Annotated in this window: 45 protein-coding genes, 3 tRNA genes, 1 riboswitch and 1 other annotated feature; of the genes, 43 read left to right on the top strand and 5 right to left on the bottom strand. The window is 58.2% G+C overall.

What is annotated here, in order from left to right; genetic code table 11:
* Window positions 1-15: 15 nt before the first annotated feature.
* The 7 genes from pgeF to ileS all read left to right on the top strand — a co-directional run bounded on the left by pgeF (window position 16) and on the right by ileS (window position 6,902).
* On the top strand, window positions 16-864 hold the full coding sequence (gene pgeF / locus ACSEXW_RS11710; protein WP_438446325.1) for a peptidoglycan editing factor PgeF: 849 nt from the start codon (window positions 16-18) through the stop codon (window positions 862-864).
* A gap of 95 nt (window positions 865-959) precedes the next feature.
* Complete coding sequence (locus ACSEXW_RS11715) at window positions 960-1,640, top strand: YggS family pyridoxal phosphate-dependent enzyme (protein WP_438446326.1); 681 nt, start codon at window positions 960-962, stop codon at window positions 1,638-1,640.
* Between the two features lie 38 nt (window positions 1,641-1,678).
* A complete protein-coding gene (locus tag ACSEXW_RS11720) occupies window positions 1,679-2,110 on the top strand; it encodes a cell division protein SepF (RefSeq protein ID WP_438446327.1) in 432 nt (143 codons plus the stop codon).
* Between the two features lie 18 nt (window positions 2,111-2,128).
* The gene (locus ACSEXW_RS11725) at window positions 2,129-2,407 is read left to right on the top strand and encodes a YggT family protein (RefSeq protein WP_438446328.1); all 279 of its coding nucleotides are present in this window, start codon (window positions 2,129-2,131) and stop codon (window positions 2,405-2,407) included.
* Between the two features lie 15 nt (window positions 2,408-2,422).
* The gene (locus ACSEXW_RS11730) at window positions 2,423-3,199 is read left to right on the top strand and encodes a YlmH family RNA-binding protein (protein WP_438446329.1); all 777 of its coding nucleotides are present in this window, start codon (window positions 2,423-2,425) and stop codon (window positions 3,197-3,199) included.
* 80 nt (window positions 3,200-3,279) lie between these two features.
* Entirely contained in the window at window positions 3,280-3,780 is a 501-nt protein-coding gene (locus tag ACSEXW_RS11735; protein ID WP_438446330.1) for a DivIVA domain-containing protein, read from the top strand.
* Window positions 3,781-3,807: 27 nt separating this feature from the next.
* Window positions 3,808-4,052 (top strand) — a binding site (T-box leader).
* A gap of 81 nt (window positions 4,053-4,133) precedes the next feature.
* A complete protein-coding gene (gene ileS / locus ACSEXW_RS11740) occupies window positions 4,134-6,902 on the top strand; it encodes an isoleucine--tRNA ligase (RefSeq protein ID WP_438446331.1) in 2,769 nt (922 codons plus the stop codon).
* A gap of 90 nt (window positions 6,903-6,992) precedes the next feature.
* Here the strand turns inward: ileS and ACSEXW_RS11745 are convergent, their stop codons facing one another.
* A complete protein-coding gene (locus ACSEXW_RS11745; protein ID WP_438446332.1) occupies window positions 6,993-7,742 on the bottom strand; it encodes a TraR/DksA C4-type zinc finger protein in 750 nt (249 codons plus the stop codon).
* A gap of 130 nt (window positions 7,743-7,872) precedes the next feature.
* Between ACSEXW_RS11745 and lspA the strand changes: the two genes are divergently transcribed.
* The 15 genes from lspA (at window position 7,873) to ACSEXW_RS11820 (ending at window position 26,967) form a co-directional block, all read left to right on the top strand.
* A complete protein-coding gene (gene lspA, locus ACSEXW_RS11750; RefSeq protein WP_438446333.1) occupies window positions 7,873-8,370 on the top strand; it encodes a signal peptidase II in 498 nt (165 codons plus the stop codon).
* Window positions 8,367-9,377, top strand: a complete 1,011-nt coding sequence (locus ACSEXW_RS11755; RefSeq protein ID WP_438446334.1) for an RluA family pseudouridine synthase — start codon at window positions 8,367-8,369, stop codon at window positions 9,375-9,377. The genes lspA and ACSEXW_RS11755 overlap by 4 nt, the downstream gene beginning before the upstream one ends.
* A gap of 115 nt (window positions 9,378-9,492) precedes the next feature.
* Window positions 9,493-10,728, top strand: a complete 1,236-nt coding sequence (locus ACSEXW_RS11760) for an LL-diaminopimelate aminotransferase (protein WP_438446335.1) — start codon at window positions 9,493-9,495, stop codon at window positions 10,726-10,728.
* A gap of 186 nt (window positions 10,729-10,914) precedes the next feature.
* A complete protein-coding gene (locus tag ACSEXW_RS11765; protein WP_438446336.1) occupies window positions 10,915-11,241 on the top strand; it encodes an antibiotic biosynthesis monooxygenase family protein in 327 nt (108 codons plus the stop codon).
* A gap of 97 nt (window positions 11,242-11,338) precedes the next feature.
* Window positions 11,339-14,023 (top strand): bifunctional lysylphosphatidylglycerol flippase/synthetase MprF, encoded by a 2,685-nt coding sequence (gene mprF, locus ACSEXW_RS11770; RefSeq protein ID WP_438446337.1) that lies wholly within the window; start codon window positions 11,339-11,341, stop codon window positions 14,021-14,023.
* Entirely contained in the window at window positions 14,020-15,468 is a 1,449-nt protein-coding gene (locus ACSEXW_RS11775) for an alpha/beta hydrolase family protein (RefSeq protein WP_438446338.1), read from the top strand. The genes mprF and ACSEXW_RS11775 overlap by 4 nt, the downstream gene beginning before the upstream one ends.
* 41 nt (window positions 15,469-15,509) lie before the next feature.
* Window positions 15,510-16,520, top strand: a complete 1,011-nt coding sequence (locus ACSEXW_RS11780; RefSeq protein WP_438446339.1) for a GNAT family N-acetyltransferase — start codon at window positions 15,510-15,512, stop codon at window positions 16,518-16,520.
* A 301-nt stretch (window positions 16,521-16,821) separates the two neighbouring features.
* A complete protein-coding gene (gene pyrR / locus ACSEXW_RS11785) occupies window positions 16,822-17,364 on the top strand; it encodes a bifunctional pyr operon transcriptional regulator/uracil phosphoribosyltransferase PyrR (RefSeq protein ID WP_438446340.1) in 543 nt (180 codons plus the stop codon).
* Window positions 17,361-18,263 carry an aspartate carbamoyltransferase catalytic subunit gene (locus tag ACSEXW_RS11790; RefSeq protein WP_438446341.1) on the top strand — a complete coding sequence of 301 codons (903 nt, stop codon included), beginning with the start codon at window positions 17,361-17,363 and terminating at the stop codon, window positions 18,261-18,263. Before pyrR ends, ACSEXW_RS11790 begins: the two co-directional genes overlap by 4 nt.
* Before the next feature lie 26 nt (window positions 18,264-18,289).
* Window positions 18,290-19,600: a dihydroorotase gene (gene pyrC / locus ACSEXW_RS11795; RefSeq protein ID WP_438446342.1), complete on the top strand. Its 1,311-nt coding sequence runs from the start codon at window positions 18,290-18,292 to the stop codon at window positions 19,598-19,600.
* 130 nt (window positions 19,601-19,730) lie between these two features.
* Window positions 19,731-20,909 (top strand): glutamine-hydrolyzing carbamoyl-phosphate synthase small subunit, encoded by a 1,179-nt coding sequence (carA, locus tag ACSEXW_RS11800; RefSeq protein ID WP_438446343.1) that lies wholly within the window; start codon window positions 19,731-19,733, stop codon window positions 20,907-20,909.
* Window positions 20,896-24,114 carry a carbamoyl-phosphate synthase large subunit gene (gene carB / locus ACSEXW_RS11805; RefSeq protein WP_438446344.1) on the top strand — a complete coding sequence of 1,073 codons (3,219 nt, stop codon included), beginning with the start codon at window positions 20,896-20,898 and terminating at the stop codon, window positions 24,112-24,114. Before carA ends, carB begins: the two co-directional genes overlap by 14 nt.
* A 12-nt stretch (window positions 24,115-24,126) precedes the next feature.
* Window positions 24,127-24,867 carry an orotidine-5'-phosphate decarboxylase gene (gene pyrF / locus ACSEXW_RS11810; RefSeq protein ID WP_438446345.1) on the top strand — a complete coding sequence of 247 codons (741 nt, stop codon included), beginning with the start codon at window positions 24,127-24,129 and terminating at the stop codon, window positions 24,865-24,867.
* Between the two features lies 1 nt (window position 24,868).
* On the top strand, window positions 24,869-25,510 hold the full coding sequence (pyrE, locus tag ACSEXW_RS11815) for an orotate phosphoribosyltransferase (protein ID WP_438446346.1): 642 nt from the start codon (window positions 24,869-24,871) through the stop codon (window positions 25,508-25,510).
* Window positions 25,511-26,112: 602 nt separating this feature from the next.
* The gene (locus tag ACSEXW_RS11820; protein WP_438446347.1) at window positions 26,113-26,967 is read left to right on the top strand and encodes a DegV family protein; all 855 of its coding nucleotides are present in this window, start codon (window positions 26,113-26,115) and stop codon (window positions 26,965-26,967) included.
* Window positions 26,968-27,047: 80 nt separating this feature from the next.
* Here ACSEXW_RS11820 and ACSEXW_RS11825 read toward each other — a convergent pair whose 3' ends face one another.
* Together ACSEXW_RS11825 and ACSEXW_RS11830 are read right to left on the bottom strand one after the other, a co-directional pair.
* Window positions 27,048-27,284, bottom strand: a complete 237-nt coding sequence (locus tag ACSEXW_RS11825; protein ID WP_438446348.1) for a hypothetical protein — start codon at window positions 27,282-27,284, stop codon at window positions 27,048-27,050.
* A 64-nt stretch (window positions 27,285-27,348) separates the two neighbouring features.
* Window positions 27,349-27,439, bottom strand: a riboswitch (cyclic di-GMP riboswitch).
* Between the two features lie 77 nt (window positions 27,440-27,516).
* Entirely contained in the window at window positions 27,517-28,083 is a 567-nt protein-coding gene (locus ACSEXW_RS11830; protein WP_438446349.1) for a uracil-DNA glycosylase, read from the bottom strand.
* Between the two features lie 129 nt (window positions 28,084-28,212).
* On the opposite strand from ACSEXW_RS11830, the gene ACSEXW_RS11835 reads away from it, so the two are divergent.
* The 17 genes from ACSEXW_RS11835 (at window position 28,213) to ACSEXW_RS11915 (ending at window position 51,020) form a co-directional block, all read left to right on the top strand.
* Window positions 28,213-28,974, top strand: a complete 762-nt coding sequence (locus ACSEXW_RS11835) for an ABC transporter ATP-binding protein (protein WP_438446350.1) — start codon at window positions 28,213-28,215, stop codon at window positions 28,972-28,974.
* On the top strand, window positions 28,931-30,043 hold the full coding sequence (locus tag ACSEXW_RS11840; RefSeq protein WP_438446351.1) for an efflux RND transporter periplasmic adaptor subunit: 1,113 nt from the start codon (window positions 28,931-28,933) through the stop codon (window positions 30,041-30,043). The genes ACSEXW_RS11835 and ACSEXW_RS11840 overlap by 44 nt, the downstream gene beginning before the upstream one ends.
* Before the next feature lie 3 nt (window positions 30,044-30,046).
* Window positions 30,047-32,959: an ABC transporter permease gene (locus ACSEXW_RS11845; RefSeq protein WP_438446352.1), complete on the top strand. Its 2,913-nt coding sequence runs from the start codon at window positions 30,047-30,049 to the stop codon at window positions 32,957-32,959.
* A 3-nt stretch (window positions 32,960-32,962) separates the two neighbouring features.
* Window positions 32,963-33,853: an ABC transporter ATP-binding protein gene (locus ACSEXW_RS11850; RefSeq protein WP_438446353.1), complete on the top strand. Its 891-nt coding sequence runs from the start codon at window positions 32,963-32,965 to the stop codon at window positions 33,851-33,853.
* Between the two features lie 33 nt (window positions 33,854-33,886).
* A complete protein-coding gene (locus ACSEXW_RS11855) occupies window positions 33,887-35,371 on the top strand; it encodes an ABC transporter substrate-binding protein (protein ID WP_438446354.1) in 1,485 nt (494 codons plus the stop codon).
* A gap of 133 nt (window positions 35,372-35,504) precedes the next feature.
* Complete coding sequence (locus ACSEXW_RS11860; RefSeq protein WP_438446355.1) at window positions 35,505-36,179, top strand: tetratricopeptide repeat protein; 675 nt, start codon at window positions 35,505-35,507, stop codon at window positions 36,177-36,179.
* 38 nt (window positions 36,180-36,217) lie between these two features.
* Window positions 36,218-36,775 carry a phosphatidylglycerophosphatase A family protein gene (locus ACSEXW_RS11865; protein ID WP_438446356.1) on the top strand — a complete coding sequence of 186 codons (558 nt, stop codon included), beginning with the start codon at window positions 36,218-36,220 and terminating at the stop codon, window positions 36,773-36,775.
* A gap of 142 nt (window positions 36,776-36,917) precedes the next feature.
* On the top strand, window positions 36,918-37,088 hold the full coding sequence (locus ACSEXW_RS11870) for a hypothetical protein (protein WP_438446357.1): 171 nt from the start codon (window positions 36,918-36,920) through the stop codon (window positions 37,086-37,088).
* 117 nt (window positions 37,089-37,205) lie between these two features.
* Window positions 37,206-37,279, top strand: a tRNA-Met gene (locus tag ACSEXW_RS11875).
* Window positions 37,280-37,295: 16 nt separating this feature from the next.
* Window positions 37,296-37,369 (top strand) — tRNA-Ile (locus ACSEXW_RS11880).
* 38 nt (window positions 37,370-37,407) lie between these two features.
* Window positions 37,408-37,493: transfer RNA gene (locus ACSEXW_RS11885), tRNA-Leu, on the top strand.
* Between the two features lie 200 nt (window positions 37,494-37,693).
* A complete protein-coding gene (locus ACSEXW_RS11890) occupies window positions 37,694-39,463 on the top strand; it encodes an extracellular solute-binding protein (protein WP_438446358.1) in 1,770 nt (589 codons plus the stop codon).
* 96 nt (window positions 39,464-39,559) lie between these two features.
* Complete coding sequence (locus ACSEXW_RS11895) at window positions 39,560-40,495, top strand: ABC transporter permease (RefSeq protein ID WP_438446392.1); 936 nt, start codon at window positions 39,560-39,562, stop codon at window positions 40,493-40,495.
* A 16-nt stretch (window positions 40,496-40,511) separates the two neighbouring features.
* Window positions 40,512-41,390 carry a carbohydrate ABC transporter permease gene (locus ACSEXW_RS11900; RefSeq protein ID WP_438446359.1) on the top strand — a complete coding sequence of 293 codons (879 nt, stop codon included), beginning with the start codon at window positions 40,512-40,514 and terminating at the stop codon, window positions 41,388-41,390.
* 39 nt (window positions 41,391-41,429) lie between these two features.
* A complete protein-coding gene (locus tag ACSEXW_RS11905; protein ID WP_438446360.1) occupies window positions 41,430-43,175 on the top strand; it encodes a sensor histidine kinase in 1,746 nt (581 codons plus the stop codon).
* Between the two features lie 43 nt (window positions 43,176-43,218).
* Window positions 43,219-44,868, top strand: a complete 1,650-nt coding sequence (locus ACSEXW_RS11910) for a response regulator transcription factor (RefSeq protein WP_438446361.1) — start codon at window positions 43,219-43,221, stop codon at window positions 44,866-44,868.
* A 98-nt stretch (window positions 44,869-44,966) separates the two neighbouring features.
* Window positions 44,967-51,020 (top strand): sugar-binding protein, encoded by a 6,054-nt coding sequence (locus ACSEXW_RS11915; RefSeq protein WP_438446362.1) that lies wholly within the window; start codon window positions 44,967-44,969, stop codon window positions 51,018-51,020.
* 106 nt (window positions 51,021-51,126) lie between these two features.
* On the opposite strand, the gene ACSEXW_RS11920 is transcribed toward ACSEXW_RS11915, so the two are convergent.
* Window positions 51,127-51,585, bottom strand: coding sequence for a hypothetical protein (locus ACSEXW_RS11920; protein WP_438446363.1), 459 nt, complete (start codon window positions 51,583-51,585; stop codon window positions 51,127-51,129).
* A 257-nt stretch (window positions 51,586-51,842) separates the two neighbouring features.
* Here ACSEXW_RS11920 and ACSEXW_RS11925 point away from each other — a divergent pair, with 257 nt between their 5' ends.
* The 4 genes from ACSEXW_RS11925 to ACSEXW_RS11940 all read left to right on the top strand — a co-directional run bounded on the left by ACSEXW_RS11925 (window position 51,843) and on the right by ACSEXW_RS11940 (window position 56,724).
* On the top strand, window positions 51,843-52,658 hold the full coding sequence (locus ACSEXW_RS11925; protein ID WP_438446364.1) for a LysM peptidoglycan-binding domain-containing protein: 816 nt from the start codon (window positions 51,843-51,845) through the stop codon (window positions 52,656-52,658).
* A 245-nt stretch (window positions 52,659-52,903) separates the two neighbouring features.
* Window positions 52,904-54,478: a spore germination protein gene (locus tag ACSEXW_RS11930; RefSeq protein WP_438446365.1), complete on the top strand. Its 1,575-nt coding sequence runs from the start codon at window positions 52,904-52,906 to the stop codon at window positions 54,476-54,478.
* Window positions 54,453-55,643 carry a Ger(x)C family spore germination protein gene (locus tag ACSEXW_RS11935; protein WP_438446366.1) on the top strand — a complete coding sequence of 397 codons (1,191 nt, stop codon included), beginning with the start codon at window positions 54,453-54,455 and terminating at the stop codon, window positions 55,641-55,643. Before ACSEXW_RS11930 ends, ACSEXW_RS11935 begins: the two co-directional genes overlap by 26 nt.
* Window positions 55,633-56,724: a GerAB/ArcD/ProY family transporter gene (locus ACSEXW_RS11940; protein ID WP_438446367.1), complete on the top strand. Its 1,092-nt coding sequence runs from the start codon at window positions 55,633-55,635 to the stop codon at window positions 56,722-56,724. Before ACSEXW_RS11935 ends, ACSEXW_RS11940 begins: the two co-directional genes overlap by 11 nt.
* Here the strand turns inward: ACSEXW_RS11940 and ACSEXW_RS11945 are convergent.
* Window positions 56,686-57,654 (bottom strand): hypothetical protein, encoded by a 969-nt coding sequence (locus tag ACSEXW_RS11945; RefSeq protein WP_438446368.1) that lies wholly within the window; start codon window positions 57,652-57,654, stop codon window positions 56,686-56,688. The two genes, ACSEXW_RS11940 and ACSEXW_RS11945, sit on opposite strands and share 39 nt — an antisense overlap.
* Window positions 57,655-57,671: the final 17 nt, after the last annotated feature.

Below are 57,671 nucleotides of genomic sequence, written 5' to 3' on the forward strand. Positions count from 1 at the left end.
AGGAGGCAGCGGCTGATGGAGCCTTTCATTCGCAAACAACGGGACGGAGCGCCCGAATTATATGTGCTGGATGCATGGATGAACGCCTTCCAGGGACTGACGGCGGGCTTCACGGGCCGCAATGGAGGGGTGAGTCGTGCCCCGTATCATACGCTGAATCTGGGGCTTCACGTGGATGACGATCCTGCAGCGGTGGTGGAGAACCGCCGGCTGCTAGCGGAGGAGGTCGGAATTCCGCTGGACCGCTGGACGTACGGCGAGCAGGTGCACGGCTGTGAGGTTCAAGTGGTGGATCGAACACAGAGCGGCCGGGGAACCCTCTCCCGGGAGGATGCGTTCCAGGCCAAGGATGCCTTCATCACGGCGGATCAAGGGATTGTGATGGCCGGATTGTTCGCGGATTGCGTTCCGCTTTACTTCGTGGATCCGGTGAAGCGAGCGGCGGGCTTGGCCCATGCAGGCTGGAAAGGGACGGTGCTCCGGGTGGCGGAGGGGACGGTCCGTGCCATGACGGACCGGTTCGGCACCGACCCGAAGGATCTGTATGCCGCCATCGGACCCTCTGTCGGCCCCTGCTGCTACGAGGTGGATGACCGGATCATCGATCGGGTCCGGACGGAAGCCGGCAAGGAGGGAGAGCCCTACTTCAGCCCGGCGGCGGAAGCGGGCAAATATAGGCTCAACTTGAAAGAAATCAACCGACAAATTATGATAGAAGCAGGAATTTTGCCTAATCGTATCGAAATGACTACGTTGTGCACCGGCTGCAGCCTTTCATCCTTCTTTTCCCACCGTGCCGAGAACGGGCGGACCGGGAGAATGGCGGCTTGGATCGGTTGGAAACAGGAGCCGACGGTGACGTAAGAAGTTCGCGGTTCGGCTCGGCCGGACTCGAAGCTTCGATAACGCTGTCCCGGATGGACAGAAGGGCATCGTTATTCCAGGAGAGGTGAACGGGTTTGACGCTGGAGAGCAGATTGGAAGGAATCCGCGCCCGGATCGAAGCGGCTTGCCGGCGGTCTGGACGGAAGCCGGAAGACATCACGATTATCGCCGTAACGAAATACACCACCTTGGAGGTGGCGGAGGAAGCGCTGGCGGCGGGACTTACACATATCGGCGAGAACCGGTGGCAGGATGTGAAGCCCAAGTGGGAGGCCATCGGAGACAGGGCGGTTTGGCATTTTATCGGAAGTCTTCAGACGAACAAGGTGAAGGATGTCATCGGCAAGTTCGATTACATCCACTCGGTGGACAGGCTTGCCTTAGCCGAGGAGCTGGAGAAGAAGGCAGCGGCAAGAGAGCTGTCCGTGAACGTATTCCTGCAGGTCAACGTATCGGGAGAGGAATCCAAGCACGGGATGGAGCCCGAGGAGCTGGAGGAGTTCGTCGGCCGGATGGGAGAGTTCCCCCATCTTCGGATGGCGGGACTTATGACGATGGCGCCTTACGACGCCGACAGCGAAGCGGCACGGCCCGTCTTCCGGAAGCTCCGGGAACTCCGTGACGGGATCAATGCGAAGGGGCTCCTGCCTTATGAGATCAAGGACTTGTCCATGGGCATGTCCGGGGATTTTGAGACTGCGATTGAAGAAGGAGCGACGTACATACGACTGGGAACCGTTCTCGTCAGCGGCTAAGGCTGACATGAAAACCGGAAAAAGGAGGCATCATAATTATGGGTGTCATGAACCGCATTATGAATTTCATCGGGCTTCAAGAAGAGGAAGAGGTCATCGAGCGCGAGCGAGTATTAGAGCCGGCGGAAGAAGTTGAAACCGGACCGGCGGATATCCGTAAGAATAAGGGGAATATCGTAAGCATCCATTCCCAGAAGAATATGAAGGTCATCATCTGCGAGCCGCGCCAATACGATGAGACTCAGGAGATTCAGGAGATTGCGGACCATCTGCGCTCCCGCCGGTCCGTCGTAGTTAACCTGCACAAGGCGCGTCCGGACCAAGGCCTCCGCATAGTGGACTTCTTGAGCGGAACGGTATATGCTTTAAATGGAACGATCTCCCGGGTCGGACCGAACATATTCCTATGCACCCCCGACACGGTGGATATCCAAGGCGGAATCAGCGATTTTACGGTGTCGGAGGAATAACAACCAACCGAGGTGAAGATGTTGATCGACGGAATTATTGACTACATTCAGACTATTTACTACTTCATGATTATTGCGTATGTCTTTATGTCCTGGCTGCCTAATGTCAGGGAGAGCTTCGTCGGAGAGCTGCTCGGCAAGCTGGTCGAGCCGTATCTCTATCCGTTCCGCAAGCTCATTCCTCCGATCGGCGGCATGCTCGACATCTCTCCTATCGTGGCCCTGATTGCGCTTACCTTTGTGGCCGAAGGCGTGAAGTGGGTATTGAATTTGATCCTTAAGCCTTTCGGTTTTTAACGGAGGGCTTTTCTCATGGACAAGGAATTTTACTCCCACTTCCAAGACGACGAAAAAGCATTTGTGGACAAGGCCTGGGATTGGATCCGCCGCGCGGAGGACCACAGCATGAAGCGGACGGATTTCCTGGATCCCCGGCAGTGCCACATCATCACCACCCTGGCCAACCGGGCGGAGGTCCGGTTGCGGCTGGACGGAGGTCATCCGGACGCGGAGCGGAAACGGGCCGTGATCACCCCCGACTATCGGGATCCCGAGGAGGAGGACATCGGCATCCGGGTGCTCTCCGTCACCTCGCCCGACGGGAAGCTGGCGGAGCTGGAGCACGGAGATTTCCTGGGCGCCATCCTGGGGCTCGGCATCAAGCGGGATAAGGTCGGTGATGTGCACATCCACAGCGGCGGCTGCCACATCCTGGTGGCGGCGGAAATCGCCGATTATTTCACCATGAATCTGAACCAGGTCCACCGCGTCAGTGTGAGCACTGAGCTTCTGCCCCCGGACAAGCTGATCCTCTCCTCATTGAAGCTGGAGGAGATGACGCTGTCCGTGGCTTCGCTGCGGATGGACGGAATCGTCAGCGATGTCTGGAGGCTCTCCCGGGCGAAGGTGCTGGTTCCCATCAAGGCGGGCCGGTGCCGGTTGAACTGGAAGGTGGAGGAGGACCCCAGCGCTCCTCTGAAGGACGGGGATGTCGTGTCTCTCCAAGGTTTCGGCCGGTTCAAGGTACTGGAGGTCGAAGGAATGACCAAAAAGGGACGGATGAGGGTCCGAATAGGCAAATATGTGTAGAATTCGAGGCTTCCGGAAGGAATTCCGGACCTTTTGTCGAATAGATGGGGATATCAGGAACTCATTGTGGAGGTGCAGCAATGCCATTAACGCCGCTCGACATACATAACAAGGAATTCCGGCGTTCCATGCGCGGGTATAACGAGGATGAAGTCAACGAATTTCTGGACCAGGTCATTAAGGATTACGAGGCGCTGATCCGGGAGAACAAGGATCTTCATAATCAGATCCAGTCCCTTCAGGAGCGTCTGGACCACTTCACTAATATTGAAGAGACGCTGTCCAAGACCATCATCGTCGCCCAAGAAGCAGCCGATGAAGTGAAGGGCAATTCGAAGAAGGAAGCTCAATTGATTATCCGCGAGGCCGAGAAGAATGCGGACCGGATCATCAACGAGTCGCTGGTGAAGTCCGGCAAGATTGCGCTGGAGATTGAGGAGCTGAAGAAGCAGGCTTCCATCTACCGGACCCGCTTCCGGACGCTTCTTGAAGCTCAGCTTGAGCTTCTGAAGTCCGATAGCTGGGACACGCTGGAGGGACGCAGCGAGCAAGAGCGCAAGTCCATTGACTCTGCTCTCTAGAATTGGTATAATACACTATCTCATACTGCAACAACGATGACTGGAACAAGTACGACGGTCCCTTCGGACTCAGCGAGTTAGGGAGTGGTGGAAGCCTAACGTCCGGACCCGGCGGAATATCCTCCAGGAGTATCTCCTGAACGCGGTTCGCCGCCAGTATGGAGCATCGGCTGATCCCGTTACCGATCGTTCGAGTGAAGACGCATGGCCCATCGGGATCGTGTGCTTTATGAGGGTGGTACCGCGAGAAGATTGAACCTCTCGTCCCTTAGGGGACGGGAGGTTTTTGCTGTTTTCAAGAAGAAGCCCGTGCAGATCAAGGGCCAACCGAAGAAGAGGAGTGCGAGGATAACATGGATTACGGCAAAACGCTCAATTTACCCCAGACGGACTTCCCCATGCGGGGCAACCTGCCTCAGGCAGAGCCCAAGGTTCAAGCCTGGTGGGAAGAGATCGACATCTATGGCAAGGTGCAGGCGAAGAACAAAGGCAAGCCCAAGTTCATTCTGCATGACGGCCCTCCGTATGCTAACGGTGACATTCACATCGGCCACGCGCTGAACAAGATTCTGAAGGACATCATCGTCCGCTACAAGTCCATGACCGGCTTCGATGCTCCGTATGTGCCCGGATGGGACACACACGGACTTCCGATCGAGCAGGCCATCACCAACAGCGGCAAGGTGGACCGGAAGCAAATGGGCGTGCCGGAATTCCGCGAATACTGCAAAGCGTACGCTCTGGAATGGGTCGACCGCCAGAGAACTCAGTTCAAGCGTCTCGCGGTCCGCGGCGACTGGAGCAACCCGTACATCACGCTCCAGCCGGAGTATGAGGCGGCCCAGATCCGCGTGTTCGGTGAGATGGTGCGCAAAGGGTATATCTATAAGGGCTTGAAGCCGGTCTATTGGTCTCCGTCCTCGGAGAGTGCCTTGGCGGAAGCAGAGATCGAGTATCAGGAGAAGACCTCCCCGTCCATCTATGTCGCCTTCCAGGTGAAGGACGGCAAGGGCAAGCTGCCGGAAGATGCGGCCATCGTCATCTGGACGACCACGCCGTGGACGCTGCCGGCCAACCTGGGCATCAGCCTGCATCCGGACTTCGATTATGTCCTGGTCGAAGCCGACGGGCGCAAGTTCGTATTGGCCGAGGGCCTGCTGGCTGCTGCCTCCAAGGAAATCGGCTGGAGCGAGTTCAAGGTGGCCGAGAAGTTCAAGGGCTCCGATCTGGAGCATGTGGTGTGCCGCCATCCGTTCTATGACCGGGATTCCCTGGTCATGACCGGCGAGCACGTGACGCTGGAAGCGGGCACCGGCTGCGTTCATACCGCTCCCGGACACGGGGAGGACGACTTCGCCATCGGCCAACGGTATGGGTTGGGCGTGCTGTCCCCGGTGGACGACCAAGGCAAGTTCACCTCCGAAGCGCCGGGCTTCGAAGGCGTCTATTACGAGAAAGCGAACGGCCCGATCCTGGAGATGCTGGAGCAGTCCGGCCATCTGCTGAAGAAGGGGACCATTACGCACCAATATCCCCACGACTGGCGGACGAAGAAGCCGGTCATGTACCGGGCCACCGAGCAGTGGTTCGCCTCCGTGGATAAATTCCGCCAGGAGATGCTGGACGAGATCAAGAAGATCAACTGGACTCCGGTATGGGGCGAGATCCGGCTGCACAACATGATCGCAGACCGGGGAGACTGGTGTATCTCCCGGCAGCGCGCCTGGGGTGTGCCGATTCCGATCTTCTACTGCCGCGCCTGCAACCACCCGCATGTGAACGAGGCGACGATTGACCAAGTCGCGACTATTTTTGCCAAGGAAGGGTCTAACGCCTGGTTCATCAAGGATGAGAAGGACCTCCTGCCGGCCGGCTCCGTCTGTCCGAAGTGCGGTCATGGAGATTTCCGCAAGGAGAAGGACATCATGGATGTCTGGTTCGATTCCGGTTCCAGCCATGCGGCGGTGCTCGAGCAGCGTCCCGAGCTCCAATGGCCGGCGGACCTGTACCTGGAGGGCTCGGACCAATACCGGGGCTGGTACAACTCCTCCCTGATCACAGGCACGGCCGTCAAGGGCCAAGCGCCGTACAAGGGCATTCTAAGCCACGGCTTCACACTGGACGGCGAAGGACGCAAGATGTCCAAGTCGCTCGGCAACACCATCGATCCGAACAAGGTCTGCGAGAAGCTGGGTGCGGATATTCTGCGCCTGTGGGTGGCTTCCACCGACTATCAGGCCGACCAGCGCATCTCGGACAACATCCTGAACCAGACCTCCGAGGTGTACCGGAAGATCCGCAACACCCTGCGCTTCCTGCTGGGCAACCTGACGGGCTTCAATCCCTCTACGGACCGGGTGGCCTTCAGCGCGATGAACGAGCTGGACCGTTACACCATGATCCGGATGCACCGGATGATCGACAAGGTGCGCTCCGCCTACGAAAAATACGAGTTCCACTATGTATATCAGGCCGTTCACCACTTCTGCGCCGTGGAGATGAGCGCCTTCTACCTGGATATCGCCAAGGACCGCCTCTATGCCAGCGCACCGGAGGAGGCGAAGCGCAAAGCCGCCCAAACGGTATTGTACGATTCCTTGCTGGCGATCACGAAGCTGATCACTCCCGTGCTGCCGCATACAGCGGATGAGATCTGGAAGCTGATCCCGGGAGCAAGCGAGCTGTCGGTTCAGCTGTCCGAGATGCCGGAAGCAGACACCTCCTTGTTCGATGAAGCGTTCGAGGAGCTGTGGGAGAAGCGGATCGAGCTCCGCGACGAGGTGTTCAAAGCTCTGGAGGACGCGCGGAACAAAAAGGTCATCGGCAACTCCCTGGGAGCTAAGGTTCTTCTCTATCCGGAGGCGGAAGCCGCGAAGATCTTGGAGGGAACGCCGGAGCTGGATCAGCTCTTGATCGTATCCCAGGCAGAGCTTGTATCGGGTCAGCCTGCACCGGCAGAAGCTATGGAGCTGCGAGGCTTGAAGGTGCTGGTCGTTCCGGCGGACGGCGAGAAGTGCGAGCGCTGCTGGATCGTCACTCCGGAGGTCGGTACGGTGGAGGAGCATCCATCTCTCTGCTGCCGCTGCAGCAGTGTCGTCGGACCGGCGGCCGCCGCAGAATAACAATCCGCACAACGAAGAGACCGGGAGAACCCCGCGGACGAGAGGAGTCCGCCACGGGTTTTCCCGGCATGTGTGTGAAGATGACCGGCTTCAGGTCAGGTAACCCTCCTCTTCGTCATAGTGAATCTCCGGCTCGAAGAGGGGTTCGCCTTCCTTCTTGTCCATGTATTCCTTGTACTGCTTGTTCCGCACCACGGTAACCTGCTGCCCGTACATATCCGTGGCCAAGAAGCTCTCGAAGGCTTCCACGTAGCCATCGTTCTCGTCGGCCTCGATCTCCATATCGTTGTAATCGGTGATCTGAGGGTCCTCGGCCATGGCCGGAGAATTAGAGGTGCCCCAGCTCTCGACGATCTGCCAGGCATCCTCGCCGTCGAACTGGTTGAAGTCATGGCGCTCGTCCAAGCTGGTCCGTCCGAATGGAGGCGCCAGAAAATCCTCCTCGGCGGGGCGTTTCTCGGAAACCGTCTGGTTGGGGGCATGTTCCACGCAGAATTCTGCTGTCGGCAAAGCCTCCATCCGCGGGGCGGGAATGGGATTGCCGCAGGCTTTGCAGATGCCGTAAGTGCCGGCCTCGATGTCGGACAGGGCCCGGTTCACGTCGGTCAGGTGATGCTCGGCGTTCTCCGCCAGCGCAATGTCCTTGGCCCGCTCGAACATCTCCGTGCCCAGATCCGCCGGATGATTGTCATAGGCGGAGAGTTCTCCGGTTTCACGGAGCATCGAGTCGGTCAATCCGAAATTGGCATGATCGTCCATGCGTTGCTCCAATAATGCCTTTTCTTCCAATAGCCGCTTGCGGAGCCTCTTGATCTGCTTGGAAGTCACTTTGATGGCCATAAGATATGATCGCTCCCTTCAGATTGCCTTGCTTCTATTGTGCCTTGGTTCGGGTTTTTCTCGCCCGGAAATTGTTTGAACAAGCAGCCTTGGCATTATCTTCTCTAGCCTTATAAGGAGGTCAGCTCCCTTGTTGTATTTCCTGATCGCATTCCTTGCGCTGGTGCTGGACCAGCTGAGCAAGTGGTACATCGTCCACCGGATGGACCTGGGTGAATCCCGTCCGGTGCTCGGCACCTTCTTCCAGATCACCTCCCACCGGAATACCGGTGCGGCCTTCAGTATTCTGGAGGGCCAACGCTGGTTCTTCCTGACCGTGACCTCCATTGTGGCCATCGGCATCGTCTGGTATCTGCGCCGGATGATCCGGTCGAAAAAGCGGCTGCTGTCCGTCGCGCTCAGCCTCGTTCTGGGCGGAGCTTTGGGCAATTTCATCGACCGGGCTCTGTTCGGCGAAGTGGTAGATTTCCTGCAGTTCTGGTTCCGCTTCCCGTTCTTCGGCACCGATGTGGATTACATCTTCCCGATCTTCAATATTGCAGACTCCGCCATCGTGATAGGGGTGGGACTTATTTTCTTGGACACCTTAATCGAGTGGAGAAATGAAAAACGGGGGGAACGGGAATGATCCGCAAGCATCTGCAACATCCTGCCGCGGAGGCTGGAGGCGACTTGTCCGATGAGGTGGAAGCCCTGGAAGAGGAATGGGTGGACGAATCGGAGGATGAGATCGTGCTGACCGTGGAGACCGAGTTCGCCGGTCAGCGTATCGACAAATACTTGAGTGATTCCATGGACACGGTCGTCTCGCGCACGCAGGTTCAAGGATGGATCAAGGACGGCTGGGTCTCCTTGAACGGCGGTCCGGTCAAGGCCAACCATAAGCTGGAGGAAGGGGAACGGATAACAGTCCGAATCCCGAAGCCGGTGGAGGTGGAGATCGAACCGGAAAACCTGCAGCTTGAAGTGGTGTACGAGGATTCCGATGTGATCGTGGTGAACAAGCCCCGGGGACTGGTAGTGCATCCCGCGGCTGGACATTATACCGGCACGCTGGTCAATGGTCTGTTGTTCCACTGCACGGACCTGTCGGGTATCAACGGCAAGCTCCGACCCGGGATCGTGCACCGGATCGACAAGGACACCTCCGGCCTGCTGATGGCCGCCAAGAACGACAACGCGCACCGCAGTCTGGCGGCCCAGCTCAAGGAACATTCGGTGACCCGGAGATATATTGCGGTTGTCCACGGGGTGGTTCAGCACGAGCTGGGCACCATCGACGCGCCGATCGGCCGGGATCCCCACGACCGCAAGCTCTACACCGTAACGGATAAGAACAGCAAGCATGCCGTAACCCATTTTACCGTATTGGAGCGGTTGAAGGAGCATACCCTGCTGGAGCTGAAGCTGGAAACCGGCAGAACTCATCAGATTCGGGTGCATATGAAATACATCGGCTACCCTCTGGTAGGAGACCCTGCTTATGGGAAGAGCCGCGACCGGGAAATGAAGGGACAGGCGCTGCATGCGGCCGTACTGGGCTTCCAGCATCCTTCGACCGGAGAGTATCAGGAGTTCTCGGCTCCTATTCCGGCGGATATCGAGGAGCTGCTGGCCCGCCTCCGGATGGTGTGAATCAGGTCGGACCTGACACATAGTGCAAAGGTTTGGACGAAGCGTCCATGGTTTTCCTGCCGTTAATTGTCTAGTTTAGTAAGTAAATGATAAGGATATGAGGAGGCACCTTTCCATGGCCAAAATCAATCAAAATTATAAACAGCTTCAAGGCAGCTATCTGTTTGCCGAAGTGGCCCGCCGCAGAACCAAGTTCATGAGCGAAAATCCGAACGCCCAGATCATCAGCCTGGGGATCGGCGACGTTACTCGCCCGCTGCCGGAGGCCGTCTTGTCCGGTCTTCACGAAGCGGTCGACGAGATGGCTGAAGCCGGCTCCTTCCGGGGCTACGGCCCGGAGCAGGGCTATGATTTCCTGCTGAACGCCATCATCGAGAACGACTATAAAGCCCGGGGCATCGACCTGAAGACCAATGAAGTCTTCGTCAGCGACGGCTCTAAGTGCGACGTAGGCAACATCCAGGAGATCTTCAGCCTGGACAGCGTAGTGGCGGTAACTGATCCGGTATATCCTGTGTACGTGGATACCAACGTCATGGCAGGCCGCAGCGGCGAGTATGTGAAGGACCTGAACCGGTATTCCAACATCGTCTATCTGCCCTGCAACGCGGAGAACAACTTCATCCCGTCCCTGCCGGACAAGAAGGTGGACCTGATCTACCTGTGCTACCCGAACAACCCGACAGGCATGACCCTGAGCAAGGAAGAGCTGAAGAAGTGGGTGGATTTCGCCAAGGCGAATAAGTGCATCATTCTGTACGATTCCGCCTATGAAGCTTATATCCAGGAAAAAGACGTGCCGCGGAGCATCTATGAGATCGAAGGCGCCAAGGAAGTCGCCATTGAGTTCCGCAGCTTCTCCAAGACCGCCGGCTTCACCGGCGTACGCTGTGCGTACACCGTCGTGCCGAAGGAGGTCCTGGCTTACGACGAGGAAGGCAACGCCGTACCGGTCAACGACTTGTGGAACCGCCGTCAGACCACCAAGTTCAACGGCTGCTCCTACATCACCCAGAAGGGTGCTGCTGCCGTCTACACTCCGGAAGGCAAGGCACAGATCGCCAAGCTGGTCGATTACTATATGGCCAATGCCAAGATCATCCGCGAAGGCATTGCCGGCCTGGGCATCCAGGTATTCGGCGGCGTCAACGCTCCTTATATCTGGCTCAAAACGCCGAACAACATGGGCTCCTGGGAGTTCTTCGATAAGCTTCTGAACGAAGCGAATATCGTAGGTACTCCGGGCGTCGGCTTCGGCCAGAGCGGCCAAGGCTACTTCCGTCTGACTGCCTTCGGCAGCCGCGAGAACACGGAGAAGGCTGTGGAGCGCATCAAGAATCTGCAGTTCTAAACCACATACTGGCCTCTGGCCCCTGTTGGGGGATCGGAGGCCTTTTTATTTGGTGGAATAATCCGGATCCCGAACAATTGTTTTTGAGAGCTGTGGAAAAGCATGGTAAAATGGGCATAACGCGACTCTGCAGCGGGAAGGGCCTGATGGCCGGAAGAAGCAGTTGGAATCCAGGAGGCGATCGAAATGAGCGGCAGTGCACAAACCCCACAGCCCCCGTATTACGCGGTGATATTCACCTCTCAGCGGACGGAGGGAGACAACGGATATGGCAAAATGGCCGATCGGATGGTTGAGTTGGCCTCCCGTCAGAAGGGCTTCCTGGGTGTGGAGAGCGCCCGGGACGAGCAGTTGGGGATCACCGTATCCTATTGGGATTCCCTGGAGTCCATCCGAGCGTGGAAGGAGAATGCCGCCCATCGTACCGCCCAAGACCGCGGTAAGGCGGAATGGTACAAGAGCTTCGCTCTTCGGGTCTGTAAAGTGGAGCGGGATGACTTTTTCGAGATCTAATAGATAAATAGAGCAGCTTGTTCAACATCAGACGGTCGACACGTTTCCTGTTGGAAACGTGTTTTTGATTCCCGGAGAGAAGGCGGAGAAGTTGGGTATGAATGCGCATAAGAAGGAAGGGCTGCGTGCGCTCGCAGCTTTATACGGACCGAAAGCGCTGAAGGTCGCATTGCCGATCCTGGCGGTAACGGTCGTGTATTTCCAGGGGCGTTCGGAATTTGAGGGGCTGCATCCCTCTGCAGCCATGATGCTGGTGTCCCGTGTGCCGGCTTGGCAGCTGGCGGCTCTGGTCCTTTTAGGAATGGTTGCCGTATTGGCGATGGCCGGTTATGATGCCATATTCCGGATGGGGCAGAGGTCTACAGGAACTCAGATGAATTGGAAGCCGCTACTCCGGGCCTCTTGGATTGCGAATACAACGAACAACGTGATGGGTTTCGGCGGTTTTACGGGAGCCGGTATCCGGATGCTTTATTACAAACGATCGGGCATTCCGCTGGGGCAGCAGCTTCAGCTGTTGTTTCTCCTTTCCATGTCTTCCCTGGTCGGCTTATCGTTCTTATGCACATTATCCATAACCGGTCTGCTGCCGGTTGGAAGTTTGATGAACGAATACCCGTGGCTTACCGCCGGGGTCTGGCTCCTGTCCTTTTACTGGCCGGTCTATCTGATCTTGTTCTCGGGCATGCCCCTGCCTTTTGGAGGATGGCTTCGCAAGCAGGGGACGATCTCGTTCCGGCTGGCCGCCGGCGCCGGACTGGTCTCCCTTGCGGAGTGGCTGTTGGCGGGCGTGACGTTTTATGCATCGGTTTCCATAGTGGGCTTGGAATTGAGCTTGCCGGTGGTTCTGGGCCTGTTCGTCTTATCTGCAGCTGCAGGTATCCTGAGCCTGGCTCCGGGAGGGGCCGGGACCCTGGATCTGGTGCTTATGGTGGCCTTAAGCGTGAACGGAGCCCATCCGGATCATGCCCTGGCCGCCCTCTTGCTCTTTCGGGTCTGTTATTATGCCATCCCATGGATCTTCGGATTATTCCTGGCCGCCCGGGATTGGATGCCGAGAGGAGAAGTTCTTCTCGGACGCACTCAGGATCTGTGGAGCAAGACGAATCTAGGATGGCAGAGAGTATGGATGTGGCCCGGCCAATTGGCCATGCTGGGAGACATCGGGATCTGGGCCTTATCCTCCTTGGTGCTGTTCTCCGGATTGGTCCTCTTGGTCTCGGCCGCCACTCCCGGAATCCTGGACCGAATGCTGCTGCTTCATCATTGGGTGACCCCCCTGACGATGAAATTCTCGCATCAAATCACCGTCATCATGGGATTGCTGCTCATCACCCTCTCCAGAGGCATCTGGCACAAGCTCCGAAGGGCTTACACCCTGACCTTGGTCATGCTGGGGATCGGCGCTTTCTTCTCCATTCTGAAGGGCTTGGACGTGGAGGAAGCCCTGTTCCTAAGTGCCGTGGCCTTGCTGCTTTATATCTCCCGGTCGCGCTTTTACCGCAGGAGGTGGAGCTACAGCCGGTGGTCCGTCGTGTATTGGATCCTTCTTACGGCATGCGTAGCCGGAGCCTTTTATTTACTGGGAGATCTGTTGAATCCAACGCCGGGTCATTGGTTGGGACGGCATAAGTGGGCCGCCGCCTTCTTCTTGAAGGACCGGGAGCTGCTGCGCAGCGCCGTTGTCGGATTCGCAGGAACCTGGGTGATTCTGACCTTCTGGATCTGGCTCAGCCCCAAGGGAACTCCCCATTCACCGCCGAACCAAGAGGATTATGAGCGGTTGTCCGAACTTCTGGCTAGATATCCCGGAAACCCGTTGACCCACCTGCTGTATCTGGGGGATAAGAGCTTCTTCTGGTCTCACGCCGGGGATGTGCTCATCCCATACGGACGGTACCGGAACAGTCTGATTGTCTTAGGAGACCCGATCGGCAATCCATATGGGTTGAAGGAGGCCCTGCGGGAATTTAGGACCTTCGCGGATCAATGGGCGATGAATCCCGTCTTGTACCAGATCAGCGCACGGTATTTGACCTTGTATCATGAGTTCGGATACCGCTTCTTCAAGCTGGGCGAGGAGGGCTTCGTCTCCTTGCAGGAGTTCACCTTAACGGGAAGAAGCAAAGCGGATCTTCGAGCGGTGCGGAACCGATACGAACGGGAAGGGTATGTCCTGGACATGGTGGAGCCGCCGTTCACAGAGTCCCTCAAGGAGTCGCTGCGATCCATCTCGGAACAGTGGTTGGGAGAACGGAGGGAAAAGGGGTTTTCTCTGGGCTGGTTCGAGCCTGACTATATGGAGAGAGCTCCCGTTGCCGTCATACGAACGGCGGAGGGAAATGCCGTCGCCTTTGCTACCATCATGCCTGGCTATGACGGATCTACCGCCTCGGTGGATCTGGTCCGCTTCCAGCCGGATGCAGGCAATGGTATTATGGACTATCTGTATATGAAGCTGTTCGAATGGGCCAAGGGCCAAGGGTTCACACGATTTAATCTCGGCATGGCCCCGCTGTCCAGCGTCGGCGAGTTTCCTTATGCCTTTCGCGAGGAACGGCTGGCGGGTTGGGTGTTCCGGAACGTCAACGCATGGTACCGCTTCAAGGGGATACGCAAGTACAAAGAGAAGTTCGAGCCGGTCTGGGAGACCCGGTACTTGGCCTATCCGCAAGGCAGCTCTCTGGTAACCGTCATGCTCAACATCTCTCTTCTGATCGGCAGAGTAAGGGGCAAGAGACGCAAAGCCACTCTGACAAGATCCGGCGGCAGGTCGATATGAGGTGCTGGGAGACCGTACTTTGGCTCCTGCTGATGCTGCCATTCGGAGCCGCCGCTGTGCGGCGCACCGCTCCCCAGAGGATGATCCATCCTCTCCTGTGGGTCTGGAGGGGAGGTCTCCTCGCGGCGATGCTGCTGCAAGCGGTCCTCGAAGGATGGAGATGGCAGGTCGGCGGACTCTACCTGGCAGCGATCCTGGGTCTTGCGCAAGGCTTGCGCCGCCGGACCATTCATGGTCCCAAAGCACGTGCATATCCGGGATCATGGGCATACCGGGTGATTCTTCCAGTGGTTCTGTTGTCCGCCACCTCTGCGTTCCTCCTGCCTGTACCCCGATTGGAGAAGCCTGAGGGGCCTTATGCCGTAGGAACAGAGACCTTCTGGTGGAAGGACGAGCAGCGCCCCGAAGGAGACGGCAGTCGTCCGAGGGAGCTGGCGGTACAGATCTGGTATCCCGCCATTCATCGCTCCTCCGATCACGAAGCTCCATATATTCCAGGTATACAACAGTTGGCCCGAATGCTCTGGAAGGAGAAGAGGGCTCCCGTATTTCTCTCTGCGTACCTTCATCACACAAAAACATTCTCCTACGAAGGGGCCACGCTGCCCGAGTCGGGCCGGTTCCCCGTCGTGCTGCTGTCTCATGGGTGGCCCGGGTTCCGTTTCACCTATCATTACCTGGTGACCGGACTAGCCAGCCAAGGCTATGTGGTGGCTTCCATCGATCATACGGGTGGTGCCGCGGCGGCGGTTTTTCCGGACGGGCACGTGGTCCTGCAGGACCCGTCGCCGAAGGAAGAGGACCTCCCGGCTTGGAATCGGCTGGTGGATGAGATATGGTCCGAGGACGACAGATTTGTCCTGAACCGGCTGATGGAGCTGGATAACGGAGCACCCGGCAGCCGCTTTTACCACAGACTGGATACCGGACGAACTGCAGTGATCGGGCATTCCTTCGGCGGGGACAATGCTTTGGCCGTTATGGGCAAAGACAGCCGGTTCAAGGCGGGGATCAGCCTGGACGGCGCCTTCTACGGAGCCGGTCCGGTCAGCTTAAGACCGGGGCAATCCTTCCTATGGCTGTGCACGGCGGAATCGGCCCGCAGGCTGGGGCTCCCCGATGGAAATGCCGAAGCGCTGACCAGGGCGGGAATTTCAGTTTCTTCGTTTCAATCGGAAATTCGAAAGTTGGAGAGAAGGCGCGACGAGGTCCTGAAGGGAGGAGGCGAGATGCAGATTGTGCCGGGTGCCGTACATTCGAGCTTCTCGGACGTGACGCTGTTCTCTCCTGTCATCCGTTGGGTCAAGCATGCTCCGCAGCCGCAGCGCATGCACCGTGAAATTCTTCAGGCCGTCACGGAGGAGCTGACACGAAGGCTCGGGTCCGGCGGAGTTTTCACTTATAATCAAACCTCCCCAAGCCAAAGAGGACCAGACATGCGATAATTCATTCCAGAAGCAGGAAATTAGCGCGGAGGAGAGATTACATGACTTATTGCATCCGTCCGATGAAGGTGCCCGGGGACTATGAAGGTGTTGCCCGGGTATTGAGCAGCTGGCAGGCGGATCCCGTCCGGCCTGAGGTTCTGGTCGAAGAGGACCGGAAGATTCCCGAGAAGGGAAATCTATGGAATGATAACGGCAAGCTGGGAGGACACGACCGCCGGAGGTGGGTGGCAGTCTCCGAAGAGAGCGGGGAGATCGTGGGATTCGGAGGCGTGTTCCGGGCGCCGTGGAATGCGCCGGGAGAGCTGTGGCATTCCGTCATCGTGCTGCCGGAGCACCGGCACCAGGGAATCGGGCGCACCTTGTACGGCTGTATCGAGCAGTGGGCTACTGAGATCGGCGCCTCCCGCTTGGTTCAGCAGGTGAAGGAAAATGATCCGGAGGCCATCCGGTTTGCGGAGAATCGCAGCTTCACCGAGGAGCGTCGGATGTTCGAATCCAAGCTGGATCTTACGGCCTATCAGCCGGACCCGGACTTGGAGGGGATCCTAGACGGATTGGAGAATGTAGGCATCAGTTTCTTCACTCTGGCTGACATCCCCGGTGAGGAGAGTGAGCGCAAGCTCTATGAGCTCTGTAAGAAGACCCATCCGGATATACCGGGGTATGACGGAAGCTTCCCCGATTTTCCACGATGGCGGGAATGGACCTTGGAGGGGCCGGGGGTCTCCCCTGACAATGCCCTGATCGCCGCGGACGGCGACCGATTCGTCGGCTTGGTGCATCTCGTGTGGAACGAAGAAAGCCGCAGCATGTACCATGAGTACACCTGCACGGACCGGGAATACCGGGGACGCCGCATCGCGCTGGCGCTTAAGCTTCTGGGTATCCGGACCGCCATCCGCCAGGGAGCCCGGCACCTTAGGACCCACAACGATTCCATGAATGCCCCCATGCTTCGGATCAACCGCGATGTGATCGGCTTCGTGGCGGAGCCCGGGCTTTGCCGGATGGTGAAGGATCTGGAGGGGATTTTGTCAGAAAAGACCTGAAACAGGGTTGACACATCCTGCCTCACGTGGGATAATTCTTTTAACCAAATAGCACCTTTAACGGACAGTCCCGTGAGACTGACAAGGTGATCGACCCTCTCCACCGATACTCGCTGAGTATTCCAGGCGGAGAATTGAAGTACAGACTTTTAACCGCAGCTGATGGCTGCAGGCCGAAGGTCTGTGCTTCCGCAGGCTACCCTGCGCAGGAACCCTTGTCCACCCGGGCAAGGGTTTCTTTTTTTTACCTGGATACCGAAAAGTTCCACCCCCATCAGGGCACATTAGGAGGAAAAGGGACATGCAGATGCAGGAAGAGCACGTGCTGCTGGACGAAACCGCCATCCGGCGGGCACTGACCCGGATTGCGCATGAGATTCTGGAGCGGAATAAAGGGGTCGACAATTGTATCCTGATCGGAATACGGACCCGAGGCATCTATCTGGCCAGGCGTATCGCCGAACGGATCCATGAGATCGAGGGCGTGCCGGTTCCCGTCGGAGAGGTGGATGTGACCTCCTATCGGGACGACCGGAAGGAAACCCGGGGCGTCGCTGCGCAAGACGAACCGCTGATCATCGAAGGCAAGAAGGTAGTGCTCTTCGACGACGTGCTCTTTACCGGCAGAACGGTGCGGGCGGCAATGGACGCCCTGATGGACTGCGGCCGGCCGGAGATGATCCAGCTGGCGGTACTGGTGGACCGGGGGCACCGGGAGCTTCCGATCCGTCCGGATTATGTAGGGAAGAACGTACCGACGTCCAGACTGGAATCCGTGGAAGTCAAGCTCGAAGAAGTGGACGGCATCGACCAAGTGATCATCCTAAGGAGGCAGCAATCATGATACAAGTGAGCACCGACAAGCACCTGCTTGGCTTAAAGGGCGTCTCTTCCGAAGAGATCCACGGGATCCTGAACCGGGCGGCCTGGTGGGAGCAATATCCCGCCAAGGTTACCTCTTCCCTGCAAGGCAAGTTCGTGGCCAACATGTTCTTCGAGAACAGCACCCGGACCCGATTCTCCTTCGAGATGGCCCAGAAGCGGCTGGGGGCGCAAGTCCTGAACTTCGCTGCAGCGGTATCCAGCGTCCAGAAGGGCGAATCGATCTACGATACGGTTCGGACCTTGGAATCCATGGGCATCGATGCGGGTATCGTGCGGCTGAAGCCGAACGGCGTGCTGCAGCAGCTTGCTGAGAAGGTGAAGATTCCCTTGATTAACGCCGGAGACGGCAACAACGAGCATCCAACCCAGGCTCTCCTGGACTTCTATACGATGAAGAAGCAATTCGGCGAGCTCCGAGGCCTGACGGTCTCCATCATCGGCGATATCAAGCACAGCCGGGTGGCCCGGTCCAACCTGTGGGGCTTGCAAACGGTAGGAGCCAAGGTGAGATTCTGCGCTCCCTCCAATATGCAGGCGCCTGAGCTGGCCGAATATGCGCCTTATGTGACTATGGAGGAAGCGCTCCAAGCCGATGTGGTTATGATGCTCCGGGTTCAGCTGGAACGGCATGAGGACGGGCTGTTCAAGTCCTCCGAGGAATACCGGGAGCAATACGGCCTGACCGTAGAGCGGGCCTCCCGCATGCCGAAGCACGCCATCATCATGCATCCGGCGCCGGTGAACCGGAACGTAGAAATTGACGATGAGCTGGTCGAGTGCGATCGCTCCAAGATTTTCAGCCAAATGTCCAATGGTGTGCCGATCCGCATGGCGGTTATCGAGCGGGCCTTGAGTTAATACATCACATTAGTGGAGGTAGTACGATGGGAACATGGATCTTGAACGGAAGCATGTCCGCCGGTGACAACGAGCGGAAGCCGGTGCATATTCTGGTCGAGGACGGCATCATCAAGAAAATCGCGGACGCCTCCAACGGAGGATGGCCGGACAACACCGACGGTCATGAAATCGTGGACGCCAAGGGCTGCCTGGTCTCCGCCGGATTTATCGACATGCATGTTCACCTCCGGGAGCCGGGGTTCGAGCATAAGGAAACCATCGCAACCGGAACCCGATCGGCGGCAAGAGGCGGTTTCACCACCATCGCCTGCATGCCGAACACGCGGCCGGTCATTGATACGCCGGAGACGATCAAGCTGATCCTGGATAAAGCACAGACGGAAGGCTGCGGCGTCCGGGTGCTGCCCTACGGCGGCATTACCAAGCAGGAGCTGGGCCGGGAGCTGACGGACTTCACCGCCTTGAAGGAAGCCGGCGCCATCGGCTTCACCGATGATGGGGTAGGCGTGCAGAGTGCTCAGATGATGAAGGACGCCATGGCAAGAGCCAAGGAAGTGGGACTGCCGATCGTGGCCCACTGCGAGGACAATACGCTGGTGGAGGGCGCCGCCGTATCCGAGGGAGCCTTCGCCCGGAAGCACGGTCTGAAGGGTATCCCGAATGAGTCGGAAGCCATTCACGTGGGACGCGACATCCTGCTGTCCGAAGCCACCGGCTGCCATTACCACGTCTGCCACGTCAGCACCGAGCAGTCCGTCCGCTTGATCCGCCAGGCCAAGGCCATCGGCATCCGCGTGACCGCCGAGGTCTGCCCCCATCACTTGATCCTCTCCGACGAGGACATTCCGGACAGCATGGACGCCAACTGGAAGATGAACCCGCCGCTGCGGACGCTCCGTGATGTTCAGGCCGTGATCGAAGGGCTGGAGGACGGCACCCTGGATATGATCGTCACGGATCACGCGCCGCACAGTCCGGAGGAGAAAGCCAAGGGCATGCAGCTGGCCCCCTTCGGCATCGTCGGCTTCGAGACCGCCTTCCCGCTCTTGTACAGCAAGTTCGTCGAGACCGGGCGCTGGACGCTGGAATTCCTTCTGTCCCGAATGACCGAGAAGCCGGCGGAGGTATTCGGTCTGGCCCAAGGCCGGCTGGAGGAAGGGCGTCCGGCGGACCTGACCCTGGTGGACCTGGAATCCGAGAAGGCGGTGGACCCGGAGGAATTCCTGTCCAAGAGCCGCAACACCCCGTTCACGGGCTGGAGCCTGAAGGGCTGGCCGGTTCTGACCCTGGTGGCGGGCCGCAAGGTGTGGCAGGATGCCGGCTTTGAGGGCTGACGGCAGACCTCATGGAGCGACGGGCTTTAACGCGTCAATCCTTTACTAGAGCTTAATCCTAGAATGACCCCATAGAGGCAAGAAGATAGACCCTGTACTTAATTGACTGAAAAAAAGGAGCGATACAAGCATGCAGGCACAGGCAAGATTGCTTTTGGAAGACGGCACGCTGTTCACAGGCAAAGCGTTCGGCGCCGATGGCGAGTCCACAGGTGAGGTTGTCTTCAATACCGGAATCACAGGCTATCAAGAGGTTCTCTCGGACCCTTCCTATTGCGGACAAATCGTCACCATGACGTACCCGCTCATCGGCAACTACGGAATCATCCGGGACGACTTCGAGTCCATGCGTCCGTTCATCCACGGCTTCGTCGTGCGCCAGCATGAGGACACTCCCAGCAACTGGCGCGCCCAGTACACTCTGGACAGCCTGCTGAAGGAATATGGCATTGTGGGCATAAGCGGCATCGATACCCGGATGCTGACCCGTATTCTCCGCCATCACGGCACCATGAAGGGCATTCTGACCACCTCCAACGCACCCATCGAAGAGCTGAAGGAGCGTCTGAACGGCTCCTCCCTGCTTCGCGATCAAGTGGACCGGGTGTCCACAAAGAGCGTATTCGGCTGCCCCGGCACCAAGGAGCGTGTCGTCGTCGTCGACTTCGGCTCCAAGAGCGGCATCATCCGGGACCTGACCAAGCGCGGCTGCGACGTGGTTGTCGTGCCGCACACCGCAACGGCCGAACAGATCCGCCGATTGTGCCCGGACGGCGTACTTCTCTCCAACGGCCCCGGGGACCCCAAGGATGTGCCCCACGCGGCCGAGATGATCGCGGAGCTGTTAGGCGAGCTGCCGATCTTCGGCATCTGCCTGGGCCACCAGCTGTTCGCACTGGCTTCAGGTGCCGACACGGAGAAGCTGAAGTTCGGTCACCGCGGCGGCAACCATCCAGTCAAGGATCTGAAGAGCGGCCGCTGCTACATCACCTCCCAGAACCACGGCTATACGGTCCGCGAGGATTCCGTCGCCGGCACGGAGCTGGAAGTGACCCACATCAACAACAACGACAAGACCATCGAGGGTCTGCGTCATAAGCAGTACCCCGCCTTCTCGGTCCAGTACCATCCGGAAGCGGCGCCGGGGCCTTTTGACTCCAGCTACTTGTTCGACGAGTTCCTGGATATGATCCGCGACTTTAAGGCATCCAAGCCTTATCTTCCGCAGCAGTCCGTGATGCTGGCCGCAAGCCAAGCGAAGCAATCCGCCACCGCACCGAAAGGAGAGTTCCAATATGCCCAAAAATAACTCGCTCAAGAAAATTCTCGTGATCGGCTCCGGTCCCATTGTCATCGGTCAAGCGGCGGAATTCGACTATGCCGGCACCCAGGCCTGCCAGGCTCTGAAGGAAGAGGGGATGGAGGTGGTCCTGATCAACTCCAACCCGGCCACCATCATGACCGACACCAACATGGCCGACAAGGTCTACATCGAACCCATCACGCTGGAGTTCGTCACCAATATTATCCGCACCGAGAAGCCGGATGGCCTGCTGCCGACCCTGGGCGGACAGACCGGCTTGAACATGGCCGTGGCACTGGCCAAGGCCGGCGTCCTGGAGCGCGAGAATGTGAAGCTCCTCGGCACCCAGCTGACCGCCATCGAGAAGGCGGAGGACCGGGATCTGTTCCGCGATCTGATGCGGGAGCTGGAGCAGCCGGTTCCGGACAGCGCCATCGTCACGACCGTGAAGGAAGCGGTGGACTTCGCCAACGAGATCGGCTACCCGATCATCATCCGTCCGGCTTACACCCTGGGCGGCACCGGCGGCGGCATCTGCGCGAATGAAGAGGAGCTCATCGAGATCGTCAGCTCCGGCATCCGCTACAGCCCCATCGGCCAATGTCTGGTGGAGAAGAGCATCGCCGGCATGAAGGAAGTCGAGTACGAGGTCATGCGCGACGCCAACGACAACTGTATCGTCGTGTGCAACATGGAGAACTTCGATCCGGTCGGCGTCCATACCGGCGACTCCATCGTCGTAGCGCCGAGCCAGACCCTGTCGGACCGCGAGTACCAGATGCTCCGCTCCGCCTCGCTCAAGATCATCCGTGCGCTGAACATCGAAGGCGGCTGCAACGTGCAATTCGCTCTCGATCCGCACAGCTTCCAATATTACGTCATTGAGGTTAACCCGCGTGTTAGCCGTTCCTCGGCCCTGGCCTCCAAGGCCACCGGCTACCCGATTGCCAAGATGGCAGCCAAGATTGCCATCGGCTATACCCTCGACGAGCTGGTGAACCCGGTTACGGGCCAAACCTACGCCTGCTTCGAGCCGACTCTGGACTACATCGTATCGAAGATTCCGCGCTGGCCCTTCGATAAGTTCACGGCGGCCAACCGGAAGCTGGGCACCCAGATGAAGGCCACCGGTGAAGTCATGGCCATCGGCCGGACCTTCGAGGAGTCCATGCACAAGGCGATCCGTTCCCTGGAGATCGGCGTGCACCGCCTGTTCCTGAAGGGTACCGATGCGCTGGAGAACGAAGCGTTGGAGCAGCGTCTGCGCCGCCCCGACGACGAGCGCATGTTCCTGATCGCCGAAGCGTACCGCAGAGGCTATACGCTGGAGCAGATCCAGGAGCTGACCAAGATCGACTGGTGGTTCCTGCACAAGCTGCAGAATATGATCCGCTTCGAGGAGCAGATCGCTCAGCCCGAGCTCACCCCGGAGCTCCTGCTGGAGACCAAGCGCATGGGCTTCACTGACCGCGCCATTGCCGAGATCCGCACCGCTGCGGGACTCTCCACCTATACCAAGGAAGCGGACATCCGCACGCTTCGCCTGAACCTGAACCTGAAGCCGGTGTACAAGATGGTTGACACCTGCGCCGCTGAGTTCGAGGCTACCACGCCGTATTATTACTCCACCTATGAGACGGAGGACGAGGTGACCGAGAGCGCCAAGGAGAAGGTCATTGTGCTGGGCTCCGGTCCGATCCGGATCGGCCAAGGCATCGAGTTCGACTACTCCACGGTGCATGCCGTATGGGCGATCCAGGAAGCCGGCTATGAGGCTGTCATCATCAACAATAACCCGGAGACCGTCTCTACGGACTTCAATACCTCGGACCGTCTGTACTTCGAGCCGCTGTTCTTCGAGGATGTCATGAACGTCATCGAGCGCGAGAAGCCCATCGGGGTCATCGTGCAGTTCGGCGGGCAGACCGCCATCAACCTGGCCGCTCCGCTGTCCAAAGCCGGCGTTCGCATCCTGGGCTCCGACCTGGAGAGCATCGACACGGCCGAGGACCGCAAGAAGTTCGAAGCGCTGCTCCGCTCCTTGAACATCGCCCAGCCTCCGGGCGGCACCGTTACCTCCGTGGACGATGCGGTGGGTGTGGCCTCCCAGTTCGGCTATCCGGTGCTGGTCCGTCCGTCTTACGTCCTGGGCGGCCGCGCCATGGAGATCGTCTATTCGGATAAAGAGCTGCTGAGCTATATGGAATACGCTGTGAAGATCAACCCGGAGCATCCGGTTCTGATCGACCGCTACATGCTGGGCAAGGAAGTGGAGGTCGACGCCATCTGCGACGGGGAGACCGTACTGATCCCGGGCATCATGGAGCATGTGGAGCGCGCTGGCGTCCACTCCGGCGACTCCATCGCGGTGTATCCGCCGCAATCTCTGTCCGACGCACTGAAGCAGGAGATCGTGGACATTACCATCCGCATCGCCAAAGGCTTGAACGTGGTCGGTCTGGTCAACATCCAGTTCGTCATCTATAAGGAGCAGGTGTACGTCATCGAGGTGAATCCGCGGTCCTCCCGTACGGTGCCGTTCCTCTCCAAGGTTACCAAGATTCCGATGGCCAATGTGGCCACCCGGGTCATCATGGGGCAGAAGCTGGCTGAGCTGGGCTACTCGGAAGGCCTGTGGCCGGAGGACGAATTCGTCTCCGTCAAGGTGCCGGTGTTCTCCTTCGCCAAGCTGCGCCGCGTCGACACCACCCTGGGGCCGGAAATGAAATCCACCGGCGAAGTCATGGGCCGGGATATCAACTTCGCGAAGGCGCTATACAAGGGCCTGGTTGGCTCGGGCATGAAAATTCCTCCGACCGGCGCACTCATCGTGACCGTCGCCGACAAGGATAAGCCGGAAGCCATCGACATCGTCCGCGGCTTCTACAAGATGGGCTACGAGATCGTGGCTACCGGCGGCACCGCCCAAGCCTTCGAGGATGCGGGCATCCGCGTGAAGCGGGTCAACAAGCTGTCCGAGGGTTCCCCGAACATTCTGGATCTGATCCGCAACGGCGAAGCCCACTTCGTGGTCAACACCTTGACCAAGGGCAAGACGCCGGAGCGCGACGGCTTCCGGATCCGCCGTGAAGCGGTGGAGAACGGCGTCGTCTGTATGACCTCCCTGGATACGGTCCGCGCACTGCTGCATACGCTGGAAGCGATCAACTTCTCCTCCAGCCCTATGCCAGCCAACGCGGTTCTGAGCTAAGGAGGCGCCGGAATGGCCGGAATCACACGTACGGATATGGCGGGCCGCATCATGGTGGCCCTGGATTTCCCGGACGCGGAGCAGGCCCGGGGGCTGTTGGAGGCTCTCCGGGGGATCCCGTGTTATATGAAGGTGGGCATGCAGCTGTTCTACGCCGCGGGTCCGGACTTCGTCCGCGGCCTGAAGGACCAGGGGTACAAGGTATTCCTGGACCTGAAGCTGCATGACATCCCCAACACGGTAGCCGGCGGAGCGGAGAGCATCGCCCGCTTGGGCGTGGACATGTTCAACGTCCACGCGGCTGCCGGGCGCGCCGCCATGCTGGCCGCGCGCGAGGGGGTGGAGCGTGCCGCAGGCCGGAGCGGCGGCACGCTGGCAAGGCCCATGCTCATCGCCGTCACCCAGCTGACCAGTACCGGTCAGGCTATGATGAACGATGAGCTCGGTATTCCCGGCACCGTCGAGGATACGGTGCTCCGGTACGCCGGCCTGGCGAAGTCGGCCGGGCTGGACGGTGTCGTAGCCTCCCCGCTGGAGGTCACGGCCATCAAGTCCGCGCTCGGCGCGGGCTTCGCCACGGTGACGCCGGGCATCCGCCCCGCCGGAGCCGAGCAGGGGGATCAGACCCGCGTGATGACGCCGCGGGATGCTTTTGCCCAGGGGACGGACTATGTGGTGATCGGACGGCCCATTACGGCGGCTGCCGACCCCCGTACCGCCCTGGAATCCATACTCGAGGAGCTGAATGCGTAAGATGAGCAAGCTGGATCAATTGGCCGGACAGGTGGCCGAAGCGCTGCTTAAGATCGAAGCGGTAGCACTCCGTCCGGAGCAGCCGTTCACCTGGACCTCCGGCATCATCTCGCCGATCTATTGCGACAACCGGCTGACCATGTCGTTCCCGGAGATCCGCAATCTGATCGCAGAGGGCTTCGCCGCTCTGGTGCGCGAGCTTCACCCGGATGCCGAGGTGATCGCGGGCACGGCAACGGCGGGCATCCCCCATGCCGCCTGGGTGGCGGACAAGCTGAATCTGCCCATGATCTACATCCGCGACAAGGCTAAGGGCCACGGCAAGCAGAACCAGATCGAGGGAATTCTGAAGCCTGGTGCCAAGACCGTGGTTATCGAGGACCTGATCTCCACCGGCGGAAGCTCCCTGAAGGCAGCGCTGGCCGTGAACGAAGCCGGCGGACATGCCCTGGGCGTGCTGGCTATCTTCACCTACCAGCTGGAGCAGGCGGAGGCCGCGTTCCGCGAGCGGAATATGCCCTTGCACACGCTGTCCAACTATTCCGCGCTCATCGAGACGGCCGTCAAGCTGGGCCGTATCCGCGAGCAGGACGTGGAGCTCCTCCAGTCCTGGCGGAAGGACCCGCTGGCGTTCGGCAAATAAGCATCTGTTTCTAGGAAAGCCTGTCACCGTGGATGGTGGCGGGCTTTTTATTTTTATTGGTCGATCGGGCAAGCCTTTGGCGCAGGCCAGCAGTTTACTGCTCGCATACGGCTTGCTTGTTGTTGGGTGCGGTAGTGGTTGCAGTAGCGATCGCGCTTGCGTTCGTTTACGCGTTCGCTTTTGCGATACCTGTGACGCTCGCAACCTTCTTCTAACGGTTCTGAGCGGTGCTATTTTACCTGTCGAGGCAGGTCTGGATGGCTAACGGTTCTGTAGAGCGCTATTGGCTTAATAAGCGGGATCAGACCATCCTCATCCCATATATAAGCGCTGTAGCATCCGTTAGTAGGTGAATATGCCTCCAAACGGGCAAATAGCGCTTCTGGCAACCGTTACCTATTCCTCGACGGGTTCATACCCGATATGGGGACCTCCGGCTCTGATAGGGGGAGTTCTAGGGGCATCTTGCGTCTTCGACCAGATTTTGCCGCTGCTTGTCTTCCCAAAGCTGACATGGCGCCGTTATAATGGAGGGGTCGGATGATTTCCTTACAATGGCTATCTACGAAATCATGCATATTCATCCAGAAGGAGAAGGTAACATGTCAACCATACAGATCATGGCGGACAGCACCTGCGACTTGACCCCGGAGCTGATCGAAGCGAATGGGATCCGGATCATTCCGCTTTATGTGGTGTTCGACGATCGCACCTACCGGGACGGAAGAGACCTTACGACCGGGCAGCTGTACGACCGGGTGGCGGAGCTGGGCTCCTTGCCCCGGACCTCTGCGCCGTCACCGGCGGATTTTGTCGAGGTGTTCCAGCCCGCGGTTGCAAGCGGCTGTTCCGTCGTTTATATCAGCATCTCATCGGAATTATCGTCTACGTACCAGAATGCCTGCATCGCCGCAGCGGAATTCCCGGAGGGCGCCGTCCAGGTGGTCGACTCCCGTAATCTCTCCACAGGCATCGGCTTGACGGTTCTGAAGGCCGCCGATTATGTGCGCCAAGGCATGACGTCCGCCGTGGAGCTGGCCGCCCGGCTTCGGGAAGACACTGCCCGGGTGGAGGCGGAGTTCGTCATCGATACCTTGGATTATCTGCACAAGGGTGGAAGGTGCAGCGGCACTCAATTGTTCATCGGGAGTCTGCTCCGCATCCATCCGGTGATCAAGGTGACGGACGGCCGGATGATCGTGGCAGAGAAGCTTCGCGGCCGGATGGATAAGGCGGCCGCCGGTCTGCTTGACCGGGCGCTGGAGCATCGGGACCGGATCGACCGGACCCGGGTGTTCGTCACCCACTCCATGGCCCCGGATACGGCGCAATGGCTGAAGGAGCGGCTGGAGCAGGAGCTCGGCTCCGCGAATGTTATCGTCACCGATGCAGGCTGCGTAATCTCCAGCCACTGCGGACCGGGGACCGTGGGGATCCTGCTGATGATGAAGCAGTAAGCCCGTCACTCCGGAACAGAAGAAGCCTCCCCCTACTCATCAGATGGTGAGTAGGGGGAGGCTTCTTCCATGAGAAACGATCACGACGGAATCTTCAGCATGTTCTTCCTATATTCCCCGCAAGCCAGACAAGTCTTCACATCCAAGCAAGTGGGGTGAAGCGGGCCGGTGAAGCGGCCGCAATAAATCGGCGTCTTAAAATCGTGGTTCGAAGAGATCCGGACACAGTGCTCGCATCCGCCGATAAGCTCCATGGTGAGGGTGTGCTTCTCTTTCTTCAATTCCAACATTTCATCCATCAGCTGTTGCTCGGTCATTCCAGTGGCTCCCCCTGTCGGTGTAATCGGTCGCTGCCCTTAGGGGCGCTGTCCGCAGCACCGTAAGGGTAACCCGGCTATCTTGGCACTGGTTAGTGCTTTAGACCCGTGGCTTTGCGCCCTGAACCTTTCGGCTCAGGTTGCCTTTTTCCTGAACGATCCATCAATATAGTTCAAGAATAGCATCCGATTTCCTGCTATACATGAGTCTTAACTCCCACTTTTTGTCGAATCATTCCAAAAATAGCTTAACCAACTGCCAATCCTGCAGAAAAAGGGGATACAAATTGGGACGTCTCCGGACCGCAAGCGGATGATATGTCACGGCAACGGTCTGACTGCCGATCTCATGAAGCTTCCCGCGCAGACCCTTTACCTCCGCCTCTGTATCCCCGCAATAAGCGCGAAGCGCCACATTCCCCATACAGAACAGCAATTTGGGCTTCCGTGCGGCCAATTGATCCTCGAGATACGGCAGGCAGGAGGCTCTTGCCGTTTCTTTATCATAAGCGCGGACAGGCCGGCACTTCAGCAGATAAGTGACGAACAGGTCCGACTGCCGGAAGCCGGTTTCGTGCGCGGCTTGCTGCAGCGTTTGCCGGGTTCCGCACACAAAGGCCTCGCCCTCCGGAGTCTCTCTGGCCCCGGGGTTGTCCAGCAGGATGTATACCGGTGCCTCCGGATTGCCCTCTCCCCAGATGATTCTCTTCCGCTGTGCGGCCAGCGCGCAGCGGACACAGCCTTCGGCCGCAGCCGGGACCAACGCTTCCGGCCAGACGGAGGGTACGAACGGTTCCATACGGATTCCTCCTCTTGTTTTTTTCTACTATTCCCCATTGAAGAAAAATCTTTGGACATTCTTGTAACTTAATTCCAGCTGGATACGTCTATTAATCGTATAGGAGACAGATAGAGGGAGAGTGAACGGATGGGGATATGGCCCAGCTTCCCAAAAAAAACGCCCGCCGCCCGTGCGGACGGAGCCGCCCCAGGAGCTGAACCGTCAGAAACGGAGCCTCTGTTGACAGTTAGCGGGGTCGAACGCGGCTTCCAAACCGCCGGCCGACGCATTCAGGTGTTGAAGGGCATCGATATGACCCTACACCCTAACAGCCTGGTCATGCTGCGGGGAAGATCCGGCTCCGGCAAGACGACGCTGCTGAATCTGATCGGAGGGCTCGATCAGCCTGACCGCGGAACCATATGGTTCAAGGGCCATCCGTTCCATGAATGGACGGATGAGCAGAGGACGGAGATCCGCCGCAGGGAGATCGGCTTTATTTTTCAATCCTATGCCTTGCTGCCGCTCTTGTCCGCTTATGAGAACGTCGAGCTCTCCTTGCGGATGGCCGGGGTGCCGAGGAACCAATGGAAGGAGCGGGTCCGCCATTGTCTCAGTCTCGTCGGATTGTCCGGACGGATGCATCACCGTCCCTTCGAGCTGTCCGGCGGCGAGCAGCAGCGGGTGGCCATCGCCAAAGCGATTGCCCACCGCCCGTCGCTGCTGCTGGCGGATGAGCCGACGGCCGAGCTGGATTCGCAGATGGGCGCCCAGGTCATGGGCGTCTTCCGGGACATCGTCCGGGAGGAGCGGGTTACCATCTGCATGACGACACACGATCCTACGATAATGGAGGTTGCGGACCATGTCTATGAAATGGCGGACGGGCGGTTCCAAGGGATCGCCTAAGCCGAAGGTGCTGCTGGCCGGGATGGTGGGGCTGGTGCTCTTGGCCGGCTTGACCGGCTGCGGCTTGCTGCCCCAGGAGGAGGCGGAGGAGGCATTGCCCACCATCAATCCCCCGAAACTGTCCAAGAAGCCGGAGTACCCGGTCCGGAAGGATACGCTCTTCAGCAAGGTCCGAGGCTCGGGGAAGCTGATGTCCATGAAGGAGGAGGACGTTTACTTCCTGGAGGAGAACAAGCGGATCAAGGAGATCTATGTCAAGACCGGTGACCGGGTGGAAGCCGGACAGCTGGTGGCGGAGCTGGATGTCACGGATCTGGAGAGCCAGCTCCGCCAGAAGAAGCTGGAGAGCCGCAGCGAAGAACTGAAGATGATCGAGCTCCTGCGGAACCCGGGGGACAAGAGTGCGGCCGAGCTGGAGCAGGCGAAGATCAGCTTCGAGCTGAAGCGGGAGGAGCTGGTCAAGCTGGAGGAATCCATCTCCCGTTCGAAGATCTCCGCTACCTTCTCCGGCGAGGTCGTTGCCGTGTACAAGAAAAAGGGAGATATGAGCAAGGCCTACGAGGGTGTGGCGACGGTGGCGGACTTAAGCCAGCTGACCGTGGCGGCCTCCGTCAGCCAGGAGGATCTGAAGAAGGTGGCCGTCGGCATGGAGGTCAACGTGGATATCAACTCCGCGGGCCAGTATAAGGGGACGGTCAAGCAGCTGCCGAATCCGAATAAGACCGCAGGGGGCAACAATCCCGGCGGTTATTACGGCGGATTTGACGGCTCCGGGCAGCAGCGGCAGCCGGAGACTCCGGATCAGTTCCTGCAGGTGGAGCTGGAGAAGCTTCCCGAGAAGGCGTCCAGGGGAACTCCGCTCAGCGTGGAAGTCATCGTCCAGAAGAAGGAGAACGCTCTGGTGATCCCTGCGGCGGCACTGCGGAGCATGTCGGGCCGCAATTACGTCCAAGTCGTGGACGACAAAGGGGTCAAGCGCGAAGTCGACGTGGAGATCGGCATGCAGACCTCCACGGATGTAGAGATTGTGAAGGGGCTCGCATCCGGACAGAAAGTCGTAGGTCGATGAGCGATGGCGATGCTCCGGTTTATCTTACATAAAATGTGGAATACCCGCTGGCTTACGGTGAGCGCCCTGGCGGGCTTGATCGTCGCTGTAGCCTTTGCGACCAGCATTCCGATGTATGCCGACGGCGCACTGAAGCGGGTGGTGGCCCGCACGCTGACGGAGAGAAGCGAGGGGCTGCCGGCTGGCTCGCTGATTCTCCGGTATCAGGCGGCGGGGTCGGACCGGGCGAAGCCGGAGGAGGTTAAGGAGCTGGACCGGTTTATTCGGGACGAGGTGCCCGATGAGATCGGCTTGCCCTATACCGCAGCATCCTGGGTGATGTCCATCCGGGGAAGCCAAGTCACCCCCGTCGACCCGTCGAAGAGCGATCCGGGCAAGCGGCGCCAGATGTCCTTATCCGCCATGCAAGGTCTGGAGGAGAAGGTGGAGATGACGGCCGGACATCCCTTTGCTTCCTCGGCCGGCAGCGGAACCCTTGAGGTGATGGTGCTGGAGGAGGCCATGTTCCGCAATGATCTTCACATCGGGGACGAATTCAACTATCCCGTCAGCGGAGGGCAGGGCATTGCCCCTCTGAAGCTGAAGGTGGTCGGAGCCTTCAAGCCCCTTCAGGATACGGATCCGTATTGGTTCCAAGGCATGGAAGGGCTTCTCGGCACCTTTATGGTCCATGAGAAGGTTTTCCAGGAGGAACTGATCGGACGGAAAGCGATCCCCCTGAATCTGGCCAACTGGTACTATGCCTTTGATCTAAGCGAGATTCAGACAGGAATGATCGCCCCGCTCGAGAAGAAGCTGAAGCGCCTCGACATCACCTTGTACCAGAAGCTGAAGAATACCAAGGTGGATGTGTCGTTTCTGGACCTGCTGAATGAATTTAAGCGCATGAGCCTTCAATTGCAGATTCTGCTCTTCACATTAGCCGCTCCCATGCTGGGCATGGTCATGTATTACATCGTCATGAACGCCCGGCAGGCGTTGGAGCGACAGCGGAGTGACATTGCCGTCATCCGGTCGAGAGGGGGCAGTACCTGGCAGATCATCCGGATGTACCTCCTGGAGAGCTTGCTGCTGGGGGGGATCGCTATGGCGCTTGGTCCCTCGATCGGCTGGGTGATGGCCAAAAGCATCGGGTCCGCCAACGGATTCCTGACCTTCGTCGACCGCAAGTCCATCCCCGTCGGCTTCCATGGGGAGACCCTGTTGTACGGCTTGGCCGCGGTGCTGTTGGCCATAGGCGCCACCTTGGTGCCGGCGGTGCGTTATGCCCGCTCCTCGATCGTGGGGCTAAAGCAGCAATTGGCCCGGGCTGACCGATCTCCCTTCTGGCAGCGCTGGTTTCTGGATGTGGCCCTGCTAGCGGCGGCTGCCTACGGCTGGGTGCTGTTCCGGGAACGGAAGCTGCTGGCCGAACAGACGGGACTGGGAACCGACCAGCTGCAGGTACACCCCTTGCTGTTCTTCGTGCCGGCCCTGACGATCTTTGCACTCGGACTTCTGTTCCTGAGGGTATTCCCGCTGCTCTTGAAGCTGGTGAACCGTCTCGGCCGCCCGTTCTTCCCGGTATCTATCTATCTGACGCTGGCGCAATTATCCCGCTCCTCGAAATCCTATTATCCGCTGATGCTGTTATTGACCCTGACGTTAGGGTTAGGAGTGTACAATGCCTCGGCTGCCCGGACCATCGATCTGAATTCCACGGAGCGCACCATGTACCGGTTCGGAAGTGACGTGATCATCAGCACCGTATGGGAAAATGTCTCCGACGACCTGCCCGCCCAAACGCCCAGCCAGGGACAAGGACAAGGACAAGGACAAGGACAAGGGCAAGGAGCTGGCCAAGGAGGAGCCGGTGGAGGAGCCGGTACCGGCGGAACGCCTGGCGGCGGGACTCCCGCAGCGGACGCCCCTTCCCGGGTCCGGTATGTGGAGCCGCCCTTCGAGAACTTCAAGCAGCTCCCGGGCGTCGAGCATGCGGCCCGTGTGCTGCAGACCAAAGCGAATCTGACCGCCTCCGGCAAGTCCTTCGGCGTGGCGATGCTGAACGGCATCGACAATGTGGATTTTGCCAAGGTGGGATGGTTCCGCAAGGACCTGTTCCCGGCCCATCCGTACCAGTATCTGAATTTGTTGGGCTCCTACGAGCAGGCGGCGCTGGTCTCCAAGTCCTTCGCCGAGAAGAACCAGCTGAAGCCGGGAGATCTGTTCAACGTCTCCGTGAATCAGACCAGCCTGGAGCTGGTCATCGTCGGGCTGCTTCCCTATTGGCCTAGCCAGTACCCGGACGAACGGCCCTTCGTCATCGCGAACCTGGAGTACATCTACGACCAAGCCGGTATCCTGCCTTATGACGTATGGATCAAGATGAAGCCGGGCGCCAAGACCGTGCCGCTTCTGGAGAAGCTGGAGAGCTCCAAGATCGAGGTCCAGGCGGTGAAGGATGTCCGGATCGAGCTGGCGGGGGAGAACAAGCATCCTACCCGCGGGGGAGTGTTCGGAATCCTGAGTCTGGGCTTCCTCGTATCCGTCTTCATCTCGCTGATCGGGTATCTGCTGTACTGGTTCTTCCAGCTGTCGAGCCGGGTAGTCCAATTCGGCGTGTTGAGGGCCATGGGACTGAAGCGGAGGCAGCTGACAGGAATGCTGCTTCTGGAGCAGCTGTTCACCGCAGGACTATCCATCGGTCTGGGAATCGTCATCGGCAAGGTGACCAGCACGCTGTACCTGCCGTATCTCCAGACGGCGGAGGATGTGAGCAAGCAGGTGCCTCCATTCCGGGTGGTGTTCGAGGCGAAGGACACGATGCAGCTGTACGGTGTGACACTCGTCATGATGGCCACCGGTGCGGTGCTGCTGCTCCTTCATATCCGACGGCTCCGGGTTCATCAAGCCGTCAAGCTGGGAGAGGAGCGCTAAGCCATGATCCAATGTGACGGATTGGTCAAAATCTACAAAACGGATGACATCGAAGTGGTGGCCCTCCAGGGGCTGAATATCCGGGTGGAGCCCGGAGAGATGATGGCCATCATCGGCAACAGCGGCAGCGGTAAATCCACCCTGCTGAACATTCTGGGGGGATTGGACCGGCCCTCGGCCGGGCAGGTCCGTGTCGGGGAATGGGATTTGCTCAAGATCTCCGACGAGCAGCTGGTCGAATACAAGCGCAAAACGGTCGGCTTCATCTGGCAGAACAACGCCCGTAACCTCCTGCCCTACCTCTCCGCTCTCGAGAATGTGGAGATGCCCATGATGCTCTCGGGGAAGGTGGACCGGGCCTATGCCAAGCAGCTGCTGGAATGGGTGGGCTTGAAGGACCGGATGCGGAATAAACTGCAGCAGCTCTCCGGCGGTGAGCAGCAGCGGGTGGCCATTGCCATCTCACTGGCGAATCGACCCTCGCTGCTGCTGGCCGACGAGCCGACGGGATCTGTGGATACGGAGACCTCCGACCGGATCATGGGCATATTCCGGCAGCTGAACCGGGAGCTCTCTCTGACCATCGTCATCGTCACCCATGATATGTCGCTGGCCAGTAAGGTGGACCGGGTGGTGGCAATCCGGGACGGGATGACCAGCACCGAATTCGTCAAGCGCAATCCCAGCCTTGATCTTACTGCTGCAGGATCAGGGTCGGGAAGCATCAAGGACGCCCACGAGGAGTATGTGGTGCTGGACCGTGCGGGGCGGCTGCAGGTCCCCCGCGGGTATTTGGAAGCGCTGGGGATCTCGGGCAAGGCCTCCATGGAGTTTGAGGGGGACCGGATCGTCATCCGCGCTCCGAAGCAGATTGGAGCCGAGCAAGACCATTAAGGGGATTGACCATACGAAGGGAGACCTAGAGAGATGAAGAGGAAGATCATACCGGTGGCTTTGACGTTGACCATGCTGGTTCCAACGACGATGGCCTGTACGAAGAGCGATTCCGAAGACGATAAGAGCGAGCGGGTGCTCCGTGTCGCCACTTCCATGGATTACGGGGATGAAGGGGAATATTTCCGGCAGCAGTTCACGGAGATCTTCGAGTTCGCCAATCCCAACATTAAGATTGAGTACATCCCCACCTCGGACAATCGTATGAGGATGGGGATCGGGCTGAAGGAAGGGGAGAAGATGCAGGACCCCTTCGTCAAGCTGAAGGAGATTATGGCGGGGGAGAACCCACCGGATGTGGTCATGTTCAATCTGACGGAGATGAGGGAGCTGGTGGAGGAGAACCTTCTGGAGCCGTTGGATGCGCGGATCTCCAAGGAGAAATTCGACACCTCGGATATCGTGCCGGCGGTTATGGACGGTTTGAAGAGCGCCAGCACCGACGGGAAGCTCTATGCGCTGTCCCCGACCTTCTCCTCTTCCGCGTTAATCTACAACCGCAAGATGTTCGATCAGGCTGGGGTTCCGTACCCGACCGACAACATGACCTGGGATCAGGTCTTTGATCTGGCCCGAAGAGTCAGCACCGGGGAAGGCGACAAGCGGGTGTACGGCTTCAACTTTTTCTCCCAAGGGTATGCGGATTTCATGAGCGCCTCCCAAATCTACGCCGGTCCGTTGGGGCTTCAGACCTTCGATGAGAAGGGGGAGAAGCTGCTGGTGGATTCCGATCAGTGGGAGAAGGTATGGGCGACGCTGATCCAGCTGGAGAAGGATAAGGTGATTCCCGGACAGCCGGATTACAATAATCCGGAAAGCATGAAGCTCAGGCAGCCGTCGGAGGATAATCCCTTCGCTTATCATGACTTTTTGTCCGGACGTCTGGCCATGTCCATCATGCAGTACGGCGAGCTGAGCCAGATTGACAATGCGAACAAGAATGCAGCCAATTACAAGAACTTCACTCCCGTCGAGTATAACGCCGTCACCATGCCGAGCCATCCGGAGCAGCCTGGGGTGGTCGCGAACATCGGCCTGAACGGAGTGATGGGCATCAATGCCAAAGCAGGCAACGCGGCGGACGCCTGGAAATTCCTGAAATTCATCAACGGCGAAGACTGGGCCCGTGCCAAGGGCAAGAACAATTACCAGATGGTCTCCCGCAAGAAATACATTAAGCCCAAGGAAGGCTCCGACTTGCATATGGAAGCTTTCTTGAATGTGAAGCCCCTCTTGGATAATCCGAATGAGATGTACAAGATTTACCGGGAAAAGCCGTACATCTTCCAAGTGTATGATCTCGGCCGCACGGAGTATATGGACGCAGTGAAGGGGAACAAGTCCATCCGCGAGGCATTGAAGTCTTGGCAAACCAAGGGTGACGTGATGCTGCAGCAGATGAAGGACAACCCGAATATGAACGGCGGCAATGTCATGGCTGTTCCGGCAGCGGGGTAAGGGACTAAGGACTTCGAATAACGCTACCGCCGGCCCTTCACGGGGCCGGTTCTTCTTTTCCGGGACGGATTGGATTATAATGGGGGTAGTCTGGAGTCCTGCCATACGGAATGCCAAAGGAGAGAACCCATCGATGGAACCGATAGCTGAACAAGAACTGAACTATTTGCTGCAAACCATTAAGCCCTGGTTCGACCGGGATCAAGCCTTCCTGTGCGATGTGGCCCGCTCGGATCTGAGCGCACGCTTGGCCATAGCTTCGGCCCTGCTCTCATCCGGCAAAGAGAAGGAAGGGCGCGTCCTCTTGGAGAGCGTAGCCACAGCGGAGAAATCCGGTGATCCGGACCAGGAGGCTGCGAGAATCCGGGGCTGCATGGAGCTGGCGGACCTGCTGATGGAAGAGTTGAAGTATGATCAAGCGGAGAATATGCTCTGGATCGCCCGGAATGAGTATGCGAATGTGCCGGAGCTGGAGTTTCTGCGGGAGGAGATATCGCTCTTGATCGCCCAATGCCGTTTCGGACAAGGCTTCATCCTGGAAGCCATCGAACGGGCGGAGGAGATTCTGCATAAGCTGAGAAGCATGAACGCCGGGCAGGAGCAGCTGGCCAAGATTTATCAGCACTTGGGCTGGTTCCACCTGCACAAGAGCGATGTGGCGAACGCTTTGCTCCACCTCCGCAAAGCCATGGAGCTGGCGCCTGTCTTGGACCGCGCGCTGGTGGATGCGGGGATGGAAGCCGAGAAGAACAACGATTATGAAAAAGCGGTGGAATATTATTTTGACGCCATCGGGTACGAGTCCTGACTTTCCCTAATATACTGTAGGGGAAAGGGGAGATGGGGATGGAAGATCGCATTCACAGCAGGGTGGTTAAAGCCGCGGCGGTGCGGCTGTTGGAGCAGCGGGGTGTGACGTTGGATGCGATTGCGGACATCGTCTATGAGCTGCAGGTTCCTTACCATCCGAATCTCTCGAAGGAAGTTTGTCTCGACAGCGTATTGCGGGTATTGGAAAAGCGCGAGCTCCAGCACGCCATTCTGGTGGGCGTGGAGCTGGACGTGCTGGCCGAGAGGAAGCTCCTGTCGGAGCCGCTTCAGACCATCGTCGAATCGGACGAAGGCTTGTTCGGCTGCGACGAAACGCTTGCTCTGGGAGCCGTCCTCGGTTACGGCAGCATCGCCGTGACCACCTTCGGTTATCTGGACAAGAACAAGATCGGCATCATCCGAAATTTGGATACCAAGAACGGAGGCAAGGTGCACACCTTCCTGGACGATCTGGTTGCCAGCATTGCCGCGTCGGCGGCCAGCCGGATCGCTCACCGTCTTCGGGACTCGGAGGACGGACAGGAGCACCGGAGACTTCCTCCGCCTATGCTGGGCAAGGAGCAGACAGGCTGAACAATTTCCGTACGGAAAAAACGCGGTCCTTAACAGGTATGAAGCTTCTCCCGGCCGGAGAAGCTTTTTTGTGTGGAGGAAATAAAAACGCGCATTCGGTAAAAAATAAGATCACCGAACCGAGGGAAGGAGCAACCGAAGGATGGATTGGGTTTATTGGGCAAAGCTTTATGAGAGCAAATTCCAAGCCGGCTGTTTGGCCAAGCGGATGGAGGAGGATTGGTGGATCTATGGGTACGAGTGCCCCCAATCCGTCGAAGTGTACCGTTCGAAGAAAGGGCGGTTCGGGGTCCGTTACAGGATGGTCGACTGACCGGCCGCGTCACGGACCGCTCCCCCAAAAAAACTTTCTAGAAAAAAACCTTGACTGGACAACAGGGCTTCTGGTATATTTACTTTTGTCGCTGTAAGCGGCAATGGATACTAACGACGCGGGGTGGAGCAGCCCGGTAGCTCGTCGGGCTCATAACCCGAAGGCCGCAGGTTCAAATCCTGCCCCCGCAATATTTTTTTTTTGCCCGGGCCCTTAGCTCAGTTGGTTAGAGCGGTCGGCTCATAACCGATTGGTCGGGGGTTCGAGTCCCTCAGGGCCCATATCAGCTGGTCCAGACAACACGGACAAGCCCATCCATGCGGGGATGGCGGAATCGGCAGACGCACAGGACTTAAAATCCTGGGGTGGGTGACCACCGTGTGGGTTCAAGTCCCACTCTCCGCACTCTTTGATTGTAGCCCCTTCGTGGGAACTCATATGAAGCGATTGACCAAGAAGTCCTGTGTGGCGATGAGCCGCATGGGACTTCTTTTTTTTGTACGTCCTCGTTTTTTGTGGGAAATCTTAAAACTGTTGTATATCTGTCAATTCCGCCCAGTCTTATAATGAAAATAGAAAGGACACCAATCTTTGGGGGGATGAACGTGCATCGAAGCAAGAAGAGATTCCTTCTCGGTCCTGCAGCATTCGTATTGGGGTGTACCACGATCCTGGCGGCATGCTCGTCGGACGATGCGGACGAAGCCGCAAGCAGTGCATCCGTATCGCCGAAGGCATCGGTCCAGCCTGTGGACCATGCGCAGCAGGCGAAGAAAAAGTTCGATCCGCCGGTCACGATTACCACGGCCATCATTGAGGAGCAGCGGGATAATGCCTTCAAGCCGGGCGAGACCATGGAGAACAACGTATTCACCAAGTGGCTGAAGGAAAGTATGGGGATCGAGGTGAAGTTCGATTTCATCGTTGGCAAGCAGACGGATTACGATACGAAGATCCGGCTCCTCTTGGCAAGCGGCGAGAAGCTGCCCGATGTCTTCAACGGTTCCGCCATCGGAGACTTGATCAATGCGGGCAAGCTGATGCCCTTGAACGATGCCATCGAGAAATATGCGTCTCCTAATCTGAAGGCGCTCTTCGACAAGTACCCTCAGGCTATGAATGGGATAACGGTGAACGGGAAGATATACGGGATTCCCAAGTTTCAGACGGCTGATGAAGGCGGGGTCATGTGGCTACGGGAGGATTGGCTGAAGAGGCTGAACCTAACGGCACCCAAGACCATTGCCGAATTAGACAAAGTATTGGAAGCGTTCACCAAACAAGATCCCGACGGCAACGGCAAGCAGGACACCTTCGGACTGGCCGTGTCGCTGAAGGATGGCATGTATACGTGGATGGCCAGTGCGGATCCCATCTTCGGCGCCTTCACAGGTTATATGGCCCCGTTCTTCAGCGGAATCACCAACTGGTGGTCACCGGACAAAAACGGCAAGGTGATCCACACCGCCATAGATTCCAATGCCAAGCCGTTCCTGGAAACCATGGCCCGTTGGAAGAAGAACGGATACATGGATCCCGAAGCCGCCATCAAGGATGCGATGAAGGCGGTGGAGCCGGCAGTGAAGGGGCAGGCGGGAGCACTCTTCGGTCCCAACTGGATGGGCCAATGGCCACTGGAGGATACGGTGAAGAACAACCCCAACGCCGTATGGAAAGCCTACCCGATCCCGGTGGGTCCCGAAGGCAAGTACGGACGCGTAATCCAGCCTTTTGTCGGCGTAACCGTATTCAGCAAGGACTTCAAGCACATCGACGCCTGGTTTGCCTATCTGAACAAAATGTATGCCCGGCAATTCGGGCCGAGCGATCCCTACTACGACCCGAAATTCGCAGACGGCTACTTCGAAGGGTACGATTACGTGAAGCACGACGGCAAGATCATCAAGAACGGCTTCAAGGAGAAGGGAGTGCCTCAAGAAAAGTGGCCTCTCGCCAGCGGGAAAGAAATGGAAATGAGGTTCGCCGTCTTCTCCCTGCTCGGAGGATACGTTCCTACCGTTCCTTACCTGGGGGATCCGGGTTATCCGAAATTCGCCGCCGATCCCAACGCCAAGCCGGCCAACGCAGCGGAGGACCGGGTGAGGAACTTGACCAAGACCCAGCTGGAAGCAGGGGTCGTACGCTTGTCCCAGCCCGATGCGGATAAGATCAATACCTTTACAGGCACCTATACCGAGACGATGCAGTCCAAGGGTTCACTCCTGACCAAGCTGGAATCGGAGGCTTATCTCAAGATCATCTACGGGGACAAACCGGTGGAATACTTCGACGATTTCGTGAAGGAATGGAAGGCGAATGGCGGAGACAAGGTCACCGAAGAAGTGAACCAATGGTATGCGGGCATGAAAAAATAAATAGAATCCGCGGCCCGGGGACGGATCGTCACATCTCGAATGCCCCGGCGCCGCGGTGAAAGGAGTGCAGCGATGAGAGAAACCGGAGTGATCAGCATGCAGGAACCGGTCCGGGCAAGGTCCGGGTTCTGCAAGTGGATCTCCTACTGGAGCAGAACGTGGCCTCTCCATCTATTTTTGCTTCCGGCCATGTTGATCAGTATCGTCTTCCACTATATTCCTATGTTCGGAGTCGTCATCGCCTTTAAGGATTACAAGCCGTGGCTCGGGATCTGGAAATCGGAATGGGTCGGAATGGACCATTTCCGGTATTTCTTCTCCTTCCCCGACACCACCCAGATCATCTGGAACACCTTGATTATCGCCGTTTCGAAGACGGTGACCAACCTGTTCGTTCCCGTCATCTTCGCTCTGCTGCTGAACGAGGTGGCCAAGGTCACCTTCAAGCGGGTGGTCCAAACGCTGGTCTATATGCCCCACTTCCTGTCCTGGGTCATTCTGGGTGGCATCTTCATCGACCTTCTATCGGTCCAAGGGGGCATCGTGAACCGGTTCCTGAGCATGTTCGGCGTCGACCCCATCTTCTTCCTCGGGAGTAACCATTGGTTCCGTCCCACCTTGGTCATCACCGATGTATGGAAGGAATTCGGCTTCGCCGCCATCGTCTTCCTGTCCGCCTTGGCCGGCGTCAACCCCAATCTCTACGAAGCGGCGGAGATCGACGGAGCCAACCGTTGGAAGCAGATGATCCATATTACGCTTCCGGCCATCGGGCCCATCTTCACCGTCGTGGCTACGCTGGCCTTGGGCCGTGTCCTGAATGCGGGCTTCGACCAAATCTACAATCTGTACAATCCCCTGGTCTATGAATCCGGCGACATCATCGATACCTTCGTCTATCGGTCGGGGCTGGTCGGCGGTCAGTTCGGTTTCGCTACGGCCGTCGGTCTGTTCAAATCCGTCATTGGCTTCGTGCTCGTCGTGACCAGCTACCGGATCTTGTACAAGGTGGCCGATTACCGCATCTTCTAGAGGAGGTCCGAACGCCATGCTCTACCGTTCCAGGGCATATAAGATTTTCACCGTATTCAACTACCTGATCTTAGGATTGATCGGACTGCTGTGCATTATGCCCGTATGGCATGTGTTCGCCGTGTCCCTAAGCTCTAGGGCCGCCGCCACAGCCAATATCGTCAACTTCTGGCCCGTCGGCTTCACGACGGATGCTTATGAGCAGACCTTGGGCAATGTGAATTTCATCCGCGCGTTGTGCATCGGTGTAGAACGTACCGTGCTGGGTACCGGCATCTCGATCATCGTCCTGGTGCTGGCCGCATATTCCCTGTCCAAGACGGACCAGAAATTCGCCGGACGCACCGCTTACGCCTGGTTCTTCGTCTTCACCATGCTGTTCGGGGGCGGTCTTATCCCGACTTATCTAGTCGTAAGAGAGACGGGACTTCTGAATACGATCTGGGCCCTCGTCATCCCGGGTGCCGCCAGCGCGTATCTGCTGATCCTGCTCATGAACTTCTTCCGTACCGTTCCGGTGGAGCTGGAGGAGGCTGCATTGATTGACGGAGCGGGGCATTTCACCACGCTATTCCGGGTCTTTTTGCCCGTATCCATGGCAGGGATCGCCACCATCAGCTTGTTCGAGATGGTCGGCCATTGGAATTCGTGGTTCGACGGCATGATTTACTTGAAAAATCGCAAGGATTACCCGCTGGCCACCTTTCTGCAGTCGGTCATCGCCAAGGAGGACTTCGTTCAAGCCGGCATCAAGGCGGAGGATGTGGCCAACATCTCCAGCCGGACGGTCAAGGCGTCGCAGATCTTCATCGGGGCGCTTCCGATTCTGATGGTGTACCCCTTCCTTCAAAAATACTTCGTGAAGGGCATTGTCCTGGGTTCAGTCAAAGGATAATATTGGTAGTATCTAGCAATTCTTGCGAGGGATGCCGCCATGCCGTTCAAGCTGAGCATATTCAGCAAAATCATCGTCGCGTTGTGCTGCCTGCTCGTGCCCATCGTGCTTCTCTACAGCTACTCCCATCAAGTGAGCACCGGCCTGGTGGAGCGGGAGATCAACAAGTCGAACGGAAGCCGGCTGGCATTCTTCATCAGCCAGGTGGATTCAACGGCCGACCAGCTGTGGAAGTCCGCGTTCAATCTAAGCGAAGACCCGGACGCCACGAAGCTGACTATGCAGTCGATCCTGACCCCGTCCTACAATATTATGGAGACGAAGAGACTGATCACGGCCAAGGCCGATAACCAGAGCAGCTCCTTCGGCTGGGAGAACGAATTGACGTTATATGCTCCTTCCACGGGCCAGTTCATCACGACCAACCCGGCATGGACCTATGATGAACAGCTGCTCCGGCTTCAGGGGACGGATTCCTGGACGTATCGCAAGATCCGGACGGACCGGGGCGAAGGCTATTATTTCGTCCGGTACTTGTCCCAGCCTTATATGGCGAGACTGGTGGTGGACAATGCCAGCCTGATCGTGGAAGTCGCTTTCGCATCGCATAATATCACGGATATGCTGGACCAGCTGAAGCAGGGGAGCAGCGGGGATCCCTTCTTCTATCATCCGGAGTACGAATCCGTGACGAACAAGTCTTACGACCGGGAGCTATTCCCTCAGATCGTCTCCAAGCTGAAGGAGCGAACCTTGGACCGTTCCGGAAATCTGGAGCTGGAGCTGAACGGGAGAACCTATATTCTGACCTATGAACGGTCGGACGCTCTAGGATGGTACCTGATCGACTACATTCCGCTGGAAGAGCTGCTGATGCCGATTACGAACACCCGGAGATTGTTCTATCTATCCACCGGATTGCTGCTGCTGGCCAGCCTCTTGGCGGCCGCTCTGCTGTACCGGAACGTACAGGTACCGGTTCGGGAACTGATCCGGAGTATACAGAAGCTGAAGCGGGGAGACTACTCGTCCCGGGTGTCCAAGAAGACCAACAATGAATTCCAGTTTCTCTTCGATCAATTCAATCATATGTCGGAAGAGATCCAGCAGTTGATTGAGAACATTCTCTCCGAGAAGCTCCGTGTTCGGGATGCTACCCTGAAGCAGCTCCAAGCCCAGATCAACCCCCACTTTCTCTACAACAGCTTCGCCTTCATCCAGAGCTTGGCCCAATTGGAGGACAAGGAATCCATTATCGAAGTGACCCAGCATCTAAGCAAGTATTACCGCTACACGACGAGGATGGAGAAGCTGACCGGCACCTTGAAGGAGGAGCTGGATCTGATCCGGCATTTCCTCGAGATCCATAAGATGAAGATGCATCGGCTGCAATACGCGATCAGCATTCGGGATGAGATGTCCGGCATCGCCCTTCCCCGGCTGCTGCTCCAGCCCTTGGTGGAGAATGCCATTCTCCACGGCATTGATCCGAAGCCGGGCAAGGGGATGATCCGGATTACAGGCAGGATGGAGCAGGGGGCCGCGGAGATCACGGTGGAGGACAACGGCCCGGGGCTGGACGTGGAACAATTGGCAAGGCTGGAAGCCAAGTTCAAGCATCCGATGGATGGCGAGATGGGCTGCGGCTTATGGAATGTCCGGCAGCGCTTGGTCCATGGCTTCGGTGCCGACTCCGAGCTCATGCTGGGACCGTCGCCCCTGGGCGGCCTGCAGGTCACGCTGCGCATCTACGAACCGGCCGTCCTTGCGGACGGCCGGTCATGAAGGGTGCCCGTCCCACATACGGAAGCACCGGGAGGAGATTATCATGTTCCATCTGCTGATCGTTGACGACTATCCGGATCAAGTGGAGAGCATCGCCTCTACGATACCCCTGCAGGAGCTGGACATCGGGGAGGTATATAAGGCGTATTCGGGCATGGAGGCCCTGGAGATTCTAAGATCCTTCACGGTGGACATCGTGATTACGGATATCCGGATGCCCGGTATGAGCGGACTGGAGCTGGTCGAGCGGATCCGGGAGGATAACCGGTCCGCCAAGTACATCTTCATCTCCGGCCATGCGGACTTCGAATACGCACAGAGGGCAATTGTGCTGCAATCCTCGTATTACCTGTTGAAGCCCGTATCTACGGAGGAGCTGGTCGAGACGCTACGCAGCGTCGTGTCCGCCCTGCATGACGAATGGAAGCGGATCAGCTCTTACCAGCAGGCCGTATATACCTTGCGGGAGAACATGTCCTTGCTGAGCGGGGAGCTCTTGAACCATTTGCTGCAGGGAAGACGATACCCGAAGGGGGTGATGGAGAAGAAGGTGCGTATGCTGGATCTGCCGTTCCGAACCGGAGACCGGACCGGCATGTTTATCATCCGTTTGGAGGAGGAATTTGACGAGCTCGACGATTATGACCTGTCGCTGATGGAATTCGCCGTCGCCAATATCGCCTGCGAACTGTTTGGGGACCTCTTCCACTTGTGGCATTGCAAGGACTCCTCCGACAATCTGGTGTTCCTGGTGAAGCCCATTCGGGAGCAAAGCAGACCGCACGGAGAAGAGACCCCCGGCGAGGGCGATTGGCACCGGATCGAGAAGCGTGCAGCCATGCTGCATAAGAACGTAAGCGTATACTTAAAGCGGAGTGTCTCCGTCGCCGTGGCCAAATCGTCCTTGGAGTTCCCTGCCGGGGTTTCCCGTGCGCACCAAAGCTGTTTGGCTGCGGTCCGCAGTCAGATCGGCACGGAATCCAACTTCTACATTTTGGTCGAGGACGAACCGGAGCAAGGGGTCAGAGGCTGCCTGACGGTGCCTTACCAACCGCCGCTGTTGATTCACCTACTGGAAACCGGCAGCTGGGAGAGGGCTTCGGGCAAGCTTGACGACATGTTGTCCGAGCTGGCGGAGAAGTGGGCGGAATCCCCGGAGTACGCCCTGGAGATGTATGCCGTAGTCATGAGCTCGTTCCACTATATCGCCCACAAGAACGGAAGGCAGTTGGCGGAGATCGTGGGGAACGGGGGAACAGGTCTTGTGGACGGAGCCGTGCCCGTCCGTTCCTACAAGCAGTTGAAGGATTGGGTCTGCCATGCCTTCACCAAGCTTATGGAGGAGGCAGACCGGAGCACACGATCCTCTAGATCCCTTGTCGTCAAACGGATTCATCAATTTATTGATACCAACATCGGGCAGGATTTGTCTCTGCAGGCGGTTTCGGAGCACGTGAAGCTGCATCCGGCCTATCTGTCCAAGGTGTATAAGACGGAAACGGGATTGAGCTTGGGCGATTACATAGTGAAGGTCCGGATGGAGCAGGCAGCGGAGCTGCTCAGGAACGGCAGCGGTAAAATATACGAGATCGCCTCGCAAACCGGGTACTTGACGACCCATTATTTCAGCAAGGTGTTCAAGAATTACCACGGCATGACGCCGCAAGAATACAGAGAGACCGTGGGGAAGTGAGAGGGAAGCCACTGACTGAACAGCACCTGCTTACGATGAAAGCTTTGATTCTCCTTCGCCTACCGATGGCAAGCACAAAACTCTTAGGAGGGAAAACGATGGGTTTCGTTAGATCTTCTTCGTTATGGAAGCCGAGGGGTGCTCTCGTGCTGTTGGTTCTGGCTTTTATCCTAGCGGCGGCTTTCGCAGAGGCGCCTGCTGCCCGAGCCGCCGCTCCGGAAGCCTATAAGTGGGATAATGTAAGCATCGGGGGAGGCGGCTTCGTCATCGGCATGGCGATCCACCCGACGGAGCCGGATCTGGTCTATATCCGAACGGACGTAGGCGGCGCCTACCGGTGGTACCCGGCCGGACAGAGATGGATTCAGCTCATGAACTCGTTCCCCCAGGAGGAAGCCAATCTGTACGGGATCGACAGCGTAGCACTCGATCCGTCGAATCCCGACTTGGTTTACTTGGCGGCAGGCAAGTATCCTTGGTCTCCTTCGGATATTCTGAAATCCACGGACCGGGGCGCCACCTGGGCCAAAAGCAGCTTCACGCCTCTGATGAAGGCTAACGGCGAAGCGCGGGATATGGGAGAGCGGCTGGCTGTTGACCCGAATGACGGGAATATCCTCTATATGGCCACTCGTTTTGACGGCTTGTGGAGGAGCACGGCGGCTTCCAGTCCTGGCTCCTGGAAGCGGGTGGAAGCGTTTCCAACCGTCGGGACGAGTCCGATCGGACTGGATTTGGTCGTGTTCGATAAGAGGACGGGAACGAAGGGGAGTCCGACCCAGACCATCTATGTCGGAGTCCGGGACAGCGGAATGTACCGGAGCACGGACGGAGGAGCAAGCTGGGGGCTCATGAACGGCAGCCCCACACAGCCCAACCGGGCGGTGACCGCCTCCGACGGCACCCTGTATGTCAGCCACTCCCAAGGGGTAGCGAAATTCAAGGATGGAGTATGGACCAACATCACCCCGCCCAAGGCGGCCGGGTATAACGGGATAACCGTTGACCCGACCAATCCGGCCGTCGTCATGGCTTCCGCTCCGGATTGGTCCAAATACCCGAACGCCATCTACCGTTCGGTTGACGGTGGCGCTACCTGGACGCCGCTCAGCTACAATAAACATCCGGACGTTCCCTGGTGGACGGGGAACTGGTTCGCGGCCAACGTCTCCAGCTTGACCATCGATCCCGTGAAACCGAAGCGGGTCTGGTTCACGGACTTCTTCGGCACCTGGTCCACGGACGACATTACGGCCACCCCCTCCCAGTGGTACACCCATGAGAAGGGGCACGAGGAAGTGGTCACCTTCGCGCTGCGCAGCACTCCCATCGGGGCAAAGCTCTTCAGCGGCCACGCGGACGTGGACGGCATGCGGCATGCATCGCTGGACACCTTCCCGGCGGTGAACTTCTCCAATCCCGATCTTGGAGATACGGTCTCCATCGACTTCCAAGAGAGCAATCCGAACTTCGTCGCCCGGGTGGGCACCACCCGCTACAATTATACGGGCGGCGGCAGCTATAGCACCGACAATGGGGTCAACTGGCAAGCCTTCAGCCAGCCTCCGGGAATCGGAGGCCGCATTGCCGTATCGGCGGGCAGCGAGACCATCGTTTGGCTTCCGCAGTACGGCAGCCCCCAGTATTCCACGGACCGGGGCCAAAGCTGGATCGCCGGCACTGGGGCACCGACGGGGCTGGTGAACGACTTCTGGACCTGGCACCAGCCGCTGGCCTCTGACCGGGTGAACAGCGATACCTTCTATCTGATGGACCGGTATTCGGCATCCTTCTACCGCAGCACCGACGGCGGCGCCACTTGGTCGGTTGCTTCCACCCTGCCCGTATCCACGGGGAGCCAGCCTTTCTACAGCGTCAAGGCGGCTCCGGGCATGGCGGGAGAGGTATGGGTCGGCATGGAGTCAGGCGGGCTGTTCCGCTCCAGCGACTCCGGCGGCAAGTGGGCGAAGCTGTCCAATGTTCAGCAGGCTAAGCTATTTGCCTTCGGGAAGAACAAGCTGGGGAAGAGCAACCCGACCGTCTTCGTATACGGGATTGTGGATAACGTCAAAGGCATCTTCCGGTCTGATGACATGGGAGCGACCTGGGTGAAGATCGACCTGCCCAATCCGACGGCAGGCAATGAGCCTAACACCATGGAGGGTGACCGTCAGGTATGGGGCCGGGTCTACATCGGCACCAACGGAACCGGCGTGTTCTATGGGGACACCCTGATGAGTGAGGAGCCCGATACGGCGGCTCCCAGTGTGCCGGGGAACCTGACTTCTTCCTCGGTAACGGCCACAGCCGCCACCTTGAGCTGGACCCCGTCAACCGACAATACAGGGGTAGCCGGGTATGAGATCTACAAAGGAGGCACCCTTGCCGGAACGACGGTCTCGCCGACCAACACCACCTATACCGTCAAGGGGCTTACACCCGGCACCAGCTATACCTTCACCGTTCGGGCGAAGGACGGGGCGGGCAATGTCTCCGCCGACAGCCTTCCGCTCGTCATCAAGACAGCGCCCTCCGTCGCTCCGCCGACCAACCTGACGGTTTCTTCGGCGGACCGCACCAGCATCAGCTTAAGCTGGAGCCCACCGGCCAATCCCGACCGGGTGACGGGCTACAACATCTATTCGGGCACCAAGCTGGTCGGGTCTGCGGCCGGCACCTCCTTTACCTTGACAGGACTCTTGCCCGACAGAGCGTATTCCATCTCCGTCCGTTCCAAGGATGCAGCGGACAGCACATCCGCGCCGGCAACGGTCACCGTGACTACCTCGACGGCTCCGGGAACCTTGGCGTTCAGCGACGACTTCCAGGACGGCAAGGCGGAAGGCTGGACCCCCAAGGGCGGGAACTGGTGGGTCTCTTCCACCAACGGTACCGCCCATTACACGCAATCGGATTATTTCAATTCGAACTCCTTCAGCACCATCGACGACAGCTCATACGGCAATTACATTGTGGAGTCGAAGGTTCGTCTGAATTGGTCGGACGTCGATCTGGGAGCGGGTCTCGTAGCCCGCTATCAGGATCCAAACAACTATTATGTATTCTATAACCGTGCCGGCAAGCTGGAGATCACCCGGATCTTGAACGGGAAATACACCGTACTGGCTTCGAGGAATTATACGATGTCCGTCGGTGAATATTATACCTTCACTGCCGTGCTGAACAACGGAGCCCTCGAGTTCTATGTGGATGGCATTAAGGAGCTATCGGCGATTGACGCCACGCCCCTGCCCCCGGGCAAAGCCGGCTTGTTCACCTTGAAGATCGGAGTGGACTTCGATAATGTGAAGGTCATCCGGGACCGGGACTTCACACCGCCTGCGGCGCCGACGGGAGTGAAAGCGGCGTCGGTCACCGAGAACTCGGTGGAGCTTGCTTGGAACCCCGCAACGGACAATATCGGAGTCGTGAAGTATGAGGTATACAGCGGTCCGGCCCTCCTGGGAACCGTCACGTCGTCCACGTATGCTTACACGGTCACCGGTCTGACGCCGGGTACGGCCTATACCTACAGTGTCAAAGCGGTGGATGCCGTTGGCAACGTATCACCGTCCAGCCCGCTGCTGGAGGTGACGACGACGAGCTACCTAGTCGAGGCGAAGAAAACCATGTCCCCCATTACGGTTGACGGAGCCTTGAATGAGACGGTATGGTCCATGGCGAAGCAGATCAAGAAGACGGCAGTCGGCACCTCGGACAACACCGCTACATTCGGCGTGCTGTGGGATCAGCAGTATCTGTATGTCGGGGTGAAGGTGCTGGACGGTTCCTTGGCCAACGATTCTTCGTATCCGGGAGACGACGATTCCGTTGAGATCTATATCGACGGCAACCATAACCGGGGCACCGTATACGATGGCTCCGACCGGCTCTATATCAAGGGCTGGTACGATCCCACGCTGTTCGAGAAGAAGTGGAGGCTGGACGGCGTCCTGCACGGTGGGGCTTCGATCCAAGGCGGATACAGTGTGGAGCTGGCCATTCCCTGGAGCACCTTCGGCATCGTGCCGACAGCCGGAATGACTGTCGGATTCGATGTGGGCGTGAATGATGACGAATTCGGAATGGGTCCGCAAGGCCGTCTGGTCTGGGCCGGCACAGCCAATAACGGTTCGGATACATCCGGCTTCGGCAGCTTGGTGCTATCTCAGGCGGTAACCGGAGATACGCAAGCCCCGACGGCGCCGGCCGGCCTGACTTCGCCGTCGCATACCGACAAGTCGGTCAACCTGGTCTGGACGGCATCTACGGATAACGTAGGTGTGACGCAATATGAGATCTATAACGGCGAGACGCTTGCCGGTACTTCGGACACGGCTTCCTATCAAGTCACAGGCTTGAAGCCGGGCAAGGCCTATACCTTCACCGTGAAGTCCAAGGATGGGGCAGGAAACGTCTCCGCTTCCAGCAACCCGGTTCAAGTGACGACGGATGCTTCTTACGTGCTGCTTCCGACCGCTAAGACGACGGCCGTCCTGACCGTGGACGGCAAACTGGACGAAGCGGAATGGACCATGGCGAAGCAGGTGGGCAAAACCATCAGCGGGACGGCCAACAACTCGGCGGAATTCGGGGTGCTGTGGGATGATCAATACCTCTATGTCGGCGCCAAGGTAACCGACGCGGAGCTGTTCAACAATTCCAATGAGCCGTATTTGGATGATTCGGTGGAGGTGTATCTGGACGGCAACCATAACCAGGGCAGCGTCTACGACAGCTTCGACCGGCAATTCATCAAGGGCTGGAATGACAGCGACCTGTTCGAATCAAGGGGGCTGAAGAGCGGAGTTCTGCATGCGTGGTCGGCAATCCCTGGCGGATACAGCATAGAGCTGGCAATCCCCTGGGTCTCCCTGGGTTTGACTCCGGCTGAAGGAATGCTGATCGGCTTCGATGTGGCAGTCAACGACGAGGATACTGGCAACGGGCGTGACAGCCAGATCATGTGGGCCGGCACCGGAGACAACTGGTCCAACACCTCCTCCTTCGGCGAGCTGCTGCTGTCGGGAAGCAAGCAGTCGGCGGATACCGTGGCCCCCACCGCTCCGGCCAACTTGACCTCACTCTCGAAGGCCATGACTTCCGTGGACTTAACCTGGCATCCTTCGACGGACAATATGGGTGTGACCGGATATGACGTTTACAATGGTTCGATCCTGGCCGGGACCGTAACATCCGTGACCTACTCCGTTTACGGCCTGCTGCCGAATACCGCCTATGAGTTCCGAGTGGCGGCGAAGGACGCAGCGGGTAATGTCTCGCCACTCAGCGATCCTCTGCATGTGACGACTCTGGGGGCGGCTTCCGCCGTTATGCTGGTCGGGGATGCTCAGGCGTTGCCCGGTCGTGCCTTCCATGTGGACCTCGGGCTCTCCAATGTTACCGGCAGTGTGTATGCTTCACAATTCACGGTGCAATATGATCCGGCCTTGGTGGAATTCGTATCCGCCGAAGCCCTGAAGGAAGGGGTGGGAATCTGGCGAACGTCTACGGATGTGCCGGGCACGGTTAAGCTTGTAGCCGCCTCCGAAGGCCCGGACCAAGCGGTAACGGCGGCGGGAAGTTTGTTCCGGTTGAACTGGAAGGTCCACTCCGGGACTGCCCATGGAACGGCGATATTTACGGTGTCCAAAGCCATTCTAGCAGGCGGGACAGGTCAGGAGCAGCAGGCAGACACGAATGCGGAGCACCGCGTAACCATCGTTTTCACGAACCGGGCGGAGCTTTTGACCTTGATCGGCCAGGCTCAGGTGCTGCATGATGCGACGCAGGAGGGAGAAGCCATCGGCCGGGTGCCGGCCGGCGCTAAGACGGCACTGGCTCAAGCGATCGTTGCGGCTCAAGCTGTGGCCGCCGATGAATGGGCCGCGCAGAGTACCGTGGATGCGGCGGTTGCGGCCTTGGGTGCGGCCGTTCAATCGTTCCGGGATGCCATCATCACCACAATCGCCGGGGATATGAACGAAGATGGAGTCGTCAGCATCGGTGATCTGGCTATGGTTGTCGCCTGCTTCGGCAAAACCACCGCCAATTCCGATTGGGATGCCGCGAAGAAAGCGGATTTCGATCATGATGGCTCCATCGGTATTCCGGACCTGGTGTTCGTCGCCTCCCGTATTTCGCTGAAATAACGAGAGTCCGTTCAATACCAATTCTCATCCAACCGACTGGACAGACGATAAAAAATCCGCCCGGCACCCGTCGATATGACGGTGCGGGCGGATTATGGTGCTTGCGTTAGGAAGTGGTCGTTCCGGCTTGAGCCAATCCGCTAAAGGTCACTGGTCCGGTCAGGGTCACGGGTGTCGGGCCGGTGGCTGCAACAAACATCGTATACCGGATCTCACGGTTCTGTACGAAGAGCGCAGGCGGGAAATCAGCCGCATGGAAGGAAATGAGGGTAATGTTGGGTCCGTCGATCAGGTTGTATACAGCCGAAAAGAAGATAACTCCGGAGCCGAATACGGAGGAACCTCCCCGCTGAAGATATATAATGACCGAATCCGGAGCCAAGCCTGTAACGCCGACTGTCCCCCATAGCTCTACCCGGACATCCCCTTCATTAACCGTCCCAACTGCTGCTGCGGTTTGAAGCCCGATGTCACCGTACATGACCGGAATCTCGGTCAGAACCTCCGTTCCTCCGCCGATATTGCGGTGCATGGAAACTCTGGAGTCCAAGAATTGTATCGTCATTTGATCACCTCCATTTGAGATGATACAGTATATGGGTCCTCCGGTGGGTTACGCTTGGACGAATGATGCAATGTAAATACCTAAAAATTTCCACGTCCGCAGAGCGTTCTCCCAGCTTATCACCCTTCGTATTGACCCGGCCGGGTTCGACAGAGGTGTTGGAGGTCGGGACGGATTTATTTCGGCCCAACAGGCAAAATTCGCCTTATCCCCGTATATGCTTCTAATAGGGAAGTGAGATGGGGAGGGGTGTGGGTGTGCCCATATTGAACGGTGTCCATACGGTCTATACCGTGCGGCCAGGCGATACGTTGTACACCATTGCAAGCCGGAGCGGCAGCAAGGTGGAGCTGTTGGAGCAGATCAATGCGTTGTACCCGCCATTCGCGGAGCGGGGTGTCATCTATCCGGGCCAGGTGCTGGTGGTATCGGAGGTTGGGTTGAACCAGCGGAATCAAGTGTCCTATATCATCTATCCCGGGGATAGCCTGTATACCATCGGACTCCGGTTCTCGGCGGTGCCGGAGATGCTGGTCGGCCTTAATCCGTTGATCCAGAATCCGGGAGTGATCTACCCCGGCGTGCCGCTAATCGTTCCGGCAGTCATCTATGCGGTGGAGGAAGGGGAAAGCCTCTTCTCCATCTCCCAAAAGCTGGGGATCCCGCTCTCCGAGCTGGTCCGTGCCAATCAGGGGCGGCCGGGCTTCTCGCCGGACCTGATCCTGTCCGGCTACCGCCTCATCGTACCCCTGCCGTCCTCCGCCAACATCCTGGTGTTCCGGCCGCTGCCCGGAGCCACGATCCGGCCGGGGCAAGCCTTGGAAGGAATCGCCCGGGCGTTCGAGGCCGTTATCCAATACCGATTGGTGGATCGGGAGCAAACGGTGGTGACCGAGGAGAAGACGCTGATGACATCCGCCGGTGCTCCGGCGTACGGAAGCTTCTCTACCGCCATTCAGTTCGACCGGCAGCCAACGGCAAACAGCGGCGTGCTGTGGGTGTACGCCCGAAGCGCGCGGGATGGAAGCATCATCGATCTAGTTCAAGAGCAAGTCTATTTTACCCTTTCGTAATCCGAGCCTTCGCCGTGGAACCAAACGGCGGAGGCTTCTTCAATAGAACAAAGTTAATAAATGTTATAAATACAAAATTAAAGTAGGAACCAACAATTATTGAATATCAAATTTAGATTAATCCCCCCTTTTCCGATGCCGACGTCGTATAAATCTTTGGCACTCGAGACCATATTAAGGATACCTGCAACACGTTAAGGGGGGGATGAACCATACTTCGCAGATTAACCCGGAAGGCCAAGCTCATGGTGTGGAAAACTCAAGTATTATCTCATCTGGAGCCGCCTTCGCCGGAAGAGGATCCGGCAGGCGCACCGGAGAAGCCGATCCCCGTGGCTGGGGACCTGACCGCGAATCATCGGCTGCTGGAGGAGCTTCTCGGCAAGCCGGAGGGACTTCTGTACCGGAGGCTTCTTATCGGAGGCGAGGGCGGGCTGCCGGCTCTATTGGTTTCGTTGTCCGGCATCGTGGACAAGAAGCTGCTGAACGAACACGTCCTGGCGCCTCTCATGCGGGTGGAAACCGCAGGATCCCATTCGCGGCTGTTGGCCCATCTGCAAGAATCGGTGCTGACGGTTTCTAACTTGAGCGAGGAGGCGGACCTGCACCGGATTGTGAACGCCATCCTGCAAGGCTGCGCCGCTCTGTTCGTGGAAGGAGAAGACACGGCGCTCGTAATCGGCGCGGAATCCTGGAAGGGCCGCAGCATCCAGCAGCCGCTTACGGAGACGGTCATCCGCGGACCGCGCGATTCCTTCGTCGAGGATCTGGAGACGAATCTATCCTTGCTGCGCAAGCGGATCAACCATCCGAAGCTCCGGTCGGAGCAGCTCCGGATCGGGTACATGACGAGAACCCGAGTGGTTCTGGTGTACTTGGAGGGGATCGTGAACGATGGGGTAGTGAAGGAGGTCCGGCGCAGAATCCGGGCCATCCGGACCGATGCCATTCTGGAGTCGGGTTACATTGAGCAGTATATCGAGGATGCGCCATTCTCCCTGTTCCCTACCATCGCCAATACGGAGAAGCCCGATATTGCGGCTGCCCGTATCCTCGAAGGAAGGGTTGCGGTCTTCGTGGACGGGACCCCGATCGTTCTTACGATGCCGGATCTCTTAATCAGCCATTTTCAAGTGTCGGAGGATTATTACTCCCGGCCCTATTATGCGAGTATGATCCGGCTTTTGCGGATCTTAAGCTTTTTCACCACAATCATGCTCCCGGGGCTGTTCCTGGCCATCCAATATCATCATCCCATTCTCATTCCGTATTCGCTCCTGGTGAGTCTGGCCAAAGCGAGAGAAGGCATGCCGTTCCAGCTCTATCTGGAGGTGCTGCTGATGATCCTCGTATTCGAGGTCATACGTGAAGCGGGTATCCGGATGCCGAAGCCCATCGGACAAGCGGTGAGCATCGTCGGGGCCCTGATCCTGGGGCAGGCGGCGGTGGAAGCCGGATTGGTAGGGCTGCCGGTCGTAGTGGTGGTGGCGTTCGCCGGGGTATCCACCTTCCTCATCCACACGCTGGTGGAGCCCATCAGCATCCTCCGCATCTGCTTTGCCGTCGCCGGTGCTGCTCTTGGAATCTATGGCATGCTTCTATGCGGAATGCTGGTGGTGACTCATCTGGCCACACTCCGGTCCTTCGGGGTGCCCTACTCGGCTCCATTGTTCCCCATGAGATGGCCGGATTGGAAGGATACCATCCTGCGCCTGCCCCTCTGGATGCTCTGGCGCCGTCCGGTATCGCTGCAGCCGGAGCGTTCGACCCGCCAGCAAGAAGGAGGGATGGCCGGTGGCCCGCGACGCGTTCGCAAGTAAAGGAGTCCGGCTGATCCTGGCCGTGTGGGGTATTGTACTACTACTGCCTCTTGGCGGCTGCATCACTCCCGAGCTGAACGAGCGTTCTCTCGTCTCTATGGTCGGTATCGACCGCAAGGAGAACGGGGATATCCGCGTCACGCTGGGTCTGATCGGAAGCGACAAGCAGGCGAAGAAAACCGAGGAGCAGGCGCCGGTATTCACAGCCGAGGGCGAAACCTTGTTCGAAGCGGCAAGGACCTTCATCCGAAGCAACGGCAACCGACCGCTGTGGACCTACATCAAGGTCATTGTCATTGGCCCTTCCGCGGGGGAGCAGGATTTGAAGCCGCTGATGGATTTTTTCAACCGCAACAACGAAATTCAGCCCAATCCTTATATCGTCTTCTCCACCGTCTCCGCGGAGGAGATCCTTCACTTAAGTACGGAATCGCCGGAACTTCCTGCTCTGGTGGTCGAGAAGCAGATCAAGAACCAGACACAGCTATCCCAATCGCCCGTCGTGACCTTATACGAATGGAATGAAATGCTATTGCGGCCGGGGCAGACCGCCATGGCTTCCCTGTTGAAGCCGGTTAAGGACCGGGACCGGATCCTGCCGGTTATCGAAGGCGCGGCCGTAGTCCGAGGGGGCCGCACGGCAGGGTATCTGGAAGCAAAGGAGACGCGGGGCATCCTCTGGGTGCGGGAGGAGGTGCGAGGAGGTGTGCTCGTGCTGCCTTTTCAAGGATCAAGGCCCGGTGAAGAGACGGGGAAGGCTGCCTTGGAAATCACCGGGAGGAACCGGGCTGAAATACGGCCCCAGCTGTCCGGTGACCGGTTATCGTTGGACATCTCGGTTCGGGTCAAATTGGCCGTAGGAGAAATAATGGGAGGACCGTCAACCGAGCCTCCCGGGATAGCCCGGATGCAGCAGCAGGCGGAGGAACGGATCCGGATGGAAATCGAGGAGGCCCTCGCCATTACCCAAAAGCAGTGGAAAGCGGATGTGCTGGGGATCGGACGGATGGTGGAGAGAAGCTATCCGGATTATTGGCTGGAGCATGCGGAGCAATGGCCGGACATCTTCGCAGCGGTACCGGTTCGGGTTACCGTCCAGGCTAACATCGGCAAACTCGGCTTGCTGCATTCCAACTCCGGGGAGGGAACGGGTAATGACGGATAAGACGGCGGTTTCCACCCGCCAAATCTTCTACCTGGCACTGCCGCTGCTCCTGATCATGGGGCACTTCTTTCTTGTTCCCGTTTATCTCGACTGGGCCGGACGGGATGCATGGGTGGGCATACTGGCGGGCTTCGCGGCAGGAGGTGTCCTGTTCGCCGCGATGGGCCGTCTGCAGGAGCGGCTGTATGGAAGAACGCTGGTGGAATGGGCCATTCTCCGTTGGGGGCCAACCGTGGGAAGGCTGGCCACTCTGCCTTATATCGCCTACATGTTCGCTTTGTCCGTTATTACCCTGTATGGAACCGGCGTATTTGTCGGGTCGGTCTTTTTCGTTGAACGGCCCTTGTGGGTGATCACGGGAACCTTCACGCTGGTGCTGCTGTACCTGGTTCATCACGGCATCGAGGTCATCGCGAGGGTCTGCGAATGGGTGCTCCTCTATAATATCGTGTCCGGGCTGCTCGTATCCCTTGCGCTGCATCATATGAAGGATTATACCAAGCTGACCCCGGTGCTGAGACACGGGATGGCGCCGGTGCTTCCGGTGATGCTTCTGGTGCTGGCAGTGTTCGGCGAGATGCTCGTCCTTCTGATGGTTCATGTCAAAAGAGAGGGGCCCCGGTCCTTCTCCCACACCCGCATGTATATGATCTTATTCGCGGCTGCCATGATCATCCTCCCCTCCACAACGGTTGGACCTGTGGTCATCTTCGGCGAGGAGCAGGCTCGGGAGCTGGCCTTTCCGGTGGAGAGCACCGTCCGCCTCATCAATGTGGGATTCATCGAAAGGTTCGACATCTACGGCCTTACGATCATGACCGTATCCGCTCTTCTTCGTCTGGCCCTGCTGCATTATGCCTCCAGCACGGCTGTGGCACAATGGTTCTCCTTACCGAGCCACAAGCCCGTGAATCTTCTCCTGGGAGCCGTTCTGCTCGCGGTGTCTCATACCACGTTCAGCGACTATTCGGAGCTCCTCGTTTTTTTGCGGCGCCTATACCCGTATGGTGGAGCCGCAGGCGTCGTCATTCTGGCCATGGGCTTATGGACGTTTTCCAAGAGATCCAACCGCGGGACTTGAGCCAAAAAGCGAATCGATTACCGGCTCCGGATCGATGGATTGAATGGACCACGGCCGTTCCGGTGAGGAGCGGACCAGCTTCCAGACATAAGTGATCGCCTGGGAACGGCCTCCCTGCTTCCAGACGTTCAGCCGGACGGACAGCCTGCCGGTCAGAGCCTCCGGTTCCGGAGAGCTTGCCTTAGGGTCATCAATCTTGCGGACTGTCAAGCGGCTGTCGAGCCATTCCTTGGTTAATAGAGCCGTCTCAGGGGAATCAGGCGCCAGCAGGATGCCCAACAAATGCGGATCCTTGTGGTTCGAAGCCACGACGAACAGATCGACGAGCCCGTCAAAAGACAGACCCCGTTGATATTCCTCCAATCGTCCCGCAGCTTTGTGCACCATGGCTTGGTGGGCGGGGTCCATGGAGCCGGAGCCATGGGTGACCGAACCCAGGAAGTGGATGCAGAAGTGTCCGTGGAAATCGTTTCCCGGTATGCCGTCTCCCCCATGGGGCATGCCGTGCATGGAGGCGGCTACGGGCCCATCGGGAGAATCCAGCAGAACCGCCTTGCGGTCCCAGCTCCAACGGCCGCCGTAGATCCGTTTCATAACGGCCGAATCCTCCTTGGTAAGCGGCTGGACATCCGCGTGGGCGGAGCCGGCCCGGCGCTGTCCCCGGAATCGGAGGCCGGATTCGATATCCGTAATGGTCAGGACCGTCCCTTTGGGAAATCGCTTGTTAGCTGCAGACCAGTCCAGCGGTTGACCGTAATGGCTTTTTTCCAGGGCGGAGGTCAGATGGTGAAGCTCCCGGATCATTTTGCGGGGAGGCTTGTAAGCATGGTCGCGGTCTGACCGCAGACTCCCGGAGTCAACCGGAATGAGCAGTTCCTCCCGGTTCAGCCATTGGTATCGGGTCTTGGCCGAGTCCGCGCCGACCGTCATCTCCACATAGGAGTAAG

This window comes from Oryzibacillus soli (assembly GCF_051594765.1).
In the GTDB taxonomy this organism is placed as follows: domain Bacteria; phylum Bacillota; class Bacilli; order Paenibacillales; family NBRC-103111; genus Paenibacillus_AR.

Bases quoted from the DNA above. Each gene is read 5' to 3' on its own strand.
- pgeF (WP_438446325.1), top strand. From the start codon at position 16: ATGGAGCCTTTCATTCGCAAACAACGGGACGGAGCGCCCGAATTATAT.
- ACSEXW_RS11720 (WP_438446327.1), top strand. From the start codon at position 1,679: ATGGGTGTCATGAACCGCATTATGAATTTCATCGGGCTTCAAGAAGAG.
- ACSEXW_RS11725 (WP_438446328.1), top strand. From the start codon at position 2,129: ATGTTGATCGACGGAATTATTGACTACATTCAGACTATTTACTACTTC.
- ACSEXW_RS11730 (WP_438446329.1), top strand. From the start codon at position 2,423: ATGGACAAGGAATTTTACTCCCACTTCCAAGACGACGAAAAAGCATTT.
- ACSEXW_RS11735 (WP_438446330.1), top strand. From the start codon at position 3,280: ATGCCATTAACGCCGCTCGACATACATAACAAGGAATTCCGGCGTTCC.
- ileS (WP_438446331.1), top strand. From the start codon at position 4,134: ATGGATTACGGCAAAACGCTCAATTTACCCCAGACGGACTTCCCCATG.
- ACSEXW_RS11745 (WP_438446332.1), bottom strand. From the start codon at position 7,742: ATGGCCATCAAAGTGACTTCCAAGCAGATCAAGAGGCTCCGCAAGCGG.
- ACSEXW_RS11755 (WP_438446334.1), top strand. From the start codon at position 8,367: ATGATCCGCAAGCATCTGCAACATCCTGCCGCGGAGGCTGGAGGCGAC.
- ACSEXW_RS11760 (WP_438446335.1), top strand. From the start codon at position 9,493: ATGGCCAAAATCAATCAAAATTATAAACAGCTTCAAGGCAGCTATCTG.
- ACSEXW_RS11765 (WP_438446336.1), top strand. From the start codon at position 10,915: ATGAGCGGCAGTGCACAAACCCCACAGCCCCCGTATTACGCGGTGATA.
- mprF (WP_438446337.1), top strand. From the start codon at position 11,339: ATGAATGCGCATAAGAAGGAAGGGCTGCGTGCGCTCGCAGCTTTATAC.
- ACSEXW_RS11775 (WP_438446338.1), top strand. From the start codon at position 14,020: ATGAGGTGCTGGGAGACCGTACTTTGGCTCCTGCTGATGCTGCCATTC.
- ACSEXW_RS11780 (WP_438446339.1), top strand. From the start codon at position 15,510: ATGACTTATTGCATCCGTCCGATGAAGGTGCCCGGGGACTATGAAGGT.
- pyrR (WP_438446340.1), top strand. From the start codon at position 16,822: ATGCAGATGCAGGAAGAGCACGTGCTGCTGGACGAAACCGCCATCCGG.
- ACSEXW_RS11790 (WP_438446341.1), top strand. From the start codon at position 17,361: ATGATACAAGTGAGCACCGACAAGCACCTGCTTGGCTTAAAGGGCGTC.
- pyrC (WP_438446342.1), top strand. From the start codon at position 18,290: ATGGGAACATGGATCTTGAACGGAAGCATGTCCGCCGGTGACAACGAG.
- carA (WP_438446343.1), top strand. From the start codon at position 19,731: ATGCAGGCACAGGCAAGATTGCTTTTGGAAGACGGCACGCTGTTCACA.
- carB (WP_438446344.1), top strand. From the start codon at position 20,896: ATGCCCAAAAATAACTCGCTCAAGAAAATTCTCGTGATCGGCTCCGGT.
- pyrF (WP_438446345.1), top strand. From the start codon at position 24,127: ATGGCCGGAATCACACGTACGGATATGGCGGGCCGCATCATGGTGGCC.
- pyrE (WP_438446346.1), top strand. From the start codon at position 24,869: ATGAGCAAGCTGGATCAATTGGCCGGACAGGTGGCCGAAGCGCTGCTT.
- ACSEXW_RS11820 (WP_438446347.1), top strand. From the start codon at position 26,113: ATGTCAACCATACAGATCATGGCGGACAGCACCTGCGACTTGACCCCG.
- ACSEXW_RS11825 (WP_438446348.1), bottom strand. From the start codon at position 27,284: ATGACCGAGCAACAGCTGATGGATGAAATGTTGGAATTGAAGAAAGAG.
- ACSEXW_RS11830 (WP_438446349.1), bottom strand. From the start codon at position 28,083: ATGGAACCGTTCGTACCCTCCGTCTGGCCGGAAGCGTTGGTCCCGGCT.
- ACSEXW_RS11835 (WP_438446350.1), top strand. From the start codon at position 28,213: ATGGGGATATGGCCCAGCTTCCCAAAAAAAACGCCCGCCGCCCGTGCG.
- ACSEXW_RS11840 (WP_438446351.1), top strand. From the start codon at position 28,931: ATGTCTATGAAATGGCGGACGGGCGGTTCCAAGGGATCGCCTAAGCCG.
- ACSEXW_RS11845 (WP_438446352.1), top strand. From the start codon at position 30,047: ATGGCGATGCTCCGGTTTATCTTACATAAAATGTGGAATACCCGCTGG.
- ACSEXW_RS11850 (WP_438446353.1), top strand. From the start codon at position 32,963: ATGATCCAATGTGACGGATTGGTCAAAATCTACAAAACGGATGACATC.
- ACSEXW_RS11855 (WP_438446354.1), top strand. From the start codon at position 33,887: ATGAAGAGGAAGATCATACCGGTGGCTTTGACGTTGACCATGCTGGTT.
- ACSEXW_RS11860 (WP_438446355.1), top strand. From the start codon at position 35,505: ATGGAACCGATAGCTGAACAAGAACTGAACTATTTGCTGCAAACCATT.
- ACSEXW_RS11865 (WP_438446356.1), top strand. From the start codon at position 36,218: ATGGAAGATCGCATTCACAGCAGGGTGGTTAAAGCCGCGGCGGTGCGG.
- ACSEXW_RS11870 (WP_438446357.1), top strand. From the start codon at position 36,918: ATGGATTGGGTTTATTGGGCAAAGCTTTATGAGAGCAAATTCCAAGCC.
- ACSEXW_RS11895 (WP_438446392.1), top strand. From the start codon at position 39,560: ATGCAGGAACCGGTCCGGGCAAGGTCCGGGTTCTGCAAGTGGATCTCC.
- ACSEXW_RS11900 (WP_438446359.1), top strand. From the start codon at position 40,512: ATGCTCTACCGTTCCAGGGCATATAAGATTTTCACCGTATTCAACTAC.
- ACSEXW_RS11905 (WP_438446360.1), top strand. From the start codon at position 41,430: ATGCCGTTCAAGCTGAGCATATTCAGCAAAATCATCGTCGCGTTGTGC.
- ACSEXW_RS11910 (WP_438446361.1), top strand. From the start codon at position 43,219: ATGTTCCATCTGCTGATCGTTGACGACTATCCGGATCAAGTGGAGAGC.
- ACSEXW_RS11915 (WP_438446362.1), top strand. From the start codon at position 44,967: ATGGGTTTCGTTAGATCTTCTTCGTTATGGAAGCCGAGGGGTGCTCTC.
- ACSEXW_RS11920 (WP_438446363.1), bottom strand. From the start codon at position 51,585: ATGACGATACAATTCTTGGACTCCAGAGTTTCCATGCACCGCAATATC.
- ACSEXW_RS11930 (WP_438446365.1), top strand. From the start codon at position 52,904: ATGGTGTGGAAAACTCAAGTATTATCTCATCTGGAGCCGCCTTCGCCG.
- ACSEXW_RS11940 (WP_438446367.1), top strand. From the start codon at position 55,633: ATGACGGATAAGACGGCGGTTTCCACCCGCCAAATCTTCTACCTGGCA.
- ACSEXW_RS11945 (WP_438446368.1), bottom strand. From the start codon at position 57,654: ATGACGGTCGGCGCGGACTCGGCCAAGACCCGATACCAATGGCTGAAC.